Annotated in this window: 52 protein-coding genes; 18 read left to right on the top strand and 34 right to left on the bottom strand. The window is 33.5% G+C overall.

What is annotated here, in order from left to right:
• Positions 1-436 precede the first annotated feature (436 nt).
• Both BMW37_RS10440 and BMW37_RS10435 read right to left on the bottom strand, forming a co-directional pair.
• Positions 437-1,780: a PTS sugar transporter subunit IIC gene (locus BMW37_RS10440; RefSeq protein ID WP_093320685.1), complete on the bottom strand. Its 1,344-nt coding sequence runs from the start codon at positions 1,778-1,780 to the stop codon at positions 437-439.
• 118 nt (positions 1,781-1,898) lie between these two features.
• Positions 1,899-3,347, bottom strand: a complete 1,449-nt coding sequence (locus tag BMW37_RS10435; RefSeq protein ID WP_093320683.1) for a glycoside hydrolase family 1 protein — start codon at positions 3,345-3,347, stop codon at positions 1,899-1,901.
• 364 nt (positions 3,348-3,711) lie between these two features.
• Between BMW37_RS10435 and BMW37_RS10430 the strand changes: the two genes are divergently transcribed.
• Both BMW37_RS10430 and BMW37_RS10425 read left to right on the top strand, forming a co-directional pair.
• Complete coding sequence (locus tag BMW37_RS10430) at positions 3,712-4,158, top strand: hypothetical protein (RefSeq protein ID WP_093320681.1); 447 nt, start codon at positions 3,712-3,714, stop codon at positions 4,156-4,158.
• Between the two features lie 87 nt (positions 4,159-4,245).
• The gene (locus tag BMW37_RS10425) at positions 4,246-4,722 is read left to right on the top strand and encodes a GNAT family N-acetyltransferase (RefSeq protein WP_093320678.1); all 477 of its coding nucleotides are present in this window, start codon (positions 4,246-4,248) and stop codon (positions 4,720-4,722) included.
• On the opposite strand, the gene phoR is transcribed toward BMW37_RS10425, so the two are convergent.
• From phoR to asnA, 4 genes are all read right to left on the bottom strand, one after another.
• Positions 4,694-5,977: a phosphate regulon sensor histidine kinase PhoR gene (gene phoR / locus BMW37_RS10420; RefSeq protein WP_177168646.1), complete on the bottom strand. Its 1,284-nt coding sequence runs from the start codon at positions 5,975-5,977 to the stop codon at positions 4,694-4,696. The genes BMW37_RS10425 and phoR overlap by 29 nt on opposite strands.
• Positions 5,978-6,079: 102 nt before the next feature.
• A complete protein-coding gene (gene phoB, locus BMW37_RS10415) occupies positions 6,080-6,778 on the bottom strand; it encodes a phosphate regulon transcriptional regulator PhoB (RefSeq protein ID WP_093320673.1) in 699 nt (232 codons plus the stop codon).
• A gap of 190 nt (positions 6,779-6,968) precedes the next feature.
• Positions 6,969-7,610 carry a 2,3-diphosphoglycerate-dependent phosphoglycerate mutase GpmB gene (gpmB, locus tag BMW37_RS10410; RefSeq protein WP_093320671.1) on the bottom strand — a complete coding sequence of 214 codons (642 nt, stop codon included), beginning with the start codon at positions 7,608-7,610 and terminating at the stop codon, positions 6,969-6,971.
• A 241-nt stretch (positions 7,611-7,851) separates the two neighbouring features.
• Complete coding sequence (gene asnA / locus BMW37_RS10405) at positions 7,852-8,844, bottom strand: aspartate--ammonia ligase (RefSeq protein WP_093320669.1); 993 nt, start codon at positions 8,842-8,844, stop codon at positions 7,852-7,854.
• 207 nt (positions 8,845-9,051) lie between these two features.
• Between asnA and asnC the strand changes: the two genes are divergently transcribed.
• From asnC to BMW37_RS10390, 3 genes are all read left to right on the top strand, one after another.
• A complete protein-coding gene (gene asnC, locus BMW37_RS10400; RefSeq protein ID WP_093320666.1) occupies positions 9,052-9,510 on the top strand; it encodes a transcriptional regulator AsnC in 459 nt (152 codons plus the stop codon).
• 56 nt (positions 9,511-9,566) lie between these two features.
• Positions 9,567-10,409, top strand: a complete 843-nt coding sequence (locus BMW37_RS10395; protein ID WP_093320665.1) for a 23S rRNA (adenine(2030)-N(6))-methyltransferase RlmJ — start codon at positions 9,567-9,569, stop codon at positions 10,407-10,409.
• Positions 10,410-10,609: 200 nt separating this feature from the next.
• The gene (locus BMW37_RS10390; protein ID WP_093320663.1) at positions 10,610-11,551 is read left to right on the top strand and encodes an alcohol dehydrogenase catalytic domain-containing protein; all 942 of its coding nucleotides are present in this window, start codon (positions 10,610-10,612) and stop codon (positions 11,549-11,551) included.
• A gap of 82 nt (positions 11,552-11,633) precedes the next feature.
• On the opposite strand, the gene BMW37_RS10385 is transcribed toward BMW37_RS10390, so the two are convergent.
• From BMW37_RS10385 to BMW37_RS10350, 8 genes are all read right to left on the bottom strand, one after another.
• Positions 11,634-12,836 carry a 4-phosphoerythronate dehydrogenase gene (locus tag BMW37_RS10385; protein ID WP_093320660.1) on the bottom strand — a complete coding sequence of 401 codons (1,203 nt, stop codon included), beginning with the start codon at positions 12,834-12,836 and terminating at the stop codon, positions 11,634-11,636.
• Between the two features lie 67 nt (positions 12,837-12,903).
• Positions 12,904-13,494 (bottom strand): tyrosine-protein phosphatase, encoded by a 591-nt coding sequence (locus tag BMW37_RS10380; RefSeq protein ID WP_093320658.1) that lies wholly within the window; start codon positions 13,492-13,494, stop codon positions 12,904-12,906.
• Positions 13,495-13,670: 176 nt separating this feature from the next.
• Positions 13,671-14,477 carry a class I SAM-dependent methyltransferase gene (locus BMW37_RS10375; RefSeq protein WP_093320656.1) on the bottom strand — a complete coding sequence of 269 codons (807 nt, stop codon included), beginning with the start codon at positions 14,475-14,477 and terminating at the stop codon, positions 13,671-13,673.
• 87 nt (positions 14,478-14,564) lie between these two features.
• Positions 14,565-16,613: an oligopeptidase A gene (gene prlC / locus BMW37_RS10370; protein ID WP_093320653.1), complete on the bottom strand. Its 2,049-nt coding sequence runs from the start codon at positions 16,611-16,613 to the stop codon at positions 14,565-14,567.
• A gap of 81 nt (positions 16,614-16,694) precedes the next feature.
• Positions 16,695-17,714 carry a tryptophan--tRNA ligase gene (gene trpS, locus BMW37_RS10365; protein ID WP_093320652.1) on the bottom strand — a complete coding sequence of 340 codons (1,020 nt, stop codon included), beginning with the start codon at positions 17,712-17,714 and terminating at the stop codon, positions 16,695-16,697.
• Positions 17,715-17,766: 52 nt separating this feature from the next.
• Positions 17,767-18,342 (bottom strand): ClpXP protease specificity-enhancing factor, encoded by a 576-nt coding sequence (locus BMW37_RS10360; RefSeq protein ID WP_093320649.1) that lies wholly within the window; start codon positions 18,340-18,342, stop codon positions 17,767-17,769.
• A 105-nt stretch (positions 18,343-18,447) separates the two neighbouring features.
• Positions 18,448-19,083 carry a glutathione S-transferase N-terminal domain-containing protein gene (locus BMW37_RS10355; protein WP_093320647.1) on the bottom strand — a complete coding sequence of 212 codons (636 nt, stop codon included), beginning with the start codon at positions 19,081-19,083 and terminating at the stop codon, positions 18,448-18,450.
• Between the two features lie 126 nt (positions 19,084-19,209).
• On the bottom strand, positions 19,210-20,814 hold the full coding sequence (locus BMW37_RS10350; RefSeq protein ID WP_245711058.1) for an alpha/beta hydrolase: 1,605 nt from the start codon (positions 20,812-20,814) through the stop codon (positions 19,210-19,212).
• 335 nt (positions 20,815-21,149) lie between these two features.
• On the opposite strand from BMW37_RS10350, the gene cpdA reads away from it, so the two are divergent.
• Positions 21,150-21,977: a 3',5'-cyclic-AMP phosphodiesterase gene (gene cpdA / locus BMW37_RS10345; protein WP_177168645.1), complete on the top strand. Its 828-nt coding sequence runs from the start codon at positions 21,150-21,152 to the stop codon at positions 21,975-21,977.
• Positions 21,978-22,007: 30 nt separating this feature from the next.
• Positions 22,008-22,580, top strand: a complete 573-nt coding sequence (yqiA, locus tag BMW37_RS10340; RefSeq protein WP_093320642.1) for an esterase YqiA — start codon at positions 22,008-22,010, stop codon at positions 22,578-22,580.
• A gap of 23 nt (positions 22,581-22,603) precedes the next feature.
• On the opposite strand, the gene yacG is transcribed toward yqiA, so the two are convergent.
• The 18 genes from yacG to mnmG form a co-directional block, all read right to left on the bottom strand.
• Positions 22,604-22,807, bottom strand: a complete 204-nt coding sequence (yacG, locus tag BMW37_RS10335; RefSeq protein ID WP_093320639.1) for a DNA gyrase inhibitor YacG — start codon at positions 22,805-22,807, stop codon at positions 22,604-22,606.
• Positions 22,808-22,840: 33 nt separating this feature from the next.
• Entirely contained in the window at positions 22,841-23,212 is a 372-nt protein-coding gene (locus BMW37_RS10330) for a DUF805 domain-containing protein (RefSeq protein WP_177168644.1), read from the bottom strand.
• 75 nt (positions 23,213-23,287) lie between these two features.
• Complete coding sequence (gene yaaA, locus BMW37_RS10325) at positions 23,288-24,061, bottom strand: peroxide stress protein YaaA (protein ID WP_093320699.1); 774 nt, start codon at positions 24,059-24,061, stop codon at positions 23,288-23,290.
• A gap of 35 nt (positions 24,062-24,096) precedes the next feature.
• Entirely contained in the window at positions 24,097-24,384 is a 288-nt protein-coding gene (locus tag BMW37_RS10320) for an RnfH family protein (protein ID WP_093320634.1), read from the bottom strand.
• 5 nt (positions 24,385-24,389) lie between these two features.
• Positions 24,390-24,824: an SRPBCC family protein gene (locus BMW37_RS10315; RefSeq protein ID WP_093320696.1), complete on the bottom strand. Its 435-nt coding sequence runs from the start codon at positions 24,822-24,824 to the stop codon at positions 24,390-24,392.
• Between the two features lie 140 nt (positions 24,825-24,964).
• On the bottom strand, positions 24,965-25,492 hold the full coding sequence (gene ppa / locus BMW37_RS10310; RefSeq protein ID WP_093320632.1) for an inorganic diphosphatase: 528 nt from the start codon (positions 25,490-25,492) through the stop codon (positions 24,965-24,967).
• Between the two features lie 145 nt (positions 25,493-25,637).
• On the bottom strand, positions 25,638-26,102 hold the full coding sequence (gene argR, locus BMW37_RS10305; RefSeq protein WP_093320629.1) for a transcriptional regulator ArgR: 465 nt from the start codon (positions 26,100-26,102) through the stop codon (positions 25,638-25,640).
• A 246-nt stretch (positions 26,103-26,348) separates the two neighbouring features.
• Positions 26,349-26,789 (bottom strand): F0F1 ATP synthase subunit epsilon, encoded by a 441-nt coding sequence (locus tag BMW37_RS10300; protein WP_093320627.1) that lies wholly within the window; start codon positions 26,787-26,789, stop codon positions 26,349-26,351.
• A 52-nt stretch (positions 26,790-26,841) separates the two neighbouring features.
• Positions 26,842-28,224, bottom strand: coding sequence for a F0F1 ATP synthase subunit beta (gene atpD / locus BMW37_RS10295; RefSeq protein ID WP_093320624.1), 1,383 nt, complete (start codon positions 28,222-28,224; stop codon positions 26,842-26,844).
• Between the two features lie 54 nt (positions 28,225-28,278).
• On the bottom strand, positions 28,279-29,151 hold the full coding sequence (atpG, locus tag BMW37_RS10290) for a F0F1 ATP synthase subunit gamma (protein WP_093320622.1): 873 nt from the start codon (positions 29,149-29,151) through the stop codon (positions 28,279-28,281).
• Positions 29,152-29,221: 70 nt separating this feature from the next.
• Positions 29,222-30,763 (bottom strand): F0F1 ATP synthase subunit alpha, encoded by a 1,542-nt coding sequence (gene atpA, locus BMW37_RS10285; protein ID WP_093320619.1) that lies wholly within the window; start codon positions 30,761-30,763, stop codon positions 29,222-29,224.
• 12 nt (positions 30,764-30,775) lie between these two features.
• Positions 30,776-31,327: a F0F1 ATP synthase subunit delta gene (gene atpH, locus BMW37_RS10280; protein ID WP_093320617.1), complete on the bottom strand. Its 552-nt coding sequence runs from the start codon at positions 31,325-31,327 to the stop codon at positions 30,776-30,778.
• Positions 31,328-31,341: 14 nt separating this feature from the next.
• Complete coding sequence (gene atpF / locus BMW37_RS10275) at positions 31,342-31,812, bottom strand: F0F1 ATP synthase subunit B (protein WP_093320615.1); 471 nt, start codon at positions 31,810-31,812, stop codon at positions 31,342-31,344.
• 136 nt (positions 31,813-31,948) lie between these two features.
• Positions 31,949-32,200: a F0F1 ATP synthase subunit C gene (gene atpE / locus BMW37_RS10270; RefSeq protein WP_093320611.1), complete on the bottom strand. Its 252-nt coding sequence runs from the start codon at positions 32,198-32,200 to the stop codon at positions 31,949-31,951.
• 136 nt (positions 32,201-32,336) lie between these two features.
• Entirely contained in the window at positions 32,337-33,110 is a 774-nt protein-coding gene (gene atpB / locus BMW37_RS10265) for a F0F1 ATP synthase subunit A (RefSeq protein WP_093320608.1), read from the bottom strand.
• A gap of 54 nt (positions 33,111-33,164) precedes the next feature.
• A complete protein-coding gene (locus tag BMW37_RS10260; protein ID WP_093320606.1) occupies positions 33,165-33,533 on the bottom strand; it encodes a hypothetical protein in 369 nt (122 codons plus the stop codon).
• A 217-nt stretch (positions 33,534-33,750) separates the two neighbouring features.
• Positions 33,751-34,377: a 16S rRNA (guanine(527)-N(7))-methyltransferase RsmG gene (gene rsmG, locus BMW37_RS10255; protein ID WP_093320602.1), complete on the bottom strand. Its 627-nt coding sequence runs from the start codon at positions 34,375-34,377 to the stop codon at positions 33,751-33,753.
• 15 nt (positions 34,378-34,392) lie between these two features.
• Positions 34,393-36,303 (bottom strand): tRNA uridine-5-carboxymethylaminomethyl(34) synthesis enzyme MnmG, encoded by a 1,911-nt coding sequence (gene mnmG / locus BMW37_RS10250; RefSeq protein ID WP_093320600.1) that lies wholly within the window; start codon positions 36,301-36,303, stop codon positions 34,393-34,395.
• Positions 36,304-37,264: 961 nt separating this feature from the next.
• Between mnmG and yoaA the strand changes: the two genes are divergently transcribed.
• The 7 genes from yoaA (at position 37,265) to BMW37_RS10215 (ending at position 46,149) form a co-directional block, all read left to right on the top strand.
• Entirely contained in the window at positions 37,265-39,223 is a 1,959-nt protein-coding gene (gene yoaA / locus BMW37_RS10245) for a DNA repair helicase YoaA (RefSeq protein WP_245711057.1), read from the top strand.
• 349 nt (positions 39,224-39,572) lie between these two features.
• Positions 39,573-40,478: a glycine--tRNA ligase subunit alpha gene (gene glyQ, locus BMW37_RS10240; protein WP_093320597.1), complete on the top strand. Its 906-nt coding sequence runs from the start codon at positions 39,573-39,575 to the stop codon at positions 40,476-40,478.
• Between the two features lie 88 nt (positions 40,479-40,566).
• Positions 40,567-42,642 carry a glycine--tRNA ligase subunit beta gene (glyS, locus tag BMW37_RS10235; RefSeq protein ID WP_093320691.1) on the top strand — a complete coding sequence of 692 codons (2,076 nt, stop codon included), beginning with the start codon at positions 40,567-40,569 and terminating at the stop codon, positions 42,640-42,642.
• Between the two features lie 53 nt (positions 42,643-42,695).
• Positions 42,696-43,424, top strand: coding sequence for a DUF3053 family protein (locus BMW37_RS10230; protein ID WP_093320595.1), 729 nt, complete (start codon positions 42,696-42,698; stop codon positions 43,422-43,424).
• 56 nt (positions 43,425-43,480) lie between these two features.
• Positions 43,481-44,065, top strand: coding sequence for a D-sedoheptulose 7-phosphate isomerase (gene lpcA / locus BMW37_RS10225; protein WP_093320593.1), 585 nt, complete (start codon positions 43,481-43,483; stop codon positions 44,063-44,065).
• 769 nt (positions 44,066-44,834) lie between these two features.
• Positions 44,835-45,326 carry a GlcG/HbpS family heme-binding protein gene (locus tag BMW37_RS10220; RefSeq protein ID WP_093320590.1) on the top strand — a complete coding sequence of 164 codons (492 nt, stop codon included), beginning with the start codon at positions 44,835-44,837 and terminating at the stop codon, positions 45,324-45,326.
• 118 nt (positions 45,327-45,444) lie between these two features.
• Positions 45,445-46,149, top strand: coding sequence for an outer membrane protein (locus tag BMW37_RS10215; protein ID WP_093320587.1), 705 nt, complete (start codon positions 45,445-45,447; stop codon positions 46,147-46,149).
• A gap of 111 nt (positions 46,150-46,260) precedes the next feature.
• Here BMW37_RS10215 and ygfZ read toward each other — a convergent pair whose 3' ends face one another.
• Positions 46,261-47,238 carry a tRNA-modifying protein YgfZ gene (ygfZ, locus tag BMW37_RS10210; RefSeq protein ID WP_093320584.1) on the bottom strand — a complete coding sequence of 326 codons (978 nt, stop codon included), beginning with the start codon at positions 47,236-47,238 and terminating at the stop codon, positions 46,261-46,263.
• Between the two features lie 337 nt (positions 47,239-47,575).
• On the opposite strand from ygfZ, the gene trmA reads away from it, so the two are divergent.
• Genes trmA through BMW37_RS10195 form a run of 3 tightly spaced genes read left to right on the top strand, consistent with a single transcriptional unit; the run spans position 47,576 to position 50,086 of the window.
• The gene (trmA, locus tag BMW37_RS10205; protein WP_093320581.1) at positions 47,576-48,679 is read left to right on the top strand and encodes a tRNA (uridine(54)-C5)-methyltransferase TrmA; all 1,104 of its coding nucleotides are present in this window, start codon (positions 47,576-47,578) and stop codon (positions 48,677-48,679) included.
• Between the two features lie 18 nt (positions 48,680-48,697).
• On the top strand, positions 48,698-49,804 hold the full coding sequence (mutY, locus tag BMW37_RS10200; protein WP_093320690.1) for an A/G-specific adenine glycosylase: 1,107 nt from the start codon (positions 48,698-48,700) through the stop codon (positions 49,802-49,804).
• A gap of 12 nt (positions 49,805-49,816) precedes the next feature.
• Positions 49,817-50,086, top strand: coding sequence for an oxidative damage protection protein (locus BMW37_RS10195; protein WP_093320578.1), 270 nt, complete (start codon positions 49,817-49,819; stop codon positions 50,084-50,086).
• A gap of 51 nt (positions 50,087-50,137) precedes the next feature.
• Here BMW37_RS10195 and BMW37_RS10190 read toward each other — a convergent pair whose 3' ends face one another.
• On the bottom strand, positions 50,138-50,614 hold the full coding sequence (locus BMW37_RS10190; RefSeq protein ID WP_093320575.1) for a SulA-like leucine-rich domain-containing protein: 477 nt from the start codon (positions 50,612-50,614) through the stop codon (positions 50,138-50,140).
• Positions 50,615-50,862: 248 nt separating this feature from the next.
• On the opposite strand from BMW37_RS10190, the gene BMW37_RS10185 reads away from it, so the two are divergent.
• On the top strand, positions 50,863-51,516 hold the full coding sequence (locus tag BMW37_RS10185) for a TfoX/Sxy family DNA transformation protein (protein WP_093320572.1): 654 nt from the start codon (positions 50,863-50,865) through the stop codon (positions 51,514-51,516).
• Positions 51,517-52,000 lie beyond the last annotated feature (484 nt).

Below are 52,000 nucleotides of genomic sequence, written 5' to 3'. Positions count from 1 at the left end.
CACCTCACACTCAATTTATTCTTGATTTTCGTCTTGTAATAAATTGTCCTCTAAAAAAAAGGATTCAGTGCCAGGCTTCCCCAGTTATTGTGCTGACGCCCTGTATATGACTCCATCCTCAAACACATAATAGATTTGACTAAGTATTGGGCTTTGCGCTATTTTGCACGCTTACCCATCTACTATGCCGAAGCAGGTTCACTTTCGTTATGTGCCATATACTTCCTATGACTTCCTTCAGACCCAACCGTTGGCCAGTTACGCCCTTGTCATTCGGATTTACTTCCCCTTAGTCAGGGTGTTTCCACTTTCTTTCAAGTGGACGGGTTTGCCAGCTTTGCTGGGCAAACAAAAAATGCCATGCTTTAAATTTAAAAGCATGGCATATCAATCCAACAAATTAAAATAATAAGTTAAAAAACCTAAATAATCAATGCTATGCTTTTTGCAAATTAGCCTCATCCTTTGCTTTATTAATGTTCACTCGATTACTGACTAGGACAAAAGGCAAGTAAACCAAAATAGATATGCCTAAACATAAGAATCCAACTAATAATGCTCCCCAATGGCCACCTGTTCCTAAAAAGGGAATGAGTGGACCTGGTGTTGTCCATGGGACCTGATATGCAACTGGAGGAATAATACCAGATGTAATGAATAAATATCCAACCACAGTATTAACCGCAGGCGCCAGAATAAATGGAATAATCAAAATTGGATTTAGGACAATTGGTAATCCAAAAATAACCGGTTCATTGATATTAAAAAAACCTGGTACGATAGATAGCTTAGCAATATCCTTGTAATCTTGACGACGAGAGGCAATGAAAATAGCAATTAACAACCCTAAAGTCATTCCTGAGCCACCATAGTTTGCAAAAGCATCGTTAAGCCCGCCCCATGTTGAGATATAAGGCGCCCCCCAAGAAGTACCATGTTCATTAACGAAATTTAAGTTAGCAGCATTTGGTTCAGCAAAAATCGTATCACGGATAGCAGCTATCGTATTAGGTCCATGAATACCCAGCACCCAAAAAACATTAGAAATCAATCCTAATAACATAACAGTAAATAATGTCGTCGCCATGTCTTTCATTGGTGATTGAATCAGAGTATAAACTAAACTATTAATTCCTGAGACTGAAAACTGTTTTATGATGTAATTTAAGATTGAAAAAATAATCATCATAATAATGACCGGTATTAAAATCTTAAATGATCTCGCGACTGCAGGAGGAACCTGATCAGGCATTTTTATCATTAGTTTGGGACTGGCAGCTAATCGACTGAATATTTCCCCCGTAACAAGCCCAACGAAAACAGCCACCAATAAACCAGCAGGGCCAAGATAATCGATCGCTAAATAAGCTTTACCTTCAATGACTTGATATGGGGTGTAAATAATAAAAAAAGCAGCAATAGCAGTTAATCCACATAGTAGATCATCTTGTTTGTGGCTTTGTGCGAGGTTTCTAGCAACCAAAAAAGCCACTAATATGGCTATAATATTATTTGTCCCCTGCAAAACAGGCGAAAAAACCTCTTTAGCATCATTTAGATTAGGAAAAATGCTTTTTAAAAATAGGATTTTAGCAATAAACCCTTGTTCATCTAATACCGCAAAATTCAAAAGGACAATAATGGAACCTGCCATTATTAATGGAAACACTAACACAAATGCATCCCTAATTGCTGATATATGCACTTGTGAATTTAGTTTTATTGCAACAGGCACAAGAACTCTTTCCATATTTTTTTCAAACGATTGCATAAAACTCATAGTTCACCTCACTTATTGAGATAATTAAATGCGACAAATCCCTCAGCAGTTACGAATGAATTCAGCAAAGCATAAAGGCCTCACTAATTCATCCCATATGCCCAACATTTCAAATCGATTATTTTGCCTCAGTAATTTGTTTACCATTTTCTTTTATGATTTGTTGATACCAATAAAAACTCGCTTTTTTATATCGCTTAAGCTCTTTTTCATCTAACTCATCTCGATCAATGTAAACAAAGCCATAGCGTTTTTGGTAGCCATTTAGCCAACTGAGAAGATCAGTAAAGCTCCATGTACAGTATCCTAATACGTTAACCCCATCAGATATCGCATCATTAATCGCCACAAGATGCTGACGTATATATTCAATACGATAACTATCATCAATAGTGCAATCGTCATTCAGCTTGTCATACTCACCTAAGCCATTTTCAGTAATTAAAATTGGTAGGCGATAACGACTAGCGATACGCCTTAAAGCAATTCTCAATCCAGTTGGATCAATATCCCAATCCCAATTTGTTTTATCTGTATACGGATTAGACACATGTTTATATAAACCAGGCTCGCCACTTTCTACCGTGCTTCCTTTAACGCCTGTTGTGTTAATTTTGCCAAGACCGACTCCATCTAATGGGTTATCTGCATTGACGGTTGTACGATAGTAGTTAAGCCCCATAAAATCGGGTATAGCATGTTTTAATAAATCCATATCCCCGTCTAATACTTCTGGGGTAAGATTATTATCTTTGAGCCATTGCCACACCATGATTGGATATTCTCCAAATCGATATACATCCATCCAAAAATGAGCACCAAAGTCCTCAGCATTTTCAGCGGCAAGGACATTTTTCGGATTTGAGTCAATTGAATAATTCGGTCCATATGCAAAACTAGGGCCTATTAAGCCTGGAATGTTCAATTCCCTAAATTTTGTAATCACAGAAGCATTCACTAGGTTAGCAATATGGTTTGCTTGAAACATTCTTTTCGCATTATTAACATTAGGTGGATGATTTTGTAATTTATAACCATGAATTATAAAAATATTTTGCTCGTTAAGTGTTACCCAATACTTTACCTTCCCAGCAAAACGTTTAAATAAAATTGTCGCGTAATTCGTAAAATCTTCAATGATTTCACGTGATTCAAATCCACCGTACGCATTTTGCAAAGCTTGTGGTAAATCCCAATGATATAAAGTCACCATTGGTTCAATTTTATGAGCAATTAATTCATCAATAAGATTCTCATAAAACATCAAACCTTTCTCATTCACTTCACCTCTACCATTTGGTAATATGCGTGTCCATGCGACAGAAAAACGGTAGGTTTTAAGGCCCTGTTCAGCCATTAAAGCAACGTCCTCTTTAAATCGATGATAGTGATCAACTGCCACATCCCCATTTGTCCCTTTAAAGGTTTTACCCTCTATTCTGACAAAATTATCCCAAATAGAAGGTCCTTTTCCATCTTTATCCCAAGCTCCTTCAATTTGATATGCAGCAGATGCAGATCCCCATAAAAAATCTTTAGGAAAAGGCTTTCGTTCAACATGATACATATTAGACCTCACTTAACAGAACATTAACCATAGCTAAGAGCATATTGACTAAACTTTTTAGCCAAATATAGCCTCGAATATGCTAAAACTTACCAATCGCGTTACTAGTTTAATTAATTAATTATCAATACCTAAGATACATATTGACAGTTTTGATGATGAAATTGAGTGATTAACATCACAATTTTCAATCTACTGTTTACCTAAAAAGATATAATTGATACAACACACAATTAAAATGCATTACGCAAGCATTTACAACAGCGATAAATATTGAGTGCATTTTTATCTCATCAGGATGACCCTTAACGGCAAAAGAATGATAATATCTGACTGTCAATAATTTAATATTAAGGAATAGAGAATGGCTTTTTGGCAATATTCTTTTCATGCAATGCCTAAAAATAATATAAAGCAAAAATATCAAACCTTACCGACTAAAATAACTGATGATGATTTTAATAATTTAAGTTGGTTCAATGAGTTTAATTATCAAAACTTTATTCAATCTATTGATTACTTATCGCCAAATACACATTGGTGCAAATCCACTATTTTTTTTGGTACGTATGACTCTGATTCAATTGAAATTGGTTTTGATGATTCTTTGGTAAGTTATATTTATATGCGCATTGATTTGAGAGAAAACCATTTATTAATTTTAGATAAAATGCTCTCATCCTTAGCGTTGAATCAATTAATGATAATAGATAATGAAATGGTGATTTTGGAACCTCTTTATGAGGATATTATGAAAAAAATTGAAATTGATATTCGCCATAAAAATAACTTCTTCAAAACGACTAATTAACAAGCAGCTTTATTATTTTATTTAAATTTATCTAATAACTCATCTGGAAAAAATAAATGAATAAAAAAATTCATCATTTGACTAATTATGATCCAGTCATATACACTGAAATCACTAGAGGTTTTTTATGCAAGTGTTCACTCTATTGACTTGAGTGAATACTCATTAGCTCAACAGCAAGCATGGGCAGCTCTGCCTATTAATCATGAAAAATGGGCATCTCGATTGCAAAAATCACGCCCTTATTACTTAACTGTAGGGAATAAAGTTGCTGGGTTTATTGAATTTGACATGAATGGAAAGATTGATTGTTTTTATGTCCATCCACATTTTCAAAGGCAGAAAATTGCAATGCAGCTTTATCAATATATAGAAAATATCGCTTATCAAAATTCAATACCCTTGTTATCCGTTGACGCTTCAAAAGTAATTAAACCGTTATTTGAAAAACAAGGCTTTATGGTTATTAAAGAAAATTTGTTTCAAATAAACGATGTAGATTTGATTAATTTTACAATGCAAAAGATTTTGAATGTTAATCACATAACGCAAGTGAAAAACTAAATCTACTGCCTTTACCTAACTGACTCACGATTTGAAGCTCACTTTGGTGTCTTGAAAGTACATGCTTAACTATTGCAAGACCTATGCCGCTCCCACCTGATTCTCTTTGCCTGGCTTCATCAACTCTATAAAAACGCTCTGTTAGGTGAGGGATATGCTCTCTTGCAATACCTTGCCCACTATCTTGAACTGAAAACTTCACTTTAGTTCTATTATAGTTAGCCTCAAGTTTCACCACTATTTTTGCTTCTTTAGGGGTGTGTTTAATGGCATTTTCGATTAGATTATTCATCGCACTTCGAAGCTCTTCTAAATTCCCAAGTACGAATAGTCCAGGTTCAATATGAAATTCAAACTCATGTGCGTTTTTATTTAAAGCCTCAGCACTTAATTGTAAGGCAATTAGCATCTCTGATAATGAAATTTTTTGTTTATATGAAGCTTGTACTTGGTACTCTAATCTTGATAATGCTAAAAGTTGTTTAATCAACTTATCCATTCTTTCAGATTGAGCCCGCATAGTCAGTAATGCTTTAGGAGGTAGGCAATGATTCAATGCATCATCCTCAAGCATATCTAAATACCCTTTTAAAACAGTAAGAGGAGTGCCTAATTCGTGACTCGCATTATTAAAAAAGTTTCTTCTTGCTATTTCAGCCTGTTTAACTTGGGTGACATCCCTTGCCATCACAATAAATTGATCTTCAGTATAGGGCATAATCCTAAATTCAACATCGCGTTCTGTAAATAATGATAAAGTAAGGGGGGATTCAAAGCGTTTACCTTCAACATAACGGGCAAACTCTGGATAGCGGAGTAAATTAATAATATTTTGGCCATTATCAGCTGGCCATTTAAAACCAAGAAGATTCTCAGCCAGCTTATTACACCAAAAAATAGTACCATCACTGGTTATCATAACTAATGCATCAGGTAAAGATTCTGCGCCACTTCGAAAACGCTTAATCAATGTAGCAAGTTCTTTTCTACGTTTTTTATTCCGTTTTTGTAGCTGAAGTAATCCATAAAAAATAACCTCCCAATGACCTTTAGCAGTTGGGGGGGTCATACTTTTATCTTGCCATAACCAATAAGAGAGTTTCAGCTGATGAGCGTAGTTCCAGCCTAATAATCCTAATAGCCCCACACAAATCCACCAGGGTAAATGACCAAATATCAACCCCACTATCACACATGGCAGTAATACCAAAACAAAAGAAAATATAAATGATTGCCAAGTTAATTTTTGAAGCAAAATACGATCCTTTCCAAATACAACGTAAATTGAGCCGATTATCTCATAAGTAAACAAACATAGGCTACCATTATCAATTCCTTCAACCATTAAGTCAAATAACTAGTCCGCCTGAGTAGAAAATCGATACCCACTTCCTCGAACAGTTTGAATATGCTTATCATGACCAGTAGGCTCAAGTGCACGCCTTAATCGCCTAATATGTACATCAACTGTTCTGTCTTCCACATATACGCCATCTCCCCAAACGTGATCTAATAGTTGCTCTCTACTGTAGACTCGTTCTGGACGACTCATAAAAAAATGTAGGAGCTTAAATTCAGTGGGCCCTAAAGTAATAGGCGTATCTCCTGCAAAAACACGATGAGCTGCAGTATCTAATTTTAAATTAGCCAAATCAATTACATCAGCTAAAACCTGCGGTGAAACGCGTCTTAACACAGCTTTAATTCTAGCGATAAGTTCTTTTGGAGAAAACGGTTTAGTGATGTAATCATCTGCACCGATATCTAATCCCTGAACTCTATCTGATTCTTCATTTTTAGCGGTTAACATCATAACGGGTATCGATTGGGTTTGCTTGTCTCTTTTTAGTTGCCTAAGAAGTTGGATACCAGATCCTCCAGGTAACATCCAATCAAGCAAAATAAGATCCGGTAAAGGGGAAGTTAGCATAGACTGTGCATCTTGGATATTTGAAGCCGCTTTGACATCAAATCCAGATTGCTGCAAAAGAAATATAAGCATCTCGCTGATTGCTTGTTCATCTTCAATGATCAGTATCGTTATTGTTGCTGCCATAAGTCTTAGCCCTGTGTTCATTAATATAAAAGTTTAATCATGTCATATAAAACACACTACAAAATTAATTACTAAAAACATCAATTTTGTAGTTAACACAATTTGATATAACATGCCTTTACTAGTATGAAACACTTATGTGACACTTTTATGAAACTATAGCATTTATCTATTAAATCAAAGATATTATTTATAATTCATCCGCAGAGTGAGATTCAAGGTGACTAATATCTCCTGCTGTTTCAACAATCCATCCTTCAGCTAACCATTCACCAGCTTGATAATCTATTCTTGATAAAGAACAATTGCGTAAACGTATCCGTCTTGGTGCATGAGCGGGTAATCCCATAACAGTTCCAATTAAACATCCTAAAGCCAACCCATGGCATACAAGTAATGGGACACTTCCGTCTGGAAGCATACGTAGATCATCAATGGCATCATGTAATCTATTTGCTAATTCTTGCATTGATTCGCCATTGGGTATTCTAGCATCTGGCGTACCGGACAAAGGTGAGCGCCTAATCATATCTTCTTCAGGAGTCAATTCGCTAACACATTTGCCTTCTAAAATACCCATATCTAGTTCACGCAACCTTTTATCTGTTTGAACAGGTAGCATCAACACTTGTGCTAAAATTTCGGCCGTTTCAACAGCTCGCCCTAAATCACTGCTGATTAGGTGTGTAATCCCTAAGTTTTTAACTCGCATAGCAACTTGCTTAGCCTGTATTCTTCCTTCTTCGGTCAAAGGGCTATCAGCTTGGCCTTGGATACGCTTTTGCGCATTCCATTGAGTCTCACCATGTCTTACTAAATAAACAATTGTCATGAAATTACCTTTTGATCATTTAAAATTCAATGATACCTTATATCATTCTAAAATCTGATGGCATTATACCATTTGTTATTCAATCGATTTCGATAATATACAAAAATGACGTTAAAGACTGACAGAAATGCCATCGAATCAAAAAGTAGGTCAAACTATTTAAGGAGTTAAAAGTACAATTGCCATTATTTAAGAATAATGGCAATTGTATGAACATATAAAAATGCAGGACAACTTTTTATTATAATAAGTTTTTAACAGACGCTCGAATTTCTGGCGTCCAAACACCACACTGTACTTGGCCAATATGAGAAAGATGCAGTAATAACATCACTAAACGAGATTGGCCAATCCCCCCTCCAATTGTTTGAGGCATTTCACCATTTAGGAGAGCCTTATGCCATTCAAGTGATAATCTGTCTTCATCCCCAGTGATAGCGAGTTGTTTTTTTAACGCATTCGCATCTACTCTAATTCCCATAGAGGATAATTCAAATGCATCTTCTAATATTGGATTCCAAACCAATATGTCACCATTTAAGCCCTTAAATCCATCTTGATTATCCGTACTCCAATCATCGTAATCTGGCGCACGAATATCATGATATTCCCCATGAGTTAGTTTTCCACCAATACCGATTAAAAAAACTGCTCCAAGTTCTTTTGCAATTGCTCTTTCACGGCTTTTAGCATCTAAATCAGGGAAACGCTGCAATAAAGTTTCACTGTGTATAAAATGAATCGTATCTGGTAGAAAAGCGCTTATGCCAAATTGACTTTCAACCGCTTTTTCCGTTTCTTTAATTGCAGCATAAATATCCGTTACCGTTTTTTTAAGATAATCAAGATTACGCGAATCAGCTTGCATTACTCGTTCCCAATCCCACTGATCGACATACACAGAATGAATTGGACTTAATCTATCTTCATCTGGACGTAAAGCTTTCATATTCGTGTAAAGACCTTCATTTTCAGTAAAATGAAAACGACCTAATGTCTGACGCTTCCATTTTGCAAGTGAGTGAACAACCTCAAAAGTTTCTGTTGGTAACGCTTTGACTTTAACTTGAACTGCTTTTTCACTTCCTGATAAGTTATCTTGTGTTCCATCGCCTAAACGACTTAAGATAGGGGCTTGAACTTCTACTAATCCTAATTTTGTTGCTAACGCCTCTGAGAAATGTGATTTAACAAAGCTGATCTGTTTTTGTGTTTCAATAAATGAACGACTCATAATGTTTCCTATTCTTTTTATATTCTATTGTGTATCAATCCGATTATCTTAACTCGTTTGATTGCGTTTTGTAGTTTCTATTGCGTATTAAGCAACAAATCACTTATTAAAATCAATAATCAATAATAAATAAAGCTATTAGGTAATAAATTCGATAAAATAAGCATCATTATTTTATCGAATTCTTAATTTTAAGAGGAAAATATGATGCAAAATTATCAAATTGATAATCTAGATAAAGCTATCTTGGTAGCATTAATGGATAATGCCAGAACAGCATACGCTGAATTAGCAAAGCATCTGAATGTGAGTGCTGGTACCATTCATGTTCGCGTAGAGAAAATGAAACAGGCTGGTATCATTACAGGCGCACACATTTCAATCTCACCTAAACAATTAGGATTTGATGTCTGCTGCTTTATTGGTATTATACTTAAAAGTGCTAAAGACTATCCTTCAGCATTAGATAAACTAAATGCACTTGAAGAAGTAGTGGAAGCGTATTATACCACAGGCCAATATAGTATTTTTATCAAAGTCATGTGTCGCTCTATTGATGCACTACAACAAGTCTTAATAAATAAAATTCAAAGTATTGATGAAATACAATCCACTGAAACACTGATTTCATTACAAAACCCTATTTGGCGTAGTGTTAAACCATAATAGTAAAACATCTATTGCCTCACTCTATCTACCTAATTTAAGGATATTTATTTACCATGCTCAGTTATCGCCATTCTTTTCATGCAGGCAATTTTGCCGATGTACTAAAACACATTGTACAACTACTGATCCTAGACTCATTAAAAGAGAAAGAAAAACCATTTATGTATCTTGATACTCACGCAGGCGCAGGGCGTTATGCACTTCATAGCGATGAGTCCACTAAAACCAGTGAGTATTTAGAGGGCATCGCTCGTTTGTGGGAGGCAAAAGATACACCTGAACTAATCAAACCGTATCTTGATTTAATCAAATCATTGAATCTAAATGGTGAACTACGTTACTATCCAGGCTCACCTTTAATTGCCAAGCTATCTTTACGAGAAGATGATAAATTAGTCATGGCAGAATTACATCCTAGCGACCAAATTTTACTTAAAAAAGTTTTTTTGCATGATGAGCGCGCCACGATTAAATTAGGTAACGGTTTTCAACTACTAAAATCTCATCTTCCTCCTCTTTCAAGAAGAGGGCTAGTCTTAATTGATCCCTCCTATGAACTCAAAGAAGATTATCAACTTGTGATTCAAGCAATTAAAGAAGGTCATAAACGATTTGCAACAGGAGTTTTTGCGCTTTGGTATCCAGTCGTGTTTAGGCAAACTATCAAAAAAATGAGTGCAGAACTCAAAGCAAGTGGAATTAAAAAAATATTACAAATTGAGCTTGGCGTTAAACCTGATAGTGATAGAAGAGGAATGACCGCATCTGGCATGATTGTGATTAACCCACCTTGGAAATTAGAACAACAAATGAAAAGCATATTACCATGGCTCACAAAACAACTTGTAACTGAAGGAAGAGGGCATCACTTAGTAGACTGGATTGTCCCAGAATAATTTTTTCATCTATGACGATACTAACCCATCACGCACTAAAAGAATATTCATCACATAGAATGTGTATAAAATAATAGGCAATTTAAACAGCATTATTCAAAAAATTTATTGCTATCATTATAATATCGAAATATTCGAATAACTATTTTTATTGTAAAGTAGGTTATCTTAAGCATTCTAACTATTAAAAAGGAATAAATATGAAATTTAATAATAATGCATGGCTATTTAGCGCTAAAGGTAATCCTTTAAATTTTGACATAAAAACAATCAAAGCACTAGAATCAAACCAAATTGTAGTTGAAAACTTCTATGCTGGTATCAATCCTGTTGATTGGAAATTCATAGATCATAATCCTATGAATTGGCCAGTAGGACAAGTACCGGGAGTCGATGGTGTTGGTAAAGTAATAGCTGCGCATGATGCAGAGCATCAACACCTTATTGGACAAATGGTAGTCTATCACTGTAGTCTTCAATCTGATGGCAGTTTTGGTACGCATACTGTGATTTATGCTGATAGAGCAATGATATTACCCGAAGGGCTAAACCTAGCTGTAGCAGCGGCTCTACCTTGCCCGTTGTTAACTGCATGGCAAGCATTTTCAAAAATACCCGTAAAAAAAGGTCATAGAGTTTTATTAACAGGGATGGGTGCAGTTAATAAACTTTTATCTCAATTACTGGCACGGGCAGGTTTTCATGTCGATGTCATTTCTAAAAGTTTAACCGATGAGCAAGCGGATGTACTCAATATAAAAACTATTTACCGTGAGAAGCCAGAATTCCATCACTATCATGCAATTTTTGACTCTAACGGACAAGCATCAGCAACAGCTCTAGTACCTTATCTTAGGGCCAATGGACATATTATTTGCATTTTAGGAAGAATAGATACTCCAATTGATAGTGCCTTTTCAAGAACTATATCTTATCATGAAATTGCATTAGGGGCACTTCATACCTACGGTGATAAGATACAGTGGCATGAGTTAATGGTGGATGGACGAAACTTACTAGAATCAGTAATAAAAGGAGATATCTTTGTTGAAACACCGACAGAGTTTAGATTTGAATTACTTAATGATGCGCTTGAATTTTCTAAACACCAGCAAAAAAAAGCTGTTGTAAAAATACGTTAATGCTCAACAAAAATATCGCTTAGATGCGTCTTATTTTATAGCGATTAACACCAATAAATTAATTGAACATTTAAAAACATGCTTATTTATTAGGTTGATATTTAATTTTAAATCCAAGAGCTTGTAATTTTTTAGCAGTCTCAGAGCAACTTGTAATCACATTTAATGATGACCATTCTCTACGCACTGAATAGTTTTTTCTTAAATAATCAAACCGGTGGTGGACTTCTATTGGCAAATCAATCGCATCTCTTGTTAATAAAGTATATCTAAATTTAGCATCATCGGTTTGTACATCATAGATAAGATTCATCAGTCGATAAAAAATGGCTAGACTAAATGGTTCATTTAGATAAATACTTTGGTACTGAGGTTCAGGAAGTAGTTCTTGTAATAAAGATTCTGAAACAGGTTTTTCAAGTGATTCAATTTGCAAAGGCGAATGTTTTGCTAAATAAGAATAATATTGCTCGACTAAAAGCGTTGTGCCACGTATTTTCCCCTCTAAGCTGTGGCCCGCTATATGAGCAGTTGCAATTTGAATATATGGTAATAGAGACAAGTTAATATGAGGCTCATTTTCAAATACATCTAATGCAATTTGCCACAAACGTCCTTGTTCTAAAGATCTTAATAAAGCAATTGTATCAATAACTTCGCCTCTAGAGGCGTTAATAATCATTTTTCCGTCTGCAAATTCACTCATTTTTTGGTGATCAAAAAGATGATAGGTATTATCCACCCCTCCTTGGATTAAAGGGGTATGAAAGGTTAATATATCCGCATGTTCAATTAAATAATCAAACTCATTAAATACAGTCAATCCTTCATTTCTTGCTCTAGGAGGATCGCAAAGCAGCACCTTTACTCCTAAAGCTTGTAATCTTTGTGCTAAAATTTTCCCAACATTCCCAACCCCAATAATTCCAACCGTTTTATCGGTTAATGTAAATTGGCCTTTTTGAGCAAAATAAAATAAAACAGAAAAGACATATTCTACAACTGCAATTGCATTACACCCTGCAGCTGAAGTAGCGTAAATTCCTAATTCATCAAATTTATCAGTATTAATATGATCGGTTCCCGCTGTTGCAGTTCCAACAAATTTGACATTAGTGCCTGACAATAATTCAGCATTAACCTTAGTAACCGATCTTACCATTAAAGCATCAGCATCAGTCAAAACACTTCCATCAAAGGGCCTACCTGGAACAGAAATCACCTCCCCAAACCGCGCAAAAAGAGATGTGGCATAGGGCATATTTTCATCAACAACAATTTTCATACTCATTTACCTGTCTATTAAAAGATCTGTATCATTCAGTTAAGGCCTAAATCAATTAATGATCAATTTATGGTGCCATGACTCTCGCTCTAATTGCATCTATATCAACATGTTCAATATAACGTTCAATATTGGCATAAATATTATAATGATATCCATATTCAGGTTTACGTAATTCGGCTAATACCTCTTCTCTTGGCGTATCTTCAAAAACTAACCGGTACATTGCAACAACAGCACCAGTTCTATCACTTCCATGCCAACAATGAATCAACACAGGCTTCTCAGCTGTTTTTAAAATTCTGAGCGCTTCAACAATATTATCATCATTCACATCAGCCGCATCCATAGGAACACGACTTAATTGTAAGTTCGTTCCCTCAGCTTCATTCGTATCAGAATGCCATTGTCGTAAATTTAAGACTGACTTAATTCCCATAGCTTCTAGGCCCTGCATTTCCAGTGCATTAGGTTGGCCTGAACGAAATATCCCTTCAGTCACAGGATAAAAATTATTAGGGATAGGAAATGAATCTTCTGACCATATCGGTAATGATGTCATAATCATCATTACCCCTAAGCTAATCTGAGCTTTAAAGCTAAACAGTTTTACTATTGAGGTTTGAATAAAACTCATCTTTTTAAAATAAAATTGCATATGTGGTATCCCTAAAAATAAAACATTATTAAATAATAACTTAACCTAAAATTTGAATTATCGTAAATTGGATCTGGATTTGTTTTTTTATTCCAAATTTTTTCTTAATCATTTAACCAATTAAACCATGATTTGATATGGTCGGTTAAGGTCATGATACAAATGATACTTACAGATTATTCAATCACTTTTGAATAAATATCAAATCGGTGATTTTTTGTTTTAACAAATCCTTGTGGTGATTGGCCATTGAGTACTGGGGCATAATCAGCCCTTTTAACAACAACACGTTTTTTAGCTAAAGCCAAGGCTGGGGGTAAAAGTGTATCAGCATCGACATCAGCGCCTACCAAATATTGAAATACCCGCATCTCTTTTTTAACTAATGCTGTTTGTTTTTTGTGCTCTGGATGCGGGTACATCGGGTCAAGATAAACCACATCAGCAGGCTGAAGTGTGGTAAGAAGGGTTTGACTTTCTTTAATACCCTCAGTCGGGATAATTTGCTGCATTCGAACCTGCATCCAATCCCCTATATGTGAATCTTGATAAGCTCTAGTTAAACCATCCTCAAGTAAAGCTGCGACAACTGGATGTCGTTCAAGTAACTTAACCTCACACCCAAGGGAAGCTAAAACAAATGCATCTCGACCTAATCCTGCGGTTGCATCGATGATAGAGGGCAAATAATTCCCTTTGATACCACACGCTTTAGCAACCGCCTCTCCTCTGCCCCCTCCAAATTGACGTCTATGTTTTAATACACCTTCAACAAAATCAACATAAACCGGACCTTGTTTAGGCTCATCAGCTTTAGTTAATTCCAGTCTACCAGATTGATAACTCAAAACTAACAAACAATCAGGTTGATCAATTAGCTGCCATTTTTTCGCTAAATTCGATAAAAAAAACCTAGAACCTTCATTAAGATTTAAGGCGATATGATAAGGCGATATTGGTGGAGAACATGTTTGAGTCAGCATGATATAATCAATTAAAAGAAAGGAAAAAATAATCTATCCTGCTCATTACTTGATGATCAGGATAGAAACTACGCTTCAAAAAAGAGGCTACGCAGCGATTCCATAGTGCCTGAGCAACGCATCTAAACTCGGCTCTCTACCACGAAAGCGTTTAAATAAAATCATCGGCGGTTCAGATCCACCTTTAGATAAAATATTTTCTAAGAAATCACGGCCTGTCTCTGAGTTAAATATCCCTTCCTCCTCAAATCTTGAGAATGCATCAGCAGATAACACTTCAGCCCACAGATAACTGTAATACCCTGCTGCATAACCACCGGCAAAGATATGACTAAATGAATGAGCAAATCGATTAAATGAAGGCGATTTGATCACAGCGACTTGAGATTTAACTTCTGCTAATAGACCTAATATATCAGCACCTTTGTTAGGGTCATATTCATGATGGAGTCTAAAATCAAATAATCCAAATTCGAGTTGGCGTAAAATAAACATGGCTGCTTGATAATTTTTCGCTTCTAGCATTTTATCTAACATCGATTTAGGAAGTGGCTCGCCCGTTTCAACATGTCCAGATATAAATGCTAACGCCTCTTCTTCCCAGCACCAATTTTCTAAAAATTGGCTAGGTAATTCTACTGCATCCCATGGAACACCATTAATACCAGACACACCTGAAGTGTCTATCTTAGTTAGCATATGATGAATACCATGACCAAACTCATGAAATAACGTAATCACTTCATCATGCGTAAAGAGGGCAGGCTTATCACCAATTGGACGGGTAAAATTACAAGTCAAATAAGCGACTGGTTTTTGCAATTCACCTTGAGCTAATTTCAAAGCCCCAACGCAATCATCCATCCAAGCCCCACCTCGTTTATTCTCACGAGCATATAAATCTAAATAAAAGCTTCCTCTTAGCTCACCTGTTTTATCAAATAAATCATAAAATTGAACTTCTGGGTGCCAAACATCCACACCATTTCTTATTTTAGCTTCAATACCAAAAACACGTTTTATAACCTCAAATAAACCGGCAAGCACCCTATTTTCAGGAAAATACGGACGTAAATCTTCATCATTAATAGAGAAAAGATGCTGTTTTTGTTTTTCACTATAATAGGTGATATCCCATGCATTTAAACTATCCATACCGTAATGAACTTTAGCAAAATCAAAAACGTTTTTAAGTTCAGCTTCACCCTGTGGTTTTGCTCGTTTTGCTAAATCATTTAAAAAATCAAGAACTTGATCTGGTGATTGGGCCATTTTAGTAGCAAGCGATTTATTTGAATAGTGCTCAAATCCTAACAACGTTGCTAGTTCGTGTCTTAACGCAACTATTTCGGTTATCAAATCACTATTATCAAACTGGCCTGCATGTGGTCCTTGATCTGAGGCGCGAGTCACAAATGCAGTATACATCTCCTCGCGTAAAGATTGATTATCCGCGTACATCATCACTGGTAAATAACTAGGCATATCAAGAGTTAATAACCATCCAGTTTGTTCTTTAGCAATTGCTCGTTCTTTAGCAGCAGCGAGAGCACTTTCAGGTAATCCAGCTAAAATTTGCTCATCTGTGATTAATTTACTCCAAGCCATAGTAGCATCTAACACATTATTACTAAATGACGCAGAAAGATCGGATAATCTAGCGACAATCTCTCCATACCTTTTTTGTTTTTCAAGGGGGAGTCCTATTCCTGATAATTCAAAATCTCTCAACGCATTATTAATCGCAGTTTGTTTTGCTATCGGTAAATCATTAAAATCAGCGCGCTCTTTAATCGCAACATAGGCTTTAAATAACCCCTCATGCTGGCCAACCCAAGTTCCATATTCAGACAGTAATGGCAAACAAGCTTCATAAGCCTCTCTCAGTTCAGGACTATTTTTAACTGAATTTAAATGACTAATCGGAGACCAAGCACGAGAAAATTGATCATCACACTTAGCCAATGCATCACAAACTGATTCCCAAGTATAAGGTGTTTTTTGATTAACGACAGCTTCCACATTATCTCGGCATAGTTGAATAAAATGTTCTACAGCGGGAACAATGTGTTCAACTTGAATCTCAGAAAATAAGGGTAGTGTTGTATTTTTTAATAGTGGATTTGAAGTACTCATAATATAATCCTAATAGAATATTGATGACTAAAAAGGAAAACTAAATGCGTTTTCTCTTTCAAATAAAAAGCTAAACACCCATTAAAGCGTGATTAATCCTAACGCAGCTTTAACTCGATTAAGAGTTTGATTAGCTCTTTCATTTGCTTTTTGCGCACCCTCTTGCATGATTTGATTCAATAAAACCTCATCATTTCTATAATGATGGTATTTTTCTTGTAAAGTTGTCAACATTGAAACAACAGCTTGTGCAACTTCAGTTTTTAAGTGCCCATACATTTTTCCATCAAAATGCGTTTCTAACTCAGAAATAGATTGGCCTGTTACACCAGATAAAATATCTAATAAATTAGACACACCCGCTTTATTGGTAATGTCATAGCGTATCACAGGGGGATCTTCAGAGTCAGTGACTGCGCGTTTTAATTTCTTCTCTACTGATTTAGGATCTTCTAACAAACCAATAATATTGTTTCGATTTTCATCTGATTTTGACATTTTTTTAGTTGGTTCTAACAATGACATTACCCTTGCCCCTGATTTAGGGATAAATGGCTCTGGTACTTTAAAAATATCACCATATAAACTATTAAATCGTTGTGCAATATCACGACTAAGCTCTAAGTGTTGCTTTTGATCCTCACCCACTGGTACTTGGTGTGTTTGATATAACAAAATATCTGCAGCCATTAAAACAGGATAACTAAATAAACCTGCGTTAATATTCTCTTCATAGCGCTGTGACTTATCTTTAAACTGTGTCATACGCCCTAATTCACCAAAATAAGTATAGCAATTGAGTAACCAAGCAAGCTCAGCATGCGCGGGAACATGTGACTGAACAAAAATGGTACTTTTTGAAGGATCAATTCCACACGCTAAATAAAGTGCTAATGTATCTAACGTTGCTTTTTTAAGTGCGGAAGGATCTTGACGCACAGTGATAGCATGTAAATCAACAATACAATAGATACAATCAAAACTTTCTTGTAATTGTACCCATTGACGAAGTGCTCCTAAGTAATTCCCTATCGTTAATTCACCAGATGGTTGTGCTCCGCTAAATACAGTAGGTTTATTTGTTAAGCCGCTGTGTAACATAATATCCTCTTTAATTGTTTATAAGACGTATAAAACGAATTTTATTCTTTAATTAATCAATCACTCTTAAATGAGATGTTTTTTTCGTTTTTTTCTTTTCTGGTACTAAGCTTTCATCTTCTGATTTTACTTTTGCTTTTCTTCGTGTTGATTTTGGCTTATCAGAAACTTCATCAGATTGTTTTATAGCTTTATCATCCTGATTATGAATATCTACATCAGGCTCAACATGAAGATTACTTTCCTCAACTAATTGAATAGACTGCCTTGCCTCAGCGTCTTTAAGCTGCTTTTCATAAAAAGGCTCAGGTGGGAATCCTATCCCAGCATTATTTTCCCTAGCATAAACCGCAATAATTGCTCCTAGAGGAATACTTAAATTTCTTGATTTACCGTTAAAGCTTGCACTAAAACTCACTACATCATTACCTAATAATAAGTTACCTAATGCATGAGGTGCTATATTTAATACAATTTGACCGTCCTTTGCGTATTCAAACGGCACATCAACACCTGGATAGTTTATATTAACTAAAAGAAACGGGGTTAATTGATTATCACATAACCAATCATAATGTGCTCTTAAGAGATAAGGTCTTAATGGTAATAATTCTTTTCCTTCTTTCATAGCTAGTCCTAGTTAAATAATATTCAATACATCATTTAAAAATCTGATCGGTTATATAGTGGTCAACAAAATATAGTGTGTGGGATCTATTCTAGCACAAGAATCTTAATAGCTTGAACGCATCTCTTTTTCAATTGGTGTTAAAGAGTTTAAAAATCCATCTCTATTAAAAACTCGTTTCATATAGGGTCTTATATCTTTTGCACTCTGCGTGTCAAGAATCTCAATACCAATATGAGTAAGTCGCCATAAAAGAGGGGCTAATGCACAATCTATAATAGAAAATTCGTCATTCAAGAAAAATGGCGTACGCCTAAATATAGGAGCTAATGATAATAACTCATCGCGAAGTCTTCTACGAGACCTATCCCCTTCTTCATCTCTAAAAAGTGCTTTATCAGCTAAAGGATACCAATCTTGTTCTATCCTATTTAGCATAAGCCTAGTGGAAGCTCGGTCTTGTGGATAAACAGGCATAAGAGAAGGGTGGGGAAAACGTTCATCAATATACTCGGCTATGATATGAGTATAGTAGAGTGTCAACTCTCTATCAACTAAAGTAGGTATTGTTCCATAAGGGTTAAGTGCTAATAAATCATCAGACATCCGATTTGGTGTTACAAGTTCTAGCTCATACATCACCCCTTTTTCAGCTAGCATAAACCTAATTTGATGACTGCGAATATCACTCTTACCTGAAAAAAGTGTCAAGGCAGACCTCTTATTAACAGATAGCCCCATAAAGCCTCCAAAACAACATTTTTTTATACGTATTCATTCTATAAACAATTCCCTGAAAGATGCCATTAGCAAATTTAGCTAACAGCATACCTAAAATAAAAACAGATTTAAATAAAATTTTAATTATTATTTCAATGATTTATCAATATCACTTTGAACTCTTTGCATCATATAATCATAAAATGGATTAGAAGAGGCTCTTAAAAGGGTATCTAAATCAACTAATAAAACAGAGCGTTCCCCTCTTACAGCCAAACTTCCTAAATTGATGCCATATTGAGTTGGATTACTTGGTTGACTTCCATATAGTGGATCGTTTGCAGCGAAAGGGATAGCTACATGAGAAAGAGAAAAGAAATCATTAGGGTAACTGACCCCTAAAGGTTCAACTATTTCTTCGTTTGTTAATGCTCTTTGAGTCCTAGCGACAACTTCGCTATTAAACTTTTCTCTATTTGTTACTATAGTTGAATCATACTTTCTAGGAGGAGCTGGAAGTAACTGCCCAACATTTGATATTGTAGATGAACGCATTAAAATATCGAAATTAGCCGCTCTATTAAGATCAAATAAAACTAATTCACTTCCATTATCGGGCAATTGATTATAAAGAGCTGTAATAACTGCCCTCGTACTGACAGTGAAATCAACTACAGATTGAAACGTTATCACTGGTGGCAATGAAGTTAACTTACCTTGCTGTGCATAATCAGAAATTTGCTGCTGAAGTACACTGGTTAAAAGATGAGATTGCCTCGCTCCATTAACAGGGAATGAATTATACTTAAATGGATTAAATTCAGGCAAAACACTTAGCCAAGCTGCTTTTGCAAATGGGGGGAAAACTGCAGGCCAACCAGCTATACCTGCAAAACGAGCAAATGCAGTAATACCTATCATTGGAGAAATTAACACAACATGATCTGGCTTAGCTAATGAATCATTATCAATTGCATCAAGGGCATATTTCATAGCTAATGCCCCCCCATTAGAAAAACCAACGATATGCAAAGGGGATTTTTCTGATGTTAATCTTTTTGCCTCTCTGACTCCAAGTCTTGTTGCTGCTAACCAATCTTCCCAGTCAACCTTACTTAAGGCAGCGGGTACTGTACCGTGTGCAGGTAATCTTAATCCGATTGCAACAAACCCATTAGAGCGATACAAATCAGCCATATTCCTAAGGCTGTAAGGCGTATCAGTTAATCCATGGAGTAAAACAACCGCACCTTTTGGAGTAGGGTATAAACTAGTATCAGGCATCATGACGTATGAACGATTCCAATCCTGTTCAAAATTGCCAGGGTAAACTGCACTTTGCTCAAGATAGCGATTCAAAGGCACACCATTTGATCCTAAAGAATTAATGATAGTACGGTTTGTAGAGAAATAATCATCCCAATCAGTTTCAGAAACATTTTGATCATCAAAATCAAAATCTTCATTAAGACCATCAATATCAGCCACGGTGAGAGTTTGCCCTTGCTCTAAAGGCTTAATCACATTATCGATTACTTCCTGGAAAATACCCTCTTCAGCTTTCAAATAATCAGCAAAAGTCATTTTATCAATTTCTGCCGCTGTCATTTCATTTGGAACATAACGATGCCAAACTTCTAATCTCAATCCTCTTTGAGAATCATAAATTCGAATCACCATAAACGTTAAAAGTGCAACTAATATTAGTAGCAAAAAACGCTTACACCAGCGTTTCAAAAAATTAATTGGCATACAACACAGCTCCTCAGTATAGAATTATGAATATATATTCATTAAAAAATAGTTTTCTAGTATAAATGCTTCATTTTTAGTTTAAATTTCAAACAAATAATGTGATCAACTTATAAATTCGAACAAAAAAAACACAAACAATGTTAAATTTTACTTCTTTTTCATAAAAATGTGTCATAGCAGACAGATTTACTCTTAGTAAATCGGCTATTATCCAATTGAGTTTACCTTATTATCTCGGTTTTAGATTACTTAAATCAATCTTTAGCCTTAATTATTTTAGTGACACCTATCGATTACCATAATTTAATATATTGTACTTAAGGAATATGACATTGAACACTCGACTTAGCCTTTCAACTACAAATGAAAGTATTAAGCTTTTACAAATTAGCGACATGCACCTTTTTGCAGATAAAAAAGAAAAGTTGCTTGGTGTCCCTACCTATAAAAGCTTTCAAGCTGTGATCAATACAATCAAAAAAAATAATACTATCTTTGATTTGATTGTCTGCTCTGGTGATATAACTCAAGATCAGAGTATTGAATCATATCAACACTTTATTAATATTATGGGTACTTTTAATACACCTGTTGTTTGGTTACCCGGAAATCATGATAATCAAAATAACATGCAAGGCATACTTAACACCTCAAACTTATCTGAGGCAAAACATATTTTAATAAACGATAACTGGCAATGTATACTACTAGATAGCCAACTATCTGGTGCACCTAAAGGAGAATTATCTGGTCCTCAACTAGATTTTCTAGAAAAAAGCCTTAGTTCAGAAAAAAATCGCAATACATTAATTTTTGTTCATCATAATCCTAAACCTTGTGGTTCACAGTGGTTAGATCAACACAAGTTACAAAATAGTGATACACTTGCTACAAAACTAAAATCCTATGATAAGATAAAAGCAATCATATGTGGCCATATTCATCAAGCGATAGATGACTGTTGGGAGGATTGGTCTTTTTATTCTACCCCCTCAACTTCAATCCAGTTTTTACCTAAATCAAAAATATTTTCACTTGATACAATCAATCCTGGCTGGAGAGAGTTTATATTAAAGCCAGATGGAAATTTAGAGACATGTGTAAAACGCATCGAAAATATTAATTATTCAGTAGACGTTTCAGCTAAAGGCTATGAGTAATTTAACTGATTAAATATTATTAGGATCATTATGTCAAAACTCATTTATCTTCACGGTTTTAATAGTTCACCACTTTCAATTAAGGCTACACTTTTAAAACGCTGGATATCTGAGAATCACCCTGATATTGAAATATTTATTCCACAATTACCTTTTTCTCCGCAGCTGTGTGCAATGTATCTAGAAGAACTATTTTTTAATCAACAAGAACCAATTGGTGTAGTAGGGTCATCATTAGGTGGTTTTTATGCCACTTGGATATCATCAGCTTTTGAAATTCCTGCTATTGTCATTAATCCAGCCGTTAGACCATTTGAACTTCTTCATGATTATGTAGGGATAAATACAAACATCTATACAAAAGAAACTTATGAATTAACAACAAACCAAGTAGATGAACTCAAAGCAATTTATGTTGAGCCTATTGAATACCCTGATTTAATTTGGCTTTTACAACAAAAAGGAGATGAGATATTAGACTACCAACAGGCGGTTGACTATTACAGAGATTGTAAACAAACCGTAGAAGAAGGTGGGAACCACTCATTTCCTGGTATAGAAAAATACTTCCAAGAAATGGTGGATTTTTTAGCATTAAACTAACTGATTCGTTAAAAGATTAATCGTTACTTCTCAGGATTAAAATCTTCCCCCCATAGATCACTTTCATCGATGATAGGATCCCCTGGAATCGATTTTTTTTCATCAGCCCATTCACCTAAATCAATTAATTGACACCGTTTAGAACAAAAGGGCCTATATATACTAACTTCTCCCCAAACGACCTCAGCTTTGCAAGTAGGGCATTTTACAGTAATCAAATTTTCCATTTTTAACTTATACCTTTAAAGGTAATACCTAAATTATAATGTAAAAGGATCAGGTCCAAAATGATTATCACCTTCACAGCCTTTTAAACAATACCAATATATCAATAACACAGTTCCTATAATAGGAACAAAACTTAATAAAAATAACCAACCTGTTCTATTAGTATCATGCAAACGCCTAATTGAAACGGATACAGAGGGCACAACCAAAACTAAACTGAGTGAAAGAGATAGGACTAATGCGCCACCGGCTAAAGTTTCGTTATATTCACTTGAAAAAATAAATACAAAATACAAAAAATAAATTATAAAATAATTTACAAGTGTAAATACCCAAAATTCAGAACGTGAAGCCCTACCTTTAAAATTAAAACAATTTTTCAATGCCATTAAATAATAACGCATACTCTTCTCCTTAAGATTAATTTCCATCCATGAAAAGTTTAACTAAACAATATAATGAATCATTTTATTGCTCTCTTACTGCTCTTTGCGTTTAAATACCCAATTTAAATCCGTCGACTCTTTGTCACAATATTGGTAGCCTGAAGCATTGAATGCTTTGATATCATCCATATTTTCACATTTTGATTGAATTAAATATCTAGCCATCATCCCTCTTGCCTTTTTAGCAAAGAAGCTAATTACTTTATACTTACCATTTTTCTCATCCTGAAAAATTGGTTTTATAACAGGTACAGTCAAGGCTTTTGTATCTACCACTGAAAAATACTCATCAGAAGCTAAATTAATCATTGCGCTAATAGCGTCTGATTCAATTCGTGAATTTAAATATTGTGTGATAGTTGATCGCCAGTATTGATAAAGGTTATCAGCAAAAGGTGTTTTAAGTTTTGTACCCATTTCTAATCGGTATGGACGCATTAAATCTAAGGGTCTTAATACACCATAAAGGCCGGATAAAATACATAAATTTTCTTGTGCATAATTAATTTCAGATTCAGATAAAGCATGGGCTTCTAATCCTAAATAAACATCACCTTGAAAGGCATAAATAGCTTGCCTTGCTGTACTAAAATCTGCCTCTTTATTCCATTGTGCAAATCTTGCAACATTAAGAGCTGCTAATTTATCGCTGATTCTCATCAATTGACTTAATTCAACGGGCGTTAACTTTCTGCAAACATCTATTAATGTTTCACTTTTTTCTAAAAAAAGTGGCATAGTATGATTTTCGCTAGGTAAGGGTGAATCATAATCTAATGTTTTAGCAGGAGAAATTAACGTTAGCATCTTCATAATATTACTTTATATCCTGATTGATAATGTCACTGTTTTGCGGTGCGCTCTGCGCGTTTACGTCTTAACTCTTTAGGATCAGCAGTCAATGGCCTATAAATTTCTATTCTATCCCCTTGTTTAAGGGTATCGGTTAATTTAACAATACGACTATAAATCCCGACTTTTGTCGTTGCTAAATCGATTTCAGGTCTAATTTTAAGGATACCTGAAGCAATAATTGCAGTTTCAACTGTTGAGTTTTTAGGAAGATTAACTCCATACACATATTGCTTTTGAGGTAAGGCAAACACTACCTGAACACTTATTTCATCCATAAAAATTACCTTCGATATACCAGCTTAGCTCTATCCGAAAATGCACTTACCATATTGACAGCTAACTCATTAAATACCTTACCAAAAGCAAGTTCAACTAATTTATTAGTAAATTCAAACTGTAACGATAATTCAACTTTAGAAGCATTTTCAGATAAACTAGTAAATGTCCAGCCACCAGTTAATTGCTTAAAAGGACCTTCCACTAATTCCATTAAGATTGATTCACCTACAATTAACCTATTTCGAGTCACAAATGATTTTTTAATCCCAAATTTTTCAACTTCTACTGATGCAACCATCTCATTTTCTGCTTGGCTTAAAATACTCGCACCAATACAGCCAGGTAAAAACTCAGGGTAAGATTTGATATCATTGACTAAGTTAAACATTTCTAAAGCACTAAATGACACTAAAGCAGAACGAGTTATATTAGGCATAAGCATTTATTCACTTAAATTAAGTTCGCATAATAATTAATAAAACCATAAAAAAACAAGCGCTATACTTTAATCTTTACTTATTTTTAATAGTAATATCAAAAAGTATAGCGCTTTGCTAAAAGCAATTTTAAACTATATTATTTTTTAGCGCGTTCAAATGAGCTTAAAATCTCTTCTCGAGCAGCATTAGCATCTGCCCAGCCATCAATTTTAACCCATTTACCTTTTTCTAAATCTTTATAATGCTGAAAAAAATGTTCTATTTGTGCTTTAAGTGACTCAGGTACATCTCCTATATCTTGGATATGACCATACTCTTTACTCATTTTTTCATGTGGAACAGCCAGTAATTTAGCATCTTCACCAGCATCATCTGTCATTTTAAGTACGCCAACAGGACGACAACGAATTACAGAGCCAGCCTCTAAAGGAAAAGGAGTGGGTACCAGTACATCAACAGGGTCGCCATCTAAAGATAAAGTATGATTGATATAACCATAATTACACGGATAAAACATAGCTGTACCCATAAAACGATCTACAAATAACGCACCTGTCTCTTTATCAATTTCATACTTAACAGGATCAGCATTAGCTGGGATTTCTATTATCACATAAATATCATCTGGCAAGGATTTGCCAGCAGGTACATTCAATAAACTCATTTGTCATTCCTATTAATAGTTTAAAAATTCATTAATATGTTAAAAACAATATTAATATAAAAAATTCATATGCTTATGCATAAATGCGTGATAGCAGTAATCAAAAATAAATATTTTTTACTATCAATTATTTAATGATTTAGTACTAAAGCTCTTGATCAAAAAGTACTAATATTGATTGATACAATTCTTTCACACTCACTTTTTTGGTAGGGGTTGTGAAAATAGTATCATCGCCCGCAATACTCCCTAAAATCCCTTCATTTTTACCAAGTGAATCTAATAATCTTGCAATTAACTGAGCAGCACCTGGACTAGTATGAATCACAACTAAAGAATCGTTGTAATCAACATCTAAAACCAAATTTTTTAATGGGCTTGATGTTGCGGGCACACTTGCATCTTGAGGAAGGCAATAGACCATTTCTTGTTTTGCGTTTCGAGTTCTTACGGCTCCAAATTTTGTTAGCATTCTGGAAACTTTTGATTGATTTATATTATCAAAACCCGCTTGTTGTAATGCAATAACAATCTCACCTTGAGAAGAGAATTTTTCATCTTTTAAGATAGCTTTAAAAACTTTAATTAACTCATCAGCTTTAGCTGGCATTCAGTCGCTCCTGCATTTTGTATGCTCAATAAAAAGTCAGATTATGCACCATTAAAGATCCTGCAAACAAGTTTGTTTACCTAACCTAGATGTAGATTATACAAAAAAAATATAACAATTACTTCATCTATATTACCTATTATCACTATGGTTTCATAGAACACATAATATTAACTTAAATTTATAGAAGTTTTTCTCAAAAAAAAACGCTCAAATGAGCGCTTTTTTAACATTAGATCAATATATTTACTTATTTCTTTTTGATTTATTTTCTTGGAGCTTAATCAGCTCAATTACGCGTAACTTGGCAAGAGCTCTAGAAAGATGAGCCTCTGCTTCAGCATTATCCACACTACTTTGATTTTTAGCCAATTGTGCCTCAGCACGTTGTTTAGAAGCAAGCGCACGCTCCTCATCAATATCTTCACCATAAATAGCAGCGTCAGATAAAACAATTACACGCTTAGGTTGTACCTCTAAAATACCACCGCTAAGATATACTAACTCTTCAGTATTATCTTCTTTCACAATGCGCACTAAACCAGGCTTAATCGCTGTAAGCAAAGGAGCATGTTCAGGGCGTATACCTAACTCACCCTCACTGCCAGTAATTTGGATGCTTTGAACTTGTCCTGAAAACAACAATGCTTCAGCACTTACTACATCCAATAAAAATGTCTTTGCCATAATATTCTCCAACGCCTATTGATTTTACAATAGGCGTTACATCATTTTTCGATTACATTTTTTTCGCTTTTTCTAACACTTCATCAATCGATCCAACCATATAGAAGGCTTGTTCGGGAATATTATCATACTCACCTTCCATAATACCTTTAAAGCCTCTGATTGTTTCGCTAAGAGGAACATATTTACCAGGGGAACCTGTAAATACCTCAGCAACGAAAAATGGTTGTGATAAGAAACGTTGAATTTTACGAGCTCTAGATACAACTAACTTATCTTCTTCAGATAGTTCATCCATACCTAATATTGCAATGATATCTTTGAGTTCTTGATATCTTTGTAAAATAGTTTGAACACCACGAGCTGTATCATAATGCTCTTGGCCTACAACTAATGGATCTAATTGGCGGCTAGTTGAGTCAAGTGGATCCACTGCAGGATAAATCCCTAATGAAGCAATTTGACGGCTCAATACAACTGTTGCATCTAAGTGAGCAAATGTCGTAGCGGGTGATGGATCGGTTAAGTCATCAGCAGGAACATATACAGCTTGTACAGAGGTAATTGAGCCTGTCTTAGTAGACGTAATACGCTCTTGTAAGGCGCCCATTTCCTCTGCTAGTGTAGGTTGGTAGCCTACTGCTGATGGCATACGTCCTAATAATGCAGATACTTCTGTTCCTGCAAGTGTGTAGCGATAAATATTATCAACAAATAATAATACATCACGACCTTCATCACGGAACTTTTCTGCCATTGTAAGACCTGTTAAAGCAACGCGCAGACGATTTCCTGGTGGTTCATTCATTTGACCATACACAAGTGATACTTTATCAAGAACATTTGAATCATTCATTTCATGATAAAAATCATTTCCTTCACGAGTACGTTCACCCACACCAGCAAATACAGAATAACCAGAATGCTCAATTGCTATATTACGAATTAGCTCCATCATGTTAACTGTTTTACCAACGCCCGCACCACCAAACAGACCTACTTTACCACCCTTAGCAAAAGGACAAACTAAATCAATAACTTTAATACCTGTCTCTAATAGCTCTTGAGAGTTAGCAAGTTCTTCATAACTTGGCGCAGCACGATGAATTCCCCAGCGTTCTTTTTCACCAATAGGTCCTTTCATATCGATAGGATCACCAAGAACATTCATAATACGACCTAATGTCTCAGTTCCTACTGGTACTTCAATAGCATGACCTAAATCTTTAACAACTAAACCACGGCGTAAACCATCCGAAGTACCCATAGCGATACAACGAACAACACCACCACCTAATTGTTGTTGTACTTCTAAAATTAATCTCTCTGTAAAACCTTCGATTTCAAGCGCGTTGAAAACTTTTGGAACTGAATCCTGTGGGAATTCAACATCAACTACAGCGCCTATAATCTGGATAATTTTTCCAGTAGCCATTTTCTACCCTCTAAATATTTGCGTTAATTTTGTCAAGGCTAATCAATATCAGCCTTAAACCGCTGAGGCACCTGACACAATTTCAGTTAATTCTTGCGTGATACTTGCTTGGCGAGCTTTATTATAAACTAATTGAAGCTCTTTAATCATTTCACCAGCATTATCTGTTGCAGCTTTCATTGCTACCATTCTTGCAGCTTGTTCACTTGCTAAATTTTCAGCAACACCTTGATATACCTGAGATTCAATATAACGACGAATCAATAAATCTAATAACATTTTAGGATCAGGCTCATAGAGATAATCCCATGGGGTTGATTTAATTGATTTATAATCTATTTCTTCAGATGGTAAAATTGGTAATAACTGAGTTACTTTAGCTTCTTGAGACATGGTGTTGACAAAATGATTATGTGCTAAATACACACTATCAATTTTTTCTTCATCAAATTTTTTAATCATCACCTGAATTAATCCAAGCAAATCATTTAATGTAGGCGCATCACCAAGCCCTGTGTTCTGAGCAACAATATTTGCTTTGATAGAACTAAAGAAACTAACAGCTTTAGAACCAATCAAAGCTAGATCAACCTTGATGCCTTGAGAAATTTTCTCATTAATATCAATCAATACAGCTTTGAATAAATTTGCATTTAATCCGCCGCAAAGCCCTCTATCAGTAGAAACAATAATATAACCAACCCTTTTTTGTGAGCGAGTTTCTAGATATGGGTGTTTGTATTCAAGATTACCTTTAACAACATGATTGATAACGTTACGAATCATTTCAGCATAAGGGCGACCAGCAGCCATGCGATCTTGTGATTTACGCATTTTAGAAGCAGCTACCATTTCCATTGCTTTTGTGATTTTTTGAGTATTTTTCACACTTGCAATTTTAGAACGTATCTCTTTTGCTCCAGCCATAATTGCCTATCCTTAAGACTTAAAAATAATTTAAATGCGCTAGTAGCATGTACTTAACGCATTCTAAACTTTACCAGTTAGCCGATTGCTTACAAGATTCTAAGATTGATTTAAATTTAGCTTCAATCTCATCATTGTAATTGCCTGTTTTATCTAATTCAGCCATAAAGTCAGCATGAGCAGTATCGATATATTGCATTAAAGCTTCTTCAAAAGGTACGATTTTATCAACTGGAATATCATCTAAAAAGCCTTTTTCAGCTGCATATAATAAGATAGCTTGCTTAGAAACAGACATTGGCGCATATTGTTTTTGTTTCAATAGCTCTGTTACTTTTTGCCCATGATCTAACTGTTTACGAGTTGCATCATCAAGATCAGATGCAAATTGAGCAAAAGCAGCTAATTCACGGTATTGTGCAAGGGCGGTTCTAATTCCACCTGAAAGCTTCTTGATAATCTTAGTTTGAGCTGCACCACCAACACGAGAAACAGAAATACCAGGATTAACTGCTGGACGAATACCAGAATTAAATAAATTTGTTTCAAAGAATATTTGACCATCAGTAATGGAAATAACATTCGTTGGTACAAAAGCAGAAATATCACCAGCCTGAGTTTCAATAATTGGTAATGCTGTTAGAGAACCAGTTTTACCTTTGACTTCACCTTTAGTGAATTTTTCAACATATTCAACATTAACACGTGCTGCACGCTCAAGTAAACGCGAATGAAGATAAAAAACATCTCCAGGAAACGCTTCACGACCAGGTGGGCGACGAAGTAATAATGAAATTTGACGGTAGGCAACTGCTTGTTTTGACAAGTCATCGTATACAATCAATGCATCTTCACCGCGATCACGGAAATACTCACCCATCGCACAACCCGCGTAAGGCGCTAAGTATTGTAAAGCTGCTGATTCAGACGCAGATGCAACAACAACAATAGTATTTGATAAAGCGTTATGCTCTTCTAACTTACGCACTACATTTGAAATAGTAGAAGCTTTTTGTCCAATTGCAACATATATACATTTAATGCCAGAATCTCTCTGATTGATGATTGCATCAATTGCTAATGCTGTTTTACCTGTTTGTCTATCACCAATGATTAATTCACGTTGACCACGTCCAATTGGAATCATAGCATCAACTGATTTATAACCTGTTTGCACAGGTTCATCAACTGATTGGCGATCAATAACGCCTGGAGCTATCACTTCAACAGGAGAAAAACCATCATTTTCAACTGCACCTTTACCATCTATTGGTAAACCCAATGTATTAACAACACGACCTAATAATCCGCGCCCTACCGGTACCTCTAAAATACGACCAGTACATTGGACTTTCATCCCTTCAGCAAGATCAGAATAAGGTCCCATTACAACAGCACCAACTGAATCTCTTTCAAGATTCAGAGCTATTGCATAACTATTACCAGGAAGGGCAATCATTTCACCCTGCATTACATCCGCTAGGCCATGAATACGGATAATCCCATCATTTACAGAAATAATGGTTCCTTCATGGCGTGCTTCGCTCACGACATTGAACTGAGCAATTCTTTGTTTGATCAGTTCACTAATTTCTGTGGAATTCAGTTGCATACTTCAGTCCCCTTAAGACTGTAAGACATCGGTCAGACGATTTAATCGTCCACGAATACTACTATCAATGACTAAATCACCAGCACGTATGATTAGCCCGCCCATAATTGATGTGTCAATTTTACAATGTAATTTTACATTACGTGATAACCGCTTCTGCATAGAAGATATAATTGATTCTTCCTGAGATGCACTTAATTTATTTATCGCTATCACTTCAACATCAATCGTTCCTTCATATTCAGTTTTCATTTCAATAAATTGAGCAAAAACTTCTGGAAGAGCGAGTAAACGGCGGTTTTCAGCCATGACTTTAATTAAATTTTTACCAGATTCACAAAGCGTGTCGCCACAAATATTGATGAACAAATTTGCTGACTCCTCAGAAGAGAGAGAGCCTGTTAGCATCTGAGCTATCTGGTCATTTTGTGCAACTTCCATTGCAAAATTTAACATAGATTCCCAGTGCGTAATGGCTTGCACATCACCTGCACTCTTTTTTTCAAGTGCAAAATCAAATGCAGCTTTTGCATAAGGCCGGGCTATCGTTGTAAAATCAGACATATGCCCCATCCTCCTTAAAGTTCAGCAACAAGTTTATCAACAATATCGCTATTTGCTGATTCATCTATTGAGCGTTCAATAATTTTTTCAGCACCAGCTATTGCTAATCTAGCAACCTGCTTACGTAATTCATCTTTTGCTTTTGCACGTTCAGCTTCAACTTCTGCTTTAGCTTGCTGCAGTATTTTACTGCGCTCATCTTCAGCTTCTAATCTAGCTTGATCAATAATTTGCGCACGACGTTTATTCGCTTGCTCAACAATCACTAATGCTTCCGCTTTAGCTTTATTGATTTGATCGTTCACATCAGCCTTCGCTTGTTCCATCTCTTTTTTGCCTTGCTGAGCAGACGCAAGTCCATCAGCTATTTCTTTCTGGCGTTTTTCTATGGCACCTATAATCGGTGGCCAGACAAACTTCATACAGAACAAAACAAACAAGAAAAAACATATAGCTTGACCGAGGATTGTTAAATTTATATCCACAAGGAACTACCTCATTTATCGTTGCTTAATGATTATCCAATATTGTCTTAAGACAATGTTTAAAAAACATTGTCACTAACTTTGCTTAATTTATATTTTTAATTAACGCTAAGACTTGCTTATTGTTAAATAAGAATTAAGCAACGCCTGGAATTGGGAAACCAGGTGCAACAACGAAAAGAACATAAAGTGCAATACCAACTGTAATCATAGGAATCGCATCAACAAGACCCATTACGATAAAAAATTGAGTACGCAAAAGTGGAACAAGATCAGGTTGACGAGCTGAACCTTCAATAAATTTTGCGCCAACGATGGCAATACCGATAGCACCACTAACAGCTGCTAAACCAAGCATTACTGCCACAACGTAATAGATAGTATCCATGAAAATCTCCAAAAGTTAATGTTAAAAGAAAAATAAAACCAAAAGTAAAAAACCAAAACTCAAAGAAAGAAACACTACCAAACTATTGTTTTTTAATGATTATAACCATAGAATGATATTAATATTCTAACTTAGATTAATGCTCTTCCGATGCCATCGATAGGTAAACTATCGTTAACACCATAAAGATAAATGCCTGAAGCGTAATAATCAATATATGAAATATTGCCCAAGGCAAACTTAACAACCATTGTGACCACCAAGGTAACAATGCTGCAATAAGGATAAAAATCAATTCACCAGCGTACATGTTTCCAAATAGACGAAGTCCTAAAGAAATTGGTTTTGATACAAGAGCAACAACTTCAAGCACTAAGTTAATTGGAATAAAAATAGGATGATTGAAAGGTTGCAGTGTAAGCTCTTTTGCAAATCCAAGCGCACCTTTCATTTTTATACTATAAAAAATAATTAAGAAAAATACGCCAAATGCCATAGACATAGTAACATTCACATCTGCCGTTGGTACAATTCTTAAGGCAGGTAATCCACTTAATGTTGCTAAATGTGGGATAAAATCAATTGGGATTAAATCCAATGCGTTCATCAATAGTACCCAGACAAAAACAGTAAGTGCTAATGGAGCAATAACTTTACTTTTGCCACGATACATATCTTTTACATTGTTATCAACAAAACCAACAATCATTTCTATTGCACATTGTAGTTTACCTGGTACTCCAGAGGTAGCTCGTTTAGCAACTAGCCTAAATACCCAAATAAACAATAATCCAGTTAAAATAGAAAAGAACATTGAGTCAATATTAATTGACCAAAATCCTTCTCCCACCGTAAGGTGTTTAAGGTGATGCTCAATATAATCTTGAGGAGTTTCAATTACAGACGCCATACTTAAATAACCTTTTATATTAATATGTTAATGTTAATATTACTAAACCATAAATCATATTGCAGTTTGTTTAGCGAATAGTGCATAAAGCACTTGATACAGTAATGAAGCAAAATATCCCGCTAATAGTGGTAATAGAGGAAAACCAAAAAAACCCAAACTAAAACCAAATAAAACAACAATTATCAAATACTTAATAAAAATCATTACAAAATAACGTATTGCAATACCCTTTATAATGGTTTGGTTTACATCACCTAGCCACGCTAATGTAAAAAAAATTACATTTGGAGTTATATAAGCTAATGCACCAATTATAAATGCTAACCCCCAATTAATCTCATAAAATGATAACAAAAGTGATGCAATACTAGCTAAGGCAAAGTTGATTATGCTATTTTTTAGATAAAATAAGTTAGACATAAATTTACCTTAAAATAAGTTATTAACAGGTTAATATTTAGCCATATCTATAACTTTACTTAAATTTCGTGAATTATACGTTTGATTGGTATGAATTCAACGCTTAATCTTTAAAAATGATGACTTTTACCATTTTTTTATCTAAATTTTAGCATTTTGATAAAATTTTCATCACTTTTTTATAAAACCACTTAATTAGATATTAAATTTATGTGATCTAGATCACTTTTTTAATTATTTTGATTAAATGTCTTTCAACATTACTCCCAGGTAAATTTAGCATAATCTTTTCAGTCACAATAAAATCTTTGGATTCTATTTTTTCAATTTCATCAGTTGGTAAAGTCCCTTTCATTGCATAAAAAACACCACTAGGTGCAGATAAGTGATAACACCAATTAATCATATCATTCAGAGATGCAAATGCGCGACTAATGATGCCATCAAAAAGTTCATCTGGTTGATATAACTCAACCCTAGAGTGAATTATTTGTACATTATTTAATTTTAGCTGATTAACAGTTTCAGTTAAAAAACGAATTCGTTTACCTAAACTATCTAATAAAACAAATTTCTTATCTGGAAAAAAAATTGCAAGAACAATCCCTGGTAAGCCAGGGCCTGTGCCAACATCAATCATCCTCTTACCAACTAAATAGGGTGTAATTAATAAACTATCAACAATATGTTTACTTAACATTTCGAGTGGATTACGGACTGATGTTAAATTATAGGCTTTGTTCCATTTGTCGAGCAAATGTACATAAGTAATCCACTGATCAATTTGTTGGTCTGTGGATTGTATTTTAGCTTCTAGTAGCAATTTGATTAGTGTTTCTCTCACGAGCAAAATCTCTTATTAATTATTTATGTTAGCTTTTCCTAAATTTTTTCTTATCTCACTATTTTTTTTAAGCCAGACTAAAAGAATAGAAATTGCAGCAGGTGTAATACCTGAAATTCTTGATGCTTGACCTATTGATACAGGTTTATGTTCATTCAATTTGCTAATAACTTCTTTTGATAATCCTTTAATTAAATTGTAGTCTATATCAATGGGTAAAGGAGTATTTTCATTTCTATCTTGCCTTTCTATTTCTTCCATTTGACGCACAATATACCCTTGATATTTTGCTTGTATTTCAACTTGTTCTCTAACATGTTGGTTCTCAACAGCTGGTGAAAAGTAAGCATGACTTGTTAATTTATCATAAGTCATATCTGGTCTTCTTAATAGTTCCTCACCTGTTGCTTCTTTACTCAATGGAGCTGAAAGTAATGAGTTAAACGTTTCAATATCTTTCATTGCTGGATGGATCAATATTGATTTTATTCTTGATTTTTCTTTTTCTATTGATTCCATTTTTTCATTAAAACTCTGCCATCTATTTTCATCTACTAACCCCATTTCTTTAGCAATAGGTGTTAAACGAGAATCAGCGTTATCTTCTCTAAGCATTAGTCTATATTCGGCTCTTGATGTAAACATACGGTAGGGTTCTTTAGTTCCTAGTGTGCATAAATCATCTACTAATACTCCAATGTAAGCTTGATCACGTTTTACTATCCAAGCTTCCATATTTTGTGCATAACGTCCAGCATTGATACCAGCAACTAACCCTTGTGCAGCTGCTTCTTCATATCCAGTCGTTCCGTTAATTTGGCCTGCAAAAAATAAACCATGTATAAACTTACTTTCTAAAGATGGTTTTAAATCTCTTGGATCAAAATAATCATATTCAATTGCATAACCAGGTCTCATAATATTTGCATTTTCTAAGCCTGGTAATGAACGTACGATTTTGAATTGAACATCAAAAGGTAAGCTTGTAGAGATACCATTAGGATAAATTTCATTGCTGGTTAATCCTTCTGGTTCCAAGAATACTTGATGGGAATCTTTATCTGCAAAACGCATTATTTTATCTTCAATTGAAGGACAATATCTTGCTCCTACACCTTCAATTACACCAGCATACATAGGACTTCTATCTAAATTTTCTCTTATTACATCATGGGTTTTATTATTTGTGTGCGTAATATAGCATGGCATTTGTTGTGGGTGCTGGTTAACATTACCCATGAAAGAAAAAACAGGTAAGGGATCATCTCCACCTTGAATACCTAACTTGCTAAAATCAATTGTTCTAGCATCAATTCTTGGTGGTGTCCCTGTTTTGAGTCTATCCGTTCTTAAATTTAAATCCCTTAATCTATTTGCTAATGTAATAGCAGGTGGATCACCAGCTCTACCACCACTATAGTTTTCCATTCCAATATGAATTTTACCATTTAAAAATGTTCCAACAGTTAATACTACTGTTTTAGTAGAAAAAATTAAACCCATCTGAGTTTTTACACCTGTTACGATATCATTTTCTATTATAATGTCATCAACAGGTTGTTGAAAAATAATGAGATTTTCTTGATTTTCTAATGCTTGTCTTATGTATTGTTTATATAAAACTCTATCTGCTTGTGCTCTAGTAGATCTTACAGCTGGACCTTTACTGCTATTGAGAATCCTAAATTGTATACCAGCATGATCAATAGCTTTTGCCATTAACCCACCCATTGCATCGATCTCTTTAACTAAATGACCTTTACCTATTCCACCAATTGCTGGATTACAAGACATTTGACCTAATGTGTCTATATTATGAGTTAAAAGTAAAGTTTTTAGTTTCATCCTTGCACTGGCCATTGCAGCTTCAGTACCTGCATGACCTCCACCTACAACGATGACATCAAATTTTTCTGGGTAAAGCATTCTTTTTATCCTTCGGTTTTATATACATTCTGGTTAATTAAAAATAAGTTAGCTTTAAAATAAACTTGTATAAAAATCAATCAAATTGTGTATAATATTTTATTTATCAATATTTTAAAAAAATAAGCATGATTTTTAAGTACTTAATTTTAGCCTTGAAATATACACTACGTTAGGAAATTAAGCACTAAGTCTTATGAAAATTTTATCAAGATCACTTATTGAACAATTTTTGTTATTTAGATTTTTTCTTATACAATTTGAAAAATAGAACTGTTTAACTATTTTAAAGTATTTTTCTTTTTTATTATTTTTGTTATTACCTTTATCATTTTCTGTGCATAAGTGATTTTTTTACTATAAAAACAATTAGATTATATACATTAAATCTTGTTAATAATGACAATATAAACCTATAATAACTGATGTATAACTAAGCAAGTTATCAACAGAAGCCCATTCAAGTATTTTTTCTCACAGATTATTAACACCTTTAATATCATGATATACAATATTTATACATAAAAATAAGGTCAATGATTTTGTATGAATTTTAACCTGTTTGCTTGGGGGTAACTACCTTTAATCTCATGTATAACTCTTTTATAAATGATGAATAAGTCGATGTGATTATCAATCTGTGGATAAATAGCTATTTTACCCACAGCTTTTGGCAGGATACAACCACAGTTTATCGACAACATTTAACTCTATTAACCTTATGTATTAAAATAAAAAAATATGCTTATCAACAGTTTTTCATCTATGTAATAGTAGTAAAAATAAAAAAAGAAAAAAGATATAAATACTATTAGTTAAGAGACTAAAAAAAATAATAGCACGTAATATAAAAATTCAAATTCACTAAATTTAAGTTTGAGCAAAAAAATGTAAAACAAACAATCAATATGGAGTATATTAAATTGACAAATAGGCTCTTAACTCAATTAGTATGAAAGAGATGGAAAATTATAAAAGATTAATATTACAAGATTTTTCTAAAAATGGACTACTAGCTCATAGTATAGAAAATTTTATTCATAGAAAATCACAAGCAGATTTAGCTGAACTTATAGCTGAAAGTATCCAAAGTAAATCAATACTAATTGCTGAAGCTGGTACAGGAATAGGTAAAACATTTGCGTATTTATTACCAGCATTAAGATCTAATCAAAAAATTTTAATCTCTACAGGTTCTAAGGCTTTACAAGATCAATTATTTAATAAAGATTTACCATTAATACTAAACGCACTAAAAAAAGAAAGCTTAGCATATGATAAAGCTATAGAAATTCAAAATGTAGTTTTACTAAAAGGCCGGAGTAATTACCTTTGTTTAGAAAAACTTGACCAGTATATGCAATCTAGTAATCTAATCGATAAAACTTTTTTATCCTCAATTGTACAAATTAAAAACTGGTCTATAAGCACATCAACAGGTGATATTTCACAATGTTATGATATTACTGAAGATAATTTTATTTGGTCATTTTTAACAAGCACTAATGATAATTGTTTAGGAGCTAGTTGCCCTAGATATGAAGATTGTTTTGTTAACCAAATCAGAAAAAGAGCATTAGATGCAAATGTTGTTATTGTTAACCATCATCTTTTTTTTGCAGATATTTCTTTAAAAACAAATGGATTTGGAAAAATTATACCTGATATGGATGTTTTAATTTTTGATGAAGCACATCAAGTACCTGATATAGCATGTCAATACTATGGAGAACAGTTATCTAGTAAGCAGCTTTATAGCATTGCAGATGATTTACAATTATCATATAGAACACAATTAAGAGATGTAAAACAACTTCAAACAAGTTCAGATTATCTGCTACAAACAATTAAACAATTAAGACTAGTACTTGGTGATAATAGTAAAGGGAATTTTCATATAATAAAAAATCACAAAGAAATCAAACCATTAATTAATAAACTATTAGACGCACTTAATTTTTCAAAAGAAGTTTGTTCAACTATCTCAATTAGAAATGAATTGATAGAAAGCTGTTATGAGCGATTAGATAAGGCATTAAATTTTTTAAATAAATTAAATCAAACAAATATGCAAGGCTATAGCTATTGGTTTGAAGTCAATCGTTCAAACTTTACTTTTGCTTGTACACCATTATCCGTAGCACCTATGATTAATGAATTAGTATTTAAAGAAAAGAGATGCTGGATATTTACCTCTGCAACATTAACAACAAATAATTCATTTCAGTATTTTAATAATAAAATAGGCTTAACATTAGCTAAAACAGCAATTTTTGATAGTCCATTTGACTATCAAAATCAAAGTCTTTTATATGTGCCAAGATATCTTTTAGCTCAAAATCATTCAGAATCAGCTCATCAATTAGTTAATATATTAAAACCTATTATTGAAATGAATCGAGGAAGATGTTTTTTCTTATGTACGTCACATCTAATGTTAAAATCTCTTGCAGTTGAATTTCGCAAAACAATTAATAACTTTACTCTCTTCGTACAAGGTGAAATGAGTAAAAGCAAATTATTAGAAAAATTTATTGAATCTGGCAATGGATTACTGTTAGCAACTAATAGTTTTTGGGAGGGTATTGATATAAAAGGAGATATTTTATCATGTGTTATTATTGATAAGCTCCCATTCCAATCTCCTGATGATCCGATATTAAAAGCTAAGATTGAAGATGCAATGTTAAGAGGTTTGAATGCTTTTGAAGAAATTCAAATACCAGAGGCTATTATCACTTTAAAACAAGGTGTAGGCCGTTTAATTAGAGATGCACAAGATCATGGAGTAATTATTATTTGTGATAATAGATTAGTAATAAAACACTATGGTAGTCAATTCATAAAAAGCTTACCCTCAATGACAAGAACACGTGATTTACATAAAGTGATGAAATTTTTAAGTGAAAAAAATAAGTGATAAAGTTATCAAAATGTGTAGTTATAACTTAATTTAAATTATTGATATATAAGCTTAAAATTAAAAATAAGATACAATTAAGTGATTGTTATAATTAATAATTGTTTTCTAACTAAATAATTTCACTAATAACTCATAAACTAATAAATTATTTTAATAAACAGTTTGTTAACCTATTTTTTAAGCCACATTGTTGCTATCTTTTAAATGTTTTGATAAAAATATCTGAAACTTTTTGACTAACACGCTATACTTTAAGGATACTACGATACTAATCTTTTTTGTTTGGGTACTAATTTTTGAGTAACCAAATTAATTGTTAATCACCTTAAGTTATCATAAAACTATTATGCAAAAATTTGATATAAAAACATTTCAAGGCCTTATTCTTATTCTCCAAGACTATTGGGCTCAACAAGGATGCACAATTGTTCAACCACTTGATATGGAAGTTGGTGCTGGAACATCACACCCTATTACATGCTTAAGAGCGCTTGGACCAGAACCAATATCTGCAGCTTATGTACAACCGTCAAGACGACCTACAGATGGTCGTTATGGTGAAAATCCTAACCGGCTTCAGCATTATTATCAATTCCAAGTCATTTTGAAGCCTTCACCTGATAATATTCAAGAACTCTACCTTGGGTCTTTAAGAGCATTAGGGATTGACCCACTAATCCACGATATAAGATTTGTAGAAGATAATTGGGAAAATCCAACACTAGGAGCATGGGGATTAGGATGGGAAATTTGGCTAAATGGAATGGAAGTAACACAATTTACTTATTTTCAACAAGTTGGTGGTCTTGAATGTAAACCAGTTACTGGAGAAATAACGTATGGTTTAGAGCGCTTAGCTATGTATATTCAAGGGGTAGATAGCGTTTACGATCTTGTTTGGAATAATGGTCCATTTGGTAAAACAACTTATGGCGATATCTACCATCAAAATGAAGTTGAGCAATCAACCTATAATTTTGAATATGCGAATGTAGATTTTTTATTTTACTGCTTTGAAGAATATGAAAAAGAAGCACAAAAGTTATTATCTTTAGAAAATCCATTACCATTACCTGCTTATGAAAGAATATTAAAAGCAGCGCATACATTCAACTTACTTGATGCACGTAAAGCTATTTCTGTGACAGAAAGGCAACGTTATATTTTAAGAATTAGGACGTTAACTAAATCGGTCGCTGAAGCTTACTATGCATCTAGAGAAGCATTAGGATTCCCACTTTGCCAGAAATAAACTTAAATTTTAAGTTATTTATGGATAAATAAACATCTTCGTCGAGGCTCAAATAATGTCTCTAAATAAAAGTAATGATAAATTAACTATGAATCAACATGCAACTTTACTGATAGAACTAGGTACTGAAGAGTTACCTCCAAAAGCATTAAAAACGTTAGCAACTGCATTTTCTGAAAATTTTAAGATTATGCTAGATGACGCTGAGATCAATCATGAACAAGTTACTTGGTATGCAAGTCCAAGAAGATTAGCTTTACTCGTTGATAAAATTAGTAAAGCTCAAGGTGATAGAGAAATTGAAAAGAAAGGACCAGCTATCAGTCAAGCTTATGATCAAGATGGTAATCCTTCTAAAGCAGCATTAGGATGGGCAAAAGGCTGTGGTATTGACATTAAAGATGCAAAAATAGTCAAAACTGATAAAGGTGAATGGCTTATTCATAAAGCAACTGTAAAAGGTGCTAAAACATCAGATCTTATACCTGACATGGTTACAAAAGCGTTAAATAGTTTACCTATCCCTAAATTAATGCGTTGGGGAAATAGTGATACACAATTTGTGAGACCAGTGCACACTTTAACCATGTTATTAGATGATGAGATTATATCAGGAGAAGTGTTGGGTTTATCATCAAATAGAGTAATTAGAGGCCATCGATTTATGGGGGCATCTGAATTTGAACTTAAACATGCAAATGACTACGAACGTGAGCTTTTGGAAAAGGGTTCTGTTTTAGTTGATTATGAGAAACGTAAAAATTTAATTGAGCAAGAAGTAAAAAAAGCAGCCGATGCGCTAGGCGGTATTGCTGATATATCTAATTCACTCTTAGAAGAAGTGACCTCTTTAGTTGAGTGGCCTGTTATTTTAACTGCTAAATTTGAAGAGAAATTTTTAGCGGTACCAGCAGAAGCATTAGTTCATACTATGAAAGGTGATCAAAAGTATTTTCCAGTCTATCATAAGGAAAGTAAAGAATTATTACCTAATTTCATTTTTGTCACCAATATCGAATCTAAAGATCCTAGTCAAATTATTGAAGGAAATGAAAAAGTTGTTCGACCAAGGCTATCAGATGCAGAATTTTTCTTCAACACTGATCGCAAACAAAAATTAATTGATAGGTTACCAAGACTATCAACCGTTCTTTTTCAACAGCAATTAGGGTCACTTAAAGACAAAAGTGAGAGAATAGCTATTTTATCTAAGACTATAGCAGAAAAAATAGGTGCGGATCCTGAACTTGCCTACCGTGCAGGTTTGCTTTCAAAATGTGATTTATTGACTAATATGGTATTTGAATTCACTGAAACACAAGGTGTAATGGGAATGCATTATGCTCGTTTTGATGGCGAAAATGAGGAAGTTGCAATTGCAATTAAAGAGCAGTATCAACCTAGATTTGCAGGCGATGACCTACCTAAAACATTGATAGCTTCTTCTGTAGCAATTGCTGAAAAAATGGATACTTTAGCTGGTATATTTGGCATAGGACAACATCCTAAAGGAGATAAAGATCCTTTTGCCTTAAGACGTGCATCATTAGGTATACTTAGAATTATTGTTGAAAAAGAATTGCCATTAGATTTATCTATATTGTCTCAACAAGCAATAGATTTATATGGGGATAAACTGACTAATAAAAAAGCAAAAGATGAGATTATTGAATTTATGTTAGGCAGATTCAGATCTTGGTACCAAGATGCTGGTTACGCAATAGATACTATCCAATCTGTACTTGCGAGAAAACCCACTGCTCCTGTGGATTTTGATAAGCGTGTAAAAGCTGTTACTTATTTTAGATCATTAGATGCTGCAAATGCTTTGGCTGCAGCGAATAAAAGAGTATCGAATATATTAGCTAAATCTGAAGTGGATTTGTCAGAAGGGCCACAAGCAGCTCTTTATCAATCCATGCAAGAAACTAGATTAGCGACACATTTAGTCGTTATAAAAGATGAACTCATACCACTTTTCGAGAAAAATGATTACCAATTAGCTTTAGAAAAATTAGCTGAACTACGCGAAAATGTTGATGATTTTTTTGATAATGTGCTTGTTATGGATGAAAATATAGATATTAAGACTAATCGATTAAGATTACTTAATCAATTGCGTGAGCTATTTTTAAAAATAGCAGATATTTCATTGTTGCAATAAATTTATATCTTTGGCATGTTTACCTTGCCGAGGGTATTGTGAGGTATTAAGAAATGGATAAAATAGTCATGAAAAACCGTTTATTTTTTAATCGATACATTGTTTTTTTTGTAATGCTCTTATCTTTGACGTTATTGAGTGCTTGTAGCGATCCTGAAGTAGAACATAGAAAAGCATTTATAGATTATTTAGAAAATACAGTTATGAGAGCAGGTAATACGTTACCTCAATTAAGTGAAGATCAAAAAAATAAAATTGGAAATTATGCAAATGATTATCTTGTTTTAAAAAATTTTTCAGAAGGATTTAACCAAACAATTCAAACAAGTTTTAATCCTATGATAGAACACTTAGGAAGCATCAAAGCTCCAGAAGATTATGCAACGGCTCAACCGCTTTTAAGCGATGATTTAGCAAAAATATTTTTTTTAAAAAGTGATATTGAAAAATTAAAAAATAAAGCAGATCAATCCATTAAAGATGCTGTTTACCCTAGTGATTTAAAAGTTGTATATGAAGCAGCTTACAAAAAAATTATTGAAGATAGAGCTAATCCAGTCCTTTTGCAAGTAGATAGCATTATTGATTTAACTAGAGAAGTCAATTCATTGGGAAATTATTTGATTGCTTATAAGGATAGTGTTAATTATATTGAAGGAAAGCCAAATTTTAAAACAGCAGAACAAGCTGAAGGGTACAATCAGTTAATTAATTTGATTGCAAGTAAAATTAAGGTTCATGAAGAAGCGATTGCTTTGTATAATCAATTAAATCAACAATAATTATTTTATTTTTTTATGATGGATCACACGTTGTTTATTTTGATAAGGAGATTAATATGCAATATCAAAATATTATCGAAGCTGAATTAACTGAAGCAGCAAATGTATTAACTGCTTTTATGTCTGATAAAAATAATTTACAGATGATTGAACAAGCCGCTATTATGATAGCTGATAGTTTTAAAAGTGGTGGTAAGGTAATGTCTTGTGGAAATGGAGGCTCTCATTGTGATGCCATGCATTTTGCAGAAGAGCTTACGGGACGATATAGAGAAAATAGACCAGCCTACCCTGCAATTGCTATTTCAGATGTAAGCCATATATCATGTGTTAGTAATGATTTTGGATATAATTATATTTTTTCTCGTTTTATAGAAGGAGTAGGCAAGCAAGGTGATGTGTTATTAGCAATATCAACTTCGGGAAATTCAGAAAATATCATTCAAGCGATAAAAGCTGCTCGTGAAAAAGAAATTAAAGTCATTACTCTTACTGGAAAAGATGGCGGAAAAATGGATGGTAGTGCAGATATAGAAATCAGAGTTCCCCATTTTGGTTATGCAGATCGTACACAAGAAATACATATTAAAGTTATCCATATCCTTATGTTACTGATTGAAAAAGAAATGGTTGCAAATTAATCTACTTAACGCGGTGCTCGACTTTTTAAAATACGAGATCTACAATGTTTAAAGTAGACTGGCCATGTTCTTTGTTAAATAATGTGTTTGTTACGACAAAACAACAATTGGAAATCATTCAATAATATAAAAAAAATCCCCTAACAAATTAAGTTTTTACAATTTTTTTGCTTAACAAACCAAAGATTTTGCCAATGTTTGGCAAGCTGACTACGGAAAGGGATACTTAGAAACAAATCATTCCAATGCTTTTTAATGTATCTCCAAATCCTTACCGAACTATCAATAGTGCATAATTTACCAATTACCCTAATTGTCATAACTTCACTATCTGAAAGTTTGGGCTTGAATCCTTTTGCTCTTAGAGGATTTCCATATTTGTTCAGTATTATATTTAAGCATAAATAGTAGCGATGATTTTACTCCCAATTATGATTGCAGTCTTAATTAGTTGTAAGTTATGCCGTATCCCTAAAAATTATGCAACAAAAAGTCGAGCATCTGGTTATATACTATATTTTTTGCTGCCTGATCGCCCTTTTAATCTACTCATTCCCCCAAACTCAGCCAGTAAGTGCAATCAAATTTCCGAAAAATTAATAAAAATTATCTTTTAAAGTAAAAATAACGTAAAACTACTGTCTTAATTCTGTAGTAATACGGATACGTTTCATTCTTATAAATCGTTAAAGTGCCTATCTATATCGAGCGTTTAGCTCTTTATAACTATTTGACTTGAGAAAGTATTTATTCTGAAGGAGCTTTAGTGATGAGATTTAAAATTTTAACATTTAGCGCTTTAATAAGTTTTAGCTTAATAAGTCCAGCTAAAAATTTTATGGAACAGAAAAATATTACTTTATCTTTTGCTAAAGAATTAACTACAAATGTAATTGAATCTTGTTCTGAGGCTGGTTATCAAGTTGCAGTTACTGTCATTGATGCTGGTGGGAATGTAAAAACAATTGAAAGAATGGATAAAGCAGGACCACATACTATTACCGCAAGTCAAATGAAAGCATTTACTGCACTTACAACTCAATCTCCATCTCTTCTTGTTATGGAAAATGCTAGTAAAAATCAAGGTGCACAAAATTTGGTTAATATTCCAGGCTTGCTTTTATTAGGTGGTGGATTACCAATTATAATCGGTGCTGATATTGTTGGTGCTGTTGGGGTAGGAGGTGCACCTGGTGGTCATTTAGATCATGAATGTGCAAGTTTGGCATTAAATAAAATGATGAAAAGTGTCGAATCTTAAGTCTTATCCTAAATCATTTTTAGCTCGGTATTGACGCTAATTTTTAGATTGATGTTGTATTCATCAATTGTTGTAAAAATAAAATGTGTTTAATTTACTTTTTAAAGGAATGAAAGGTATGAAAAAAATTCAATTTGGATTAATGGTTTTACCCCTTAGCGTTGTTACGTTTGGGATTGTTAATGGAGTGATGGCTGCCGATGTACCAACAGGATACTATGCATCAGGTAAGCTTGGTTATCAAGATCAACGTGCTGATAATATGAATTTGAGTGCAAGACCTGGAATAGGTGCATTTGTTAGAGGTAACGAGAAAAAAAGTGCTGTTACAGGTTCTATTGCAGCAGGTTATCAAGTAGGAAATGGTTGGCGTACTGAGCTTGAATACACCTTCCCTACAACAGGGCACTATACAAGTGGTTCAACGGCTTTTCCAACTAGTTTTAATCATCATGATATTCGTTCTGAAAGAATGATGGTGAATGCTTACAGAGATATAGGTATAGGAGCTGGATTTGGTTTATATGGTACAGCAGGCATAGGTGTGAGTAGAGTTAAATCTGAGGGTTGGCAAGGTAACCCTTCCCGTCGTTACGAAGTACAACGAGATCATAATTTAACTTATGCAGTTGGAGCTGGGGTTAATTATACGCCAGAGCAAATTCAACAACTCTCGTTTGATTTGGGGTATCGATATGTAGATATGGGTAATGTACAAAGTGGCTATAATTTATTTGGCAATGCTAGGGGAATTCAAGACGAACAACTAAGGGCTCAGCTACGTAATCATGAGTATGTATTTGGCGTAAGATATTTGTTTTAATTTATAATTATTTGAATCGAAAATAATTTAATTAAATCAATCTAACTGGTATATTAATGTCTTTAATATTCCAGGTAGATTGATTAGTTTTGAATTTAAGAGAAATGAAACTCAAATTTCAATTTCATAAGGTAGTGGTAAAATAGAAAAGATGATTTGAGGTTGATTTGGCAATCTAAAAAGAGTTTCTTTTTGAATGCTATTACTCATGACTACTTGTAGGTATACTTCTTCTTCTATTTGGGAATAAGCTAATATTGCGCCAGTTTCACGCCAGTTGTCTTCTAATTGAATTTCCACAGATGAACCTATTTCAAGATTGGATATTTTTCCTTTTCCTATCAAACTATAAAGAGCTCGTTTATTTGCACCACGATACTTAGCTCTTGCAACCATCTCTTGACCTGTATAGCAACCTTTAGTGAAACTTATTGCATCAAGTGATTGTAAGTTAAGAGCTTGTGGAATAAATTGCTGTGTTGTTTCGTTAGTAATTAAAGGTTCTCCTCTAATTATTAACTTAGAGTACCAATATGAAGATGGTACGTTAACGCGCTTAAAAACGCTCTGGTTCTCTGTATTAATTAATGGATCTTGTTTGTTGCCAGTTATACTAATTATAGTCAACTCATCCTCTAATATAAGATAAGTTGTATTATGTTCTAAATTTATCAGGATGGACCTAGATAAATTATGACTTATATCCTTTTCCAAAAGTGATTTTAGATTGTTTTTTAAAATAAATTGTTCTATCGAAGCTTTATCATTAAATAATAAGGCATTCAAGAGAATATCATCCATAACAGTAAAACTTACTTTTGAAAAAACAGCATATTTTTTTAATTCAGTTAGTTGCTTTTCTAGCAAATTGCTTGGGATTAAATAATAGAAGACATCTTCTCTGATTTGCCAAATGCGTAAAACTGCATAAACTTTACCTTTTGGATCGCAGTGGGCTGTTAAATAATGTCGATCTGTGGCTAAATTATCCATATCCAAAGTTAATTGACCCTGCAGATATTTTTTTGCTTCTAATCCGCTTACTTGAATAAGCTTATAGTCATCTAGATTGCATATATTTAAATTCATATAATCACCTTTTTAGAGCTATGATGGTTTTGGATCAAAGCTATCATAGCGTACAGAAATTTTTAAATGTCAAACCAATATCTGTAAAACCTAATTATGTTTAGACTGAGAAATCTAATTTCGATTTTTACTTACTGTCACGTATACTATAGAGACATCATAATTGATTCTAGTTTACTATATGCTAATTTTGAATCAACCTTTATCAAAGTATCAGCTTAATTTAAAAGCTGATTTCGATATTTGTTTTATGATTATCTAATTTCATTAGAAATCTTTTTGGTTATGAATAATTTATATTTTTTTTGTAATACTTTGCTATAAAGGCTTAATTTAAATGAATTTTGAGAAACTACCAATTGAATTATATCAACAACAATTAAGTGATAAAAAAGAAAAGCTACAGGTTTTGCTTGAAGACTTTGGCACTCCTGATATTGAACTTTTTGAGTCCCCTGTTTCTCATTATAGGATGAGAGCAGAATTTCGCATTTGGCATGAGGGAAATGATATATTTCATATCATGTTTGATAAAAAAACTAAATCCAGGATCAAATTAGACCAATACCCAGTTGCAAGTAAGCTTATAAACCAAATAATGCCAGTTATGATAAGTTATTTGAAAGATAATTTAATTTTAAGGTTTAGGCTATTTCAAATAGATTATTTATCTACCCAAAGTGGTAAGTTATTGGTTTCTTTATTATACCATAAACCTCTTACAGATGAATGGGCTGCTGCTATTGAAATAATGAAAAGATCATTGAATAGAGATGGATTTGATATAGAGATAGTTGGAAGAGCCCATAAACAAAAAATGAAGTTTAATCATGATTATATTGATGAGGTGTTCGTATTAGATGATAAACCATTAATTTATAGACAAGTTGAAAATAGTTTTACTCAACCTAATGCTGTAATTAATCAGAAAATGTTGCAATGGGCAAGATCAGTAACATTAAATAGTCAAGGATCATTATTAGAGTTATATTGTGGTAATGGGAATTTTTCGCTTGCATTAGCAGACAATTTTAGATCTGTGCTTGCGACTGAAATAGCTAAATCTTCAGTTCAAGCAGCGCAATATAATATTGCAGTGAATCAAATAAAAAATGTCAACATCATTCGCCTTTCTGCAGAAGAGTTCACGCAAGCTATCAATGGTGAACGAGTTTTTAAGCGATTATCAGGGATAGATTTGAGTGATTATAAGGATTGTAATACTATCCTTGTTGATCCACCAAGAAGTGGATTAGATCAAAAATCATTACAAATGATCCAAGGTTACTCTAAAATAATCTATATTTCATGTAATCCCAATACACTTGTTGATAATTTAGCCTATCTTACCCAATCACATTATATTAAAAATATTGCTCTTTTTGATCAATTTCCGTATACCGAACATATCGAAACAGGTGTTGTTTTGGAGGTTAAATAAGTGCAATTTAAACTAGAAATGGAGTTTTCTGACAAAGTTATAAAATGGTACGATAAAAGTGGACGTAAAACATTGCCATGGCAAATTGAAAAAACACCTTATCATGTTTGGGTATCTGAAGTTATGCTTCAGCAAACCCAAGTTGTTACTGTCATAGGTTACTTTGAACGTTTTATCAATAAATTTCCGACAATTGAAAAGCTAGCAAATGCGCCTATTGACGAAGTGTTACATCTTTGGACTGGTCTTGGTTATTATGCAAGGGCAAGGAATTTGCATAAAGCTGCTAATCAAATTATGGCTCGATATAATGGGCAGTTTCCAACCGAATTTGATGGTGTTATTGAGTTACCAGGTATAGGTCGCTCAACTGCAGGTGCGATATTATCACTATCTATGAATAAACATTTTCCAATTTTAGATGGTAATGTTAAGAGGGTACTTGCTAGAGTTTTTCATATTGAAGGTTGGCCTGGGAATAAGAGTATAGAGCAACAGTTATGGAGATTAAGTGAAAAATTGACCCCAAAAATGTCAGTAGCTAAATATAATCAAGCTATGATGGATCTTGGTGCTTTGATTTGTACACGATCTAAACCATCTTGTGATTTTTGCCCGTTATCAAGTATGTGCTTATCTTATGCTAATTATGATTGGAATAATTACCCGTCTAAAAAGCCTAAAAAAGATAAACCAAATAAAATTGAGTGGTTTTTAGTATTGGCAAAAAATACATGTAAAGATAAAAATTTTAAAGATCAATATAATTCAGTTGCTTTAAAAAAGAGACCTGATAATGGCATTTGGGGGGGATTATACAGTTTTTTTCAGTTTTCAGAAAAAAAAGAAGTGTTAGAATTTTTAGATAATCTAGGTTTCAAATTTAAAAAAAATGAACAGATAGAAGCATTCCAGTTTATGAGCTCTTTTAAGCATGTGTTCACTCACTTTAATTTAGAAGTAGTGCCTATTTTAATTAATTTAGATAGATTAAATGTAGAATTGGAATTTGAAAATTTGAATGACGTAATATGGTATAATCTTGATAAACCGAGTGAAGTTGGAATTCCTATACCAGTTGAAAAAATAATTGGTGCACTAAGGAATAGTCCTTATTTGAATTAAAAAGGAGATCAAATGTCTAGAGTTATTTTATGCACCTACCTAAAAAGAGAAGCACCAGGTTTAACATTTCAATTATATCCAGGTGAGCTAGGCAAGCGTATATTTAATGAAATATCTGCAGAGGCATGGGCACTTTGGCAACAAAAACAGACCATGCTAATTAATGAAAATAGATTAATAATGACTAATAGCGACCATAGAAAATTACTTGAAAATGCAATGGTTGATTTTTTATTTGAAGGAAAAGATATTCAGATAGAGGGCTACAAACCAATATCTTAAGATTTAAAATTGTGCTGAAACTTATATAATTCAGCACAATCTTAGATAAAACTATTGGTGCCCTTCTATCAATGGAAGTATTATTGCTTTAGAATCTCCATGAGAAGCAGCTTGCTCTAGCTGTTCAAACTGTCCTTTGCATATGTCAGATAACCATGAAATTACCCCACTAGACTTTCCACTGCTTAATGCTCTCAAAGTCAAACGCATTGTTTGTACATCAGGTAATCCAGAGTTAATTTGGATAAATTTATCTAGAGGTAAATTATTTTTTTTAAACCAATTTTTATCTAGCTTCCTAGGTGCTCCTATAATTGTGATAAATTTATTTTGGTTACAAAGTGCTTTTAAAATAGAAGGCAGCAGTAATTCAATTTCATTTTTATTAGTAAGCTCAATAATAGAGTTATTAGTGTTGATACTTAGCGTATCAAATTTGTTTTGCTCACTACTAGCTTGGTCAGATTGTATTAAATGCAATGGTAACTTTGTATTTTGAAATACATTCATATTTTTTAATGATTTCATTGTTCATTTCCTCTTCTAGTACTGTTTATATATACAGTATAATTATATAAAATAAAAACTCAAGTGATAAATTTTCGAAAGGAAAAGGTAAAATAAACGTAAAGTGCATACCTTGTTGATTTATATTATTTAATTTTTGATACTATTTGTGGATAAATAGTAACCTTTACCTGAATGATTAACGTTTATCATGGGTTATCATAAAAAGAGGTAGTCAATCTACAAATGGATTAAATGGGGTTGTAGCAGTGAAATCTAAAAATATGTTTATAGAATACATGTATAGTCTAATAGCGATGTTTAGAAATAAAGATTTATATATAAAACAGAATTTTAATGTGTATACAATTTATTTGTTAGATCAATCAATAGCCTTTTTTACTATTGATAAACTCTATATAAAAAAATATCAATCTGATTTGGAATTACTGGAGTGTAATTTTGTACCAAAAATAAAGAAGGGAAAAAGAAATTGGGAAGATGAATACAATACTTATTGGGGTATGAAAAAACAAGAGGCAAAATTTTGTCTTGTTGATCATGGTTTTAGTGAAGATAGAATCATTGAGTTAATAATACAAACGGTAAAACGGCAGAATCAAGAAAATTGTAAAAAAGATCTTCGGCAAAAGCGAGTTAATATGCTGCCAAATATTGATCAAAAATTAGCAAGAATTTTATGTGAGTTAGGCGTGAGAGTTTATGATGATTTAAGTGTATTTGGTTCGAAAATGGTTTTTTTTATCTTAAAAGTGCATCATAAAGATATTTCACCAAGCACACTTTATAAATTAGAAGCTGCACTTCAAAATACAAATGTTAAAAATTTGGATATCTATGTTGTAAACCATCTAACGCAATGGCTAAAAATAATAACTGAAAAGATGGAAGAATTGCTATGATTAATTTTAATAATGCAAATATTATATTGTATTTTCACGGATGATTCACATTGATTTATATCAATAACTTACAGTTTAGTTTTGCATATAAAAAATAATATTAGAAATAATTTCATTAAATTAGTTTGTTTTTTGCTCATATGATACGTTTTATTTAAAAAAGACTTGCGCAATAAAAATTATCGCCTATAATTCGCCGCCTGTTAGCCACTAAGCAAATTCTTAACAGAATAAACAAATAGAGCCAACAAGCGGTTGATTTAAGTTTCGTGAAATAAAATAGCAAAATTTAAACGCAATCGTAGCGAGAAAAGTTAAAATAATTTTAAAAATTAACTTGACACGCTAAATTGGGTGAGTATAATACGCGCCCTGTCGATGAGAAAAAAACTTCCCGACACCTTCGGTCAATATACCGAACGCTCTTTAACAATTTATCAGACAATCTGTGTGGGCACTCGCAAGATATGACAAAAACAGATGA

The sequence above is a fragment of the Thorsellia anophelis DSM 18579 genome, from assembly GCF_900111395.1.
GTDB classification, from domain to species: domain Bacteria; phylum Pseudomonadota; class Gammaproteobacteria; order Enterobacterales; family Thorselliaceae; genus Thorsellia; species Thorsellia anophelis.
This window is presented reverse-complemented; position numbering and strand designations above follow the sequence as displayed.

Excerpts from the sequence above, each read along its gene's own strand:
- BMW37_RS10440 (WP_093320685.1), bottom strand. The coding sequence starts at position 1,780 with ATGAGTTTTATGCAATCGTTTGAAAAAAATATGGAAAGAGTTCTTGTG.
- BMW37_RS10435 (WP_093320683.1), bottom strand. The coding sequence starts at position 3,347 with ATGTATCATGTTGAACGAAAGCCTTTTCCTAAAGATTTTTTATGGGGA.
- BMW37_RS10430 (WP_093320681.1), top strand. The coding sequence starts at position 3,712 with ATGGCTTTTTGGCAATATTCTTTTCATGCAATGCCTAAAAATAATATA.
- BMW37_RS10425 (WP_093320678.1), top strand. The coding sequence starts at position 4,246 with ATGATCCAGTCATATACACTGAAATCACTAGAGGTTTTTTATGCAAGT.
- phoB (WP_093320673.1), bottom strand. The coding sequence starts at position 6,778 with ATGGCAGCAACAATAACGATACTGATCATTGAAGATGAACAAGCAATC.
- gpmB (WP_093320671.1), bottom strand. The coding sequence starts at position 7,610 with ATGACAATTGTTTATTTAGTAAGACATGGTGAGACTCAATGGAATGCG.
- asnA (WP_093320669.1), bottom strand. The coding sequence starts at position 8,844 with ATGAGTCGTTCATTTATTGAAACACAAAAACAGATCAGCTTTGTTAAA.
- asnC (WP_093320666.1), top strand. The coding sequence starts at position 9,052 with ATGCAAAATTATCAAATTGATAATCTAGATAAAGCTATCTTGGTAGCA.
- BMW37_RS10395 (WP_093320665.1), top strand. The coding sequence starts at position 9,567 with ATGCTCAGTTATCGCCATTCTTTTCATGCAGGCAATTTTGCCGATGTA.
- BMW37_RS10390 (WP_093320663.1), top strand. The coding sequence starts at position 10,610 with ATGAAATTTAATAATAATGCATGGCTATTTAGCGCTAAAGGTAATCCT.
- BMW37_RS10385 (WP_093320660.1), bottom strand. The coding sequence starts at position 12,836 with ATGAAAATTGTTGTTGATGAAAATATGCCCTATGCCACATCTCTTTTT.
- BMW37_RS10380 (WP_093320658.1), bottom strand. The coding sequence starts at position 13,494 with ATGCAATTTTATTTTAAAAAGATGAGTTTTATTCAAACCTCAATAGTA.
- BMW37_RS10375 (WP_093320656.1), bottom strand. The coding sequence starts at position 14,477 with ATGCTGACTCAAACATGTTCTCCACCAATATCGCCTTATCATATCGCC.
- prlC (WP_093320653.1), bottom strand. The coding sequence starts at position 16,613 with ATGAGTACTTCAAATCCACTATTAAAAAATACAACACTACCCTTATTT.
- trpS (WP_093320652.1), bottom strand. The coding sequence starts at position 17,714 with ATGTTACACAGCGGCTTAACAAATAAACCTACTGTATTTAGCGGAGCA.
- BMW37_RS10360 (WP_093320649.1), bottom strand. The coding sequence starts at position 18,342 with ATGAAAGAAGGAAAAGAATTATTACCATTAAGACCTTATCTCTTAAGA.
- BMW37_RS10355 (WP_093320647.1), bottom strand. The coding sequence starts at position 19,083 with ATGGGGCTATCTGTTAATAAGAGGTCTGCCTTGACACTTTTTTCAGGT.
- BMW37_RS10350 (WP_245711058.1), bottom strand. The coding sequence starts at position 20,814 with ATGCCAATTAATTTTTTGAAACGCTGGTGTAAGCGTTTTTTGCTACTA.
- yqiA (WP_093320642.1), top strand. The coding sequence starts at position 22,008 with ATGTCAAAACTCATTTATCTTCACGGTTTTAATAGTTCACCACTTTCA.
- yacG (WP_093320639.1), bottom strand. The coding sequence starts at position 22,807 with ATGGAAAATTTGATTACTGTAAAATGCCCTACTTGCAAAGCTGAGGTC.
- BMW37_RS10330 (WP_177168644.1), bottom strand. The coding sequence starts at position 23,212 with ATGCGTTATTATTTAATGGCATTGAAAAATTGTTTTAATTTTAAAGGT.
- yaaA (WP_093320699.1), bottom strand. The coding sequence starts at position 24,061 with ATGCTAACGTTAATTTCTCCTGCTAAAACATTAGATTATGATTCACCC.
- BMW37_RS10320 (WP_093320634.1), bottom strand. The coding sequence starts at position 24,384 with ATGGATGAAATAAGTGTTCAGGTAGTGTTTGCCTTACCTCAAAAGCAA.
- BMW37_RS10315 (WP_093320696.1), bottom strand. The coding sequence starts at position 24,824 with ATGCCTAATATAACTCGTTCTGCTTTAGTGTCATTTAGTGCTTTAGAA.
- ppa (WP_093320632.1), bottom strand. The coding sequence starts at position 25,492 with ATGAGTTTATTGAATGTACCTGCTGGCAAATCCTTGCCAGATGATATT.
- argR (WP_093320629.1), bottom strand. The coding sequence starts at position 26,102 with ATGCCAGCTAAAGCTGATGAGTTAATTAAAGTTTTTAAAGCTATCTTA.
- BMW37_RS10300 (WP_093320627.1), bottom strand. The coding sequence starts at position 26,789 with ATGGCAAAGACATTTTTATTGGATGTAGTAAGTGCTGAAGCATTGTTG.
- atpD (WP_093320624.1), bottom strand. The coding sequence starts at position 28,224 with ATGGCTACTGGAAAAATTATCCAGATTATAGGCGCTGTAGTTGATGTT.
- atpG (WP_093320622.1), bottom strand. The coding sequence starts at position 29,151 with ATGGCTGGAGCAAAAGAGATACGTTCTAAAATTGCAAGTGTGAAAAAT.
- atpA (WP_093320619.1), bottom strand. The coding sequence starts at position 30,763 with ATGCAACTGAATTCCACAGAAATTAGTGAACTGATCAAACAAAGAATT.
- atpH (WP_093320617.1), bottom strand. The coding sequence starts at position 31,327 with ATGTCTGATTTTACAACGATAGCCCGGCCTTATGCAAAAGCTGCATTT.
- atpE (WP_093320611.1), bottom strand. The coding sequence starts at position 32,200 with ATGGATACTATCTATTACGTTGTGGCAGTAATGCTTGGTTTAGCAGCT.
- atpB (WP_093320608.1), bottom strand. The coding sequence starts at position 33,110 with ATGGCGTCTGTAATTGAAACTCCTCAAGATTATATTGAGCATCACCTT.
- BMW37_RS10260 (WP_093320606.1), bottom strand. The coding sequence starts at position 33,533 with ATGTCTAACTTATTTTATCTAAAAAATAGCATAATCAACTTTGCCTTA.
- mnmG (WP_093320600.1), bottom strand. The coding sequence starts at position 36,303 with ATGCTTTACCCAGAAAAATTTGATGTCATCGTTGTAGGTGGAGGTCAT.
- yoaA (WP_245711057.1), top strand. The coding sequence starts at position 37,265 with ATGGAAAATTATAAAAGATTAATATTACAAGATTTTTCTAAAAATGGA.
- glyQ (WP_093320597.1), top strand. The coding sequence starts at position 39,573 with ATGCAAAAATTTGATATAAAAACATTTCAAGGCCTTATTCTTATTCTC.
- glyS (WP_093320691.1), top strand. The coding sequence starts at position 40,567 with ATGAATCAACATGCAACTTTACTGATAGAACTAGGTACTGAAGAGTTA.
- BMW37_RS10230 (WP_093320595.1), top strand. The coding sequence starts at position 42,696 with ATGGATAAAATAGTCATGAAAAACCGTTTATTTTTTAATCGATACATT.
- lpcA (WP_093320593.1), top strand. The coding sequence starts at position 43,481 with ATGCAATATCAAAATATTATCGAAGCTGAATTAACTGAAGCAGCAAAT.
- BMW37_RS10220 (WP_093320590.1), top strand. The coding sequence starts at position 44,835 with ATGAGATTTAAAATTTTAACATTTAGCGCTTTAATAAGTTTTAGCTTA.
- BMW37_RS10215 (WP_093320587.1), top strand. The coding sequence starts at position 45,445 with ATGAAAAAAATTCAATTTGGATTAATGGTTTTACCCCTTAGCGTTGTT.
- ygfZ (WP_093320584.1), bottom strand. The coding sequence starts at position 47,238 with ATGAATTTAAATATATGCAATCTAGATGACTATAAGCTTATTCAAGTA.
- trmA (WP_093320581.1), top strand. The coding sequence starts at position 47,576 with ATGAATTTTGAGAAACTACCAATTGAATTATATCAACAACAATTAAGT.
- mutY (WP_093320690.1), top strand. The coding sequence starts at position 48,698 with ATGGAGTTTTCTGACAAAGTTATAAAATGGTACGATAAAAGTGGACGT.
- BMW37_RS10195 (WP_093320578.1), top strand. The coding sequence starts at position 49,817 with ATGTCTAGAGTTATTTTATGCACCTACCTAAAAAGAGAAGCACCAGGT.
- BMW37_RS10190 (WP_093320575.1), bottom strand. The coding sequence starts at position 50,614 with ATGAAATCATTAAAAAATATGAATGTATTTCAAAATACAAAGTTACCA.